The organism is Rhodococcus sp. NPDC127593 (assembly GCF_042671975.1).
Classification (GTDB): Bacteria; Actinomycetota; Actinomycetes; order Mycobacteriales; family Mycobacteriaceae; genus Rhodococcus_F.
The window spans coordinates 1-41,796 of the sequence record NZ_JBHXWI010000042.1; the positions used below are offsets into that span (position 1 = coordinate 1).

34 protein-coding genes and 1 pseudogene are annotated in these 41,796 nt (G+C 66.1%); 24 read left to right on the top strand and 11 right to left on the bottom strand.

Annotated features, from left to right (window positions below; all coding sequences use genetic code 11):
* Window positions 1-312: pseudogene (locus tag ACFVJ3_RS32800) on the bottom strand (steroid 3-ketoacyl-CoA thiolase); the annotation flags it as partial.
* A gap of 338 nt (window positions 313-650) precedes the next feature.
* Complete coding sequence (locus ACFVJ3_RS32805; protein ID WP_378456032.1) at window positions 651-1,103, bottom strand: Lrp/AsnC family transcriptional regulator; 453 nt, start codon at window positions 1,101-1,103, stop codon at window positions 651-653.
* A gap of 135 nt (window positions 1,104-1,238) precedes the next feature.
* Between ACFVJ3_RS32805 and ACFVJ3_RS32810 the strand changes: the two genes are divergently transcribed.
* Window positions 1,239-1,859, top strand: a complete 621-nt coding sequence (locus ACFVJ3_RS32810) for a LysE family translocator (RefSeq protein WP_378456033.1) — start codon at window positions 1,239-1,241, stop codon at window positions 1,857-1,859.
* 21 nt (window positions 1,860-1,880) lie between these two features.
* On the opposite strand, the gene ACFVJ3_RS32815 is transcribed toward ACFVJ3_RS32810, so the two are convergent.
* Genes ACFVJ3_RS32815 through ACFVJ3_RS32825 form a run of 3 tightly spaced genes read right to left on the bottom strand, consistent with a single transcriptional unit; the run spans window position 1,881 to window position 5,335 of the window.
* Entirely contained in the window at window positions 1,881-2,873 is a 993-nt protein-coding gene (locus tag ACFVJ3_RS32815) for an MBL fold metallo-hydrolase (protein WP_378456034.1), read from the bottom strand.
* 5 nt (window positions 2,874-2,878) lie between these two features.
* Complete coding sequence (locus tag ACFVJ3_RS32820; protein WP_378456035.1) at window positions 2,879-3,661, bottom strand: enoyl-CoA hydratase/isomerase family protein; 783 nt, start codon at window positions 3,659-3,661, stop codon at window positions 2,879-2,881.
* A 57-nt stretch (window positions 3,662-3,718) separates the two neighbouring features.
* Window positions 3,719-5,335 (bottom strand): AMP-binding protein, encoded by a 1,617-nt coding sequence (locus ACFVJ3_RS32825; RefSeq protein ID WP_378456036.1) that lies wholly within the window; start codon window positions 5,333-5,335, stop codon window positions 3,719-3,721.
* A gap of 169 nt (window positions 5,336-5,504) precedes the next feature.
* Between ACFVJ3_RS32825 and ACFVJ3_RS32830 the strand changes: the two genes are divergently transcribed.
* From ACFVJ3_RS32830 to ACFVJ3_RS32880, 11 genes are all read left to right on the top strand, one after another.
* Complete coding sequence (locus ACFVJ3_RS32830; RefSeq protein WP_378456112.1) at window positions 5,505-6,359, top strand: response regulator transcription factor; 855 nt, start codon at window positions 5,505-5,507, stop codon at window positions 6,357-6,359.
* Between the two features lie 247 nt (window positions 6,360-6,606).
* Window positions 6,607-7,965, top strand: coding sequence for an MFS transporter (locus tag ACFVJ3_RS32835; RefSeq protein WP_378456113.1), 1,359 nt, complete (start codon window positions 6,607-6,609; stop codon window positions 7,963-7,965).
* A 101-nt stretch (window positions 7,966-8,066) separates the two neighbouring features.
* Window positions 8,067-8,888 (top strand): amidohydrolase family protein, encoded by an 822-nt coding sequence (locus tag ACFVJ3_RS32840; RefSeq protein ID WP_378456037.1) that lies wholly within the window; start codon window positions 8,067-8,069, stop codon window positions 8,886-8,888.
* A gap of 22 nt (window positions 8,889-8,910) precedes the next feature.
* On the top strand, window positions 8,911-9,891 hold the full coding sequence (locus tag ACFVJ3_RS32845) for an NAD(P)H-dependent flavin oxidoreductase (protein WP_378456038.1): 981 nt from the start codon (window positions 8,911-8,913) through the stop codon (window positions 9,889-9,891).
* Between the two features lie 194 nt (window positions 9,892-10,085).
* On the top strand, window positions 10,086-10,940 hold the full coding sequence (locus ACFVJ3_RS32850) for a LuxR C-terminal-related transcriptional regulator (RefSeq protein ID WP_378456039.1): 855 nt from the start codon (window positions 10,086-10,088) through the stop codon (window positions 10,938-10,940).
* Between the two features lie 332 nt (window positions 10,941-11,272).
* Entirely contained in the window at window positions 11,273-12,898 is a 1,626-nt protein-coding gene (locus tag ACFVJ3_RS32855) for an AMP-binding protein (protein WP_378456040.1), read from the top strand.
* A 76-nt stretch (window positions 12,899-12,974) separates the two neighbouring features.
* Window positions 12,975-13,751: an enoyl-CoA hydratase/isomerase family protein gene (locus ACFVJ3_RS32860; protein WP_378456041.1), complete on the top strand. Its 777-nt coding sequence runs from the start codon at window positions 12,975-12,977 to the stop codon at window positions 13,749-13,751.
* A 33-nt stretch (window positions 13,752-13,784) separates the two neighbouring features.
* Entirely contained in the window at window positions 13,785-14,555 is a 771-nt protein-coding gene (locus tag ACFVJ3_RS32865; RefSeq protein WP_378456042.1) for an enoyl-CoA hydratase-related protein, read from the top strand.
* A gap of 97 nt (window positions 14,556-14,652) precedes the next feature.
* Window positions 14,653-16,068, top strand: a complete 1,416-nt coding sequence (locus tag ACFVJ3_RS32870) for an aldehyde dehydrogenase family protein (RefSeq protein WP_378456043.1) — start codon at window positions 14,653-14,655, stop codon at window positions 16,066-16,068.
* A gap of 54 nt (window positions 16,069-16,122) precedes the next feature.
* Entirely contained in the window at window positions 16,123-17,181 is a 1,059-nt protein-coding gene (locus ACFVJ3_RS32875) for an enoyl-CoA hydratase/isomerase family protein (RefSeq protein WP_378456044.1), read from the top strand.
* Window positions 17,182-17,468: 287 nt separating this feature from the next.
* Complete coding sequence (locus tag ACFVJ3_RS32880; RefSeq protein WP_378456114.1) at window positions 17,469-18,827, top strand: MFS transporter; 1,359 nt, start codon at window positions 17,469-17,471, stop codon at window positions 18,825-18,827.
* Window positions 18,828-18,846: 19 nt separating this feature from the next.
* Here ACFVJ3_RS32880 and ACFVJ3_RS32885 read toward each other — a convergent pair whose 3' ends face one another.
* The 4 genes from ACFVJ3_RS32885 to ACFVJ3_RS32900 form a co-directional block, all read right to left on the bottom strand.
* Complete coding sequence (locus ACFVJ3_RS32885) at window positions 18,847-19,551, bottom strand: RraA family protein (RefSeq protein ID WP_378456045.1); 705 nt, start codon at window positions 19,549-19,551, stop codon at window positions 18,847-18,849.
* 301 nt (window positions 19,552-19,852) lie between these two features.
* Window positions 19,853-20,614: an SDR family NAD(P)-dependent oxidoreductase gene (locus ACFVJ3_RS32890; RefSeq protein ID WP_378456046.1), complete on the bottom strand. Its 762-nt coding sequence runs from the start codon at window positions 20,612-20,614 to the stop codon at window positions 19,853-19,855.
* A 48-nt stretch (window positions 20,615-20,662) separates the two neighbouring features.
* Window positions 20,663-21,844, bottom strand: a complete 1,182-nt coding sequence (locus ACFVJ3_RS32895) for an acetyl-CoA C-acetyltransferase (protein WP_378456047.1) — start codon at window positions 21,842-21,844, stop codon at window positions 20,663-20,665.
* 33 nt (window positions 21,845-21,877) lie between these two features.
* The gene (locus ACFVJ3_RS32900) at window positions 21,878-23,020 is read right to left on the bottom strand and encodes an acyl-CoA dehydrogenase family protein (protein WP_378456048.1); all 1,143 of its coding nucleotides are present in this window, start codon (window positions 23,018-23,020) and stop codon (window positions 21,878-21,880) included.
* A 101-nt stretch (window positions 23,021-23,121) separates the two neighbouring features.
* Between ACFVJ3_RS32900 and ACFVJ3_RS32905 the strand changes: the two genes are divergently transcribed.
* A complete protein-coding gene (locus ACFVJ3_RS32905; RefSeq protein ID WP_164064427.1) occupies window positions 23,122-23,706 on the top strand; it encodes a TetR/AcrR family transcriptional regulator in 585 nt (194 codons plus the stop codon).
* Window positions 23,707-23,712: 6 nt separating this feature from the next.
* Here the strand turns inward: ACFVJ3_RS32905 and ACFVJ3_RS32910 are convergent, their stop codons facing one another.
* The gene (locus tag ACFVJ3_RS32910; RefSeq protein ID WP_378456049.1) at window positions 23,713-25,584 is read right to left on the bottom strand and encodes a helix-turn-helix domain-containing protein; all 1,872 of its coding nucleotides are present in this window, start codon (window positions 25,582-25,584) and stop codon (window positions 23,713-23,715) included.
* 105 nt (window positions 25,585-25,689) lie between these two features.
* Here ACFVJ3_RS32910 and ACFVJ3_RS32915 point away from each other — a divergent pair, with 105 nt between their 5' ends.
* Together ACFVJ3_RS32915 and ACFVJ3_RS32920 are read left to right on the top strand one after the other, a co-directional pair.
* Entirely contained in the window at window positions 25,690-27,057 is a 1,368-nt protein-coding gene (locus ACFVJ3_RS32915; RefSeq protein WP_378456050.1) for an FAD-binding oxidoreductase, read from the top strand.
* 221 nt (window positions 27,058-27,278) lie between these two features.
* Complete coding sequence (locus tag ACFVJ3_RS32920; protein ID WP_378456051.1) at window positions 27,279-28,634, top strand: MFS transporter; 1,356 nt, start codon at window positions 27,279-27,281, stop codon at window positions 28,632-28,634.
* Window positions 28,635-28,677: 43 nt separating this feature from the next.
* Here ACFVJ3_RS32920 and ACFVJ3_RS32925 read toward each other — a convergent pair whose 3' ends face one another.
* The gene (locus ACFVJ3_RS32925; RefSeq protein ID WP_037242955.1) at window positions 28,678-29,151 is read right to left on the bottom strand and encodes an Lrp/AsnC family transcriptional regulator; all 474 of its coding nucleotides are present in this window, start codon (window positions 29,149-29,151) and stop codon (window positions 28,678-28,680) included.
* A gap of 169 nt (window positions 29,152-29,320) precedes the next feature.
* Between ACFVJ3_RS32925 and pdhA the strand changes: the two genes are divergently transcribed.
* The 9 genes from pdhA to ACFVJ3_RS32970 all read left to right on the top strand — a co-directional run bounded on the left by pdhA (window position 29,321) and on the right by ACFVJ3_RS32970 (window position 41,630).
* A complete protein-coding gene (gene pdhA / locus ACFVJ3_RS32930) occupies window positions 29,321-30,406 on the top strand; it encodes a pyruvate dehydrogenase (acetyl-transferring) E1 component subunit alpha (RefSeq protein WP_378456052.1) in 1,086 nt (361 codons plus the stop codon).
* Window positions 30,403-31,404: an alpha-ketoacid dehydrogenase subunit beta gene (locus tag ACFVJ3_RS32935; RefSeq protein ID WP_378456053.1), complete on the top strand. Its 1,002-nt coding sequence runs from the start codon at window positions 30,403-30,405 to the stop codon at window positions 31,402-31,404. Before pdhA ends, ACFVJ3_RS32935 begins: the two co-directional genes overlap by 4 nt.
* A gap of 15 nt (window positions 31,405-31,419) precedes the next feature.
* Window positions 31,420-32,697 carry a dihydrolipoamide acetyltransferase family protein gene (locus ACFVJ3_RS32940; RefSeq protein ID WP_378456054.1) on the top strand — a complete coding sequence of 426 codons (1,278 nt, stop codon included), beginning with the start codon at window positions 31,420-31,422 and terminating at the stop codon, window positions 32,695-32,697.
* A gap of 63 nt (window positions 32,698-32,760) precedes the next feature.
* Entirely contained in the window at window positions 32,761-34,137 is a 1,377-nt protein-coding gene (lpdA, locus tag ACFVJ3_RS32945; RefSeq protein ID WP_378456055.1) for a dihydrolipoyl dehydrogenase, read from the top strand.
* 91 nt (window positions 34,138-34,228) lie between these two features.
* Window positions 34,229-35,194, top strand: a complete 966-nt coding sequence (locus tag ACFVJ3_RS32950) for a sugar phosphate isomerase/epimerase family protein (RefSeq protein WP_378456056.1) — start codon at window positions 34,229-34,231, stop codon at window positions 35,192-35,194.
* 580 nt (window positions 35,195-35,774) lie between these two features.
* The gene (locus ACFVJ3_RS32955; protein WP_378456057.1) at window positions 35,775-39,056 is read left to right on the top strand and encodes a protein kinase; all 3,282 of its coding nucleotides are present in this window, start codon (window positions 35,775-35,777) and stop codon (window positions 39,054-39,056) included.
* Between the two features lie 210 nt (window positions 39,057-39,266).
* Window positions 39,267-39,563 (top strand): hypothetical protein, encoded by a 297-nt coding sequence (locus tag ACFVJ3_RS32960; RefSeq protein ID WP_378456058.1) that lies wholly within the window; start codon window positions 39,267-39,269, stop codon window positions 39,561-39,563.
* Window positions 39,564-39,667: 104 nt separating this feature from the next.
* Entirely contained in the window at window positions 39,668-40,309 is a 642-nt protein-coding gene (locus ACFVJ3_RS32965) for a VOC family protein (RefSeq protein WP_378456059.1), read from the top strand.
* A 130-nt stretch (window positions 40,310-40,439) separates the two neighbouring features.
* The gene (locus ACFVJ3_RS32970; protein ID WP_378456060.1) at window positions 40,440-41,630 is read left to right on the top strand and encodes an epoxide hydrolase family protein; all 1,191 of its coding nucleotides are present in this window, start codon (window positions 40,440-40,442) and stop codon (window positions 41,628-41,630) included.
* Window positions 41,631-41,796 lie beyond the last annotated feature (166 nt).

The following is a 41,796-nucleotide window of genomic DNA, read 5'->3' on the forward strand; positions in this document are numbered from 1 at the left end:
GCCCTGCGCCGCGAAGTGCGCCGCCTGCTGGCTCGAGCCGCACTGGCGGTCGACGGTGGTGGCCGGAACCGAATCCGGGAATCCGGCCGACAGCAGCGCCGTGCGGGAGATGTTGAGGGCCTGCTCGCCGGCCTGACCGACACAGCCGCCGATGACGTCGTCGACCTGTGCGGGGTCGATGCCGTTGCGTTCGACGATGCTGCGCAGCACGTGCGCCAGCAGTTCCACCGGGTGCGTGCCCGACAGCGCGCCGCCGGGCTTGCCCTTACCGGAGGCGAGGCGCAAGGTATCGATGATTACTGCATGTGTCATGGCTGAGTTCCCTTCGGTAGGCCTGAACCCTGTCGGCGAGAGGCCGGGGTCAGCGGTATCACTGCGGCATCCCCGCTCGAACAATCGGAGTCGATGCGCCGGCCGAATTTGCCGTGGGTGACGGCCTGCGTGCACTTCCGCCGGCGCATCGCATGTCCAGGAGCCGGCGCGATTCCTCCGGAAGTGTCGAGTGGGGAATGGCTCACAGGTTACGTGATCATCCTATAGTTGGATGTCCATGTATGTCTAGTGAAGGCGGCCTCCGGTCCGGCCCTGCAACCTTCCGCCGTTCCCGGCCAACTGCGTTGGAGCGGGGTGCCACTACCGAGCCGCCGGTTCTAGAGGGGCAATGGACGGTTGTCTACCACGCTTTTCATGACGAGTGTGGAGCTGAGGCGCCCGACGCCGGGGAGGGTGGCGAGACGTTCGTCGTAGAGCGTCTGGAAGTCGGGCAGGTCGCGGGTGATGACCCGCAAGAGGTAGTCGGGGTCGCCGAAGAGTCGTTGCGCTTGCAGGACATGGGGAATGGCAGCTACGGCCTGTTCGAATGCCTCGATGGTGTCGCGGTCGGCGGCGCGCATGGTGACGAAGACGAGCGCCTCGAATGTGAGTCCCAGCGCGCGGGCGTCGAGCTGGGCACGGTAACCAGTGATCGCGCCGGAGCTCTCCAATGCGCGTAGCCTCCGGTGGCAGGGCGAGATGCTGAGTCGGACTCGATCGGCGAGTTCGGTAAGGGTGAGGCGACCATCCTGCTGGAGTTCGGCAAGAATTTTCCGATCTACTGTGTCCATGTGGAAGATTTTCCCCCAAACGTGCGGTGTTCAGGGAATCTTTGGCAACACTTTCTGCCCGATTCTTTCTAATCTTTCTTATCGGAACCGCCGGGCGTTCTGGTGTTCCGAGAGTGTGAAGGATGAGTGAGAGTCATGGCGATCGGTACCGTTGCTGCGTTCTGGGCGGTGTCTTTTCTGTTCGTGCTGACGCCGGGCGCGGATTGGGCGTACGCGATCGCGGCGGGGTTGCGGCATCGCAGCGTGGTGCCGGCGGTGGGTGGTCTGTTGTCGGGGCACCTGGTGATGACCGCGGTGGTGGCTGCCGGCGTCGCCGCGCTGGTTTCCCGCTCGCCGTTGATGCTGACCGCGTTGACGGCGAGCGGGGCGGCGTACCTGGTGTGGCTGGGGATCACGATGCTTGCAAAACCTTCGGCGCCGCCGCAGGCCGGTCCGGAGCAGGCACCGGAATCGTGGGTGCGGCAGGCCGTCAAGGGCCTGGGGATCAGCGGGCTGAACCCGAAGGTGTTTCTGCTGTTCTTGGCGCTACTGCCGCAGTTCACCGACTCGGGTGCGCGGTGGCCGCTCGCGGTGCAGATCGTGCTGCTGGGTGCCGTGCACACGGCCAGCTGCGCCGTGATCTACACGGGTGTGGGGACGGGGGCGCGGGTGGTGCTGCGGGCACGACCCGCCGCGGCACGGATGGTGACCTGGGTGTCGGGTGCGGCGATGATCGTGATCGGTGTGGTGCTGCTGTTCGAGCGGGTGGCCGGATAGGACTCGGCGACAGCGGTATGTTCACAAGCGTTGTGGGCCTGCCGATGCCGGCCATGCCCGGGGGAACGGAGCCCGCAGCGCTTCCGGCAAGACCGGGGTGAATTTGGCGGCCGCTTGTAGTCGGTTGTCCCGAAGCGCGGCGGCGCCGCTGCGGACCATCGTTTCGACCAGTTCGGCGGCGAGCGCCTCGGGGGTGAGGCGCAGCAACCGAGCGGCGTCGGTCAACCACGCGCGCGCGTGCAGATAGGGCTCCACTTCGTCCACGAGGACTCCACCTCGAATCATCAACGCGAAAGCGAAGATTCGCCGGATGCCGTACCACACCGCGCCGTCCGGGTCGTCGACGAGACGCCGGCCGCGACGCAGTGCGCTGGCGAACGCGGCTATGGGATCGGCGGGAATCGGCCCGTGGGCGGGCAGCAGCACCCGCGGCTCGAGGTCGGCCAGTCGTTGCAGCGAGGCGACGTTGGTAGCCGCGGCGCCGGGTCCGTCGAGGGCGAGATTGACCCAGCCGACGTCGTAGTCGGACAGCGCATCTCCCACTATCAGTAGTCGCTCCTCGGGCTGCCACAGCGCCAGGTGGCTGGGAGTGTGGCCGGGCGTGTGGAGTACTTTCCAGTCGGTGTCACCGAGCCGGAGTAGTTGCCCGTCGTCGAGCGGCTCGTCGACGGTGTACGGGGCGACCGGCTGGTCGAGGTACTCCGCGAGACAGCAGCGCGGGTCCCGTCGGGCGATGGCGTCGGCGTCCGGGGCGCTGGCCGCGATGCCGGCGCCCCTCGCCTGCAGGAGTGCGTTGCCGCCGACGTGGTCGGCGTGCCAGTGGGTGTTCACGACCCGGGCGAGGTGATCGCTGTGCGCGCATACCCAGTCGGCTGTCTGCTGCGCATGACCGACGAAGCCGCTGTCGACGAGCGCCGCTTCCCGCCCGTCGATCAGCAACAGGTTGGCATCGGGAAACGGTCTGCGCTGCCAGATCACCCAGTCCGGCAACCGCTCTGCGCCATTGGTGTCCACTCCGGTCACCAGTCGGCGGGGCGGCCCTTGAGTTGTTCCCAGTACCGGCGGTGGGCGCGCCGGGACGGCTCGCTCGTCATGCCGGCGGCCAGTTCCTTCCGGTCCAATGGGTCGGACAGGTCCGCGATGTCGCGCAGGGCGGGGGCCTGCAGAGCCTGCTTGGTGTAGGCGTAGTTGCCAATGCAGTCTTCGGGAGTCAGCTCGGCGAGGGCGACGGCCCGGTCGAGCAGCTCCTCCGCCGGCACCACCTCATGCAGAATCCCCATTTCATGTGCTTCCTGGACGGAGAAGATCTCCCCTTGCAGGCACGTTCGCGACGCCACCGGCTGCCCCCATGCGTAGGCGAGCATCCGCAGATACACCGCGGGCATCGGGATCCCGATGTTGACCTCGTTGATTCCGAACCGGGCGTCGCCGGCGGCGGCGACCGTGCGATCGCACACGGCGGCGGTGATGAGACCTCCGGCGAAGGCGTGCCCGTTCACCGCGGCCACCGTCGGTCGTGGGTAGGTGAACAACCGGATATTTGTTGCCCGGTAGTCCTGGAACCACGATGCGACCTGCGCCTCGTCCCCAGCGAAGAGCCGAAAATGCTCGGCCAGGTCCAGTCCGGCGGAGAATCGGGTTCCGGTGCCGGTCAGCACCACCGGCGACTGCGGATGGTCGCGCTCGAGTCGATCGAACGCATCGTGCAGGTCGGCGAAGAAAGCGCGGTTCTGCGCGTTGACCGGGTTGGTGTTCATCGTCACGACCGCAACGCGACCGCGCAATTCAATTGTCCAGCTCATGCAATTTCCTCCGTACAGGTTGACGTGAATGTGGTTCGAGTTTGGGCGTGTTCGGGCCTACAGCCCGAGGATCTGGAGAGCCTGTTCGCGCATGTCGACCTTGCGGACCTTCCCGCTGACGGTCATCGGGAACTCGTCGATGCAGTGCACGTAGCGCGGGATCTTGTAGTGCGTGAGTCGGCCCGTGCAGAACTCTCGGAGGTTGTCGGCGTCGATCTGCTCGGCGCCCTCGCGTAGTCGCAGCCACACCATCAGCTCTTCGCCGTACTTGTCGTCGGGTACGCCGATCACCTGGGCGTCCAGGATGTCGGGATGGGTGTAGAGGAACTCCTCGATCTCCCGCGGGTAGATGTTCTCCCCGCCGCGGATCACCATGTCCTTGATCCGCCCGGTGATCGCGACGAACCCGTCCTCGTCCATGACCGCGAGGTCGCCGCTGTGGATCCAGCCATCCGCGTCGACGGTCTTGGCGGTCTTCTCGGGTTCGTTCCAGTAGCCGAGCATCACCGAGTAACCGCGGACACACAGCTCACCGGACTGTCCGGCGGGCATGGTCTCGCCGGTCGTCGGGTCGACGACCTTGACCTCCACGTGCGGGTGGGCCCGCCCGACAGTGGACACCCGCCGGTCCAGGGAGTCGTCCACCCAGGTCTGGGTGGAGGCCGGGGACGTCTCGGTCATCCCATACGCGATTGCCACTTCCGGTGCCCACGCCGTGACCTGCTTCATGATCTCCACCGGGCACGGTGAGCCTGCCATGGCTCCGGTGCGGACCGACGACAGGTCGTATGTGCTGAAGTCGGGGACGTTGAGCATGCTGATGAACATCGTCGGAACCCCGTATACCGAGGTGCACTGCTCCTGCGCGCACGCAGTCAGCACGGCGACCGGGTCGAAGGCCGGCGACGGAATGACGACACAGGCGCCGTGCGTGCTGGCCCCGAGGTTGCCCATCACCATGCCGAAGCAGTGGTAGAACGGCACCGGCACGCAGATCCGGTCGAGTTCGGTGTACCCGAGCAACTCGCCGACGAAGAACCCGTTGTTGAGGATGTTGCGATGCGAGAGGGTGACGCCCTTCGGCGACCCGGTGGTTCCGGAGGTGTACTGGATGTTGATCGGATCGTCCGGGGAGAGGCGGCGCTGCACCGCGGCCAGCCGATCCGGCGCCAACCGGCTACCCCGGTCCAGCAGACCCGCCCACTCGTCACTGCCGAAGAACACCACTCGCTCCAAACCCGAAGCTCGGGGCGACACTTCGGCGACCATCGCCGCATAGTCGGAGCCCTTGAACGACGGCAGCGTGAAGACCACCCGGATCCCGGATTGGCCTAGCACGTATTCGAGTTCATGGGTGCGGTATGCGGGGTTGAGGTTGACCAGGATGGCGCCCACCTTCGCCGCGGCGTGCTGCACGATCACCCATTCCGCGCAGTTCGGTGCCCAGATCCCGATCCGATCACCGGGAGCGATTCCGTCGTCGAGCAGGGCCGAGGCCAGCGCATCCACGTCCGCGCGCAGTGTGGTGTACGTCCATCGGCGTCCGCTGGGAACGTCGACCACTGCCTCGCGCTCGGGAAACCTCGAGACGGTCTGGTCGAAGTTGTCGCCGATCGTCATCTCGAGCAACGGCCGCTCGGTCGGACCGACGGTATGACTCAGCCTGGTGTTCATGTGTGCTCCTCCATTCTCTGAGAGAAATGTGACCCGGGAAACGAACGAGCGGGACCCCCGAAGGTAGGTCCGGGGGCCTTGTACCCCCCTTGTGGGGTACGACGTTGCCACGGTGTGACGGCACTCACTAGCCTCGTCATCAGATGCTTATTTGGAGGCGGACGTGACCATGTCTTTCGACACCGATACGCCGATCGAACGGCGCATCCTCGCGCGCTCGCTGGAGACTCTCCGCAAGCACGCCGGTATGGACATGGTGTTCGGTGGGCCGGTGCATCACGGGGCAGCGGCGATGGAGATCACCGACCTGACCGGGGTCCGCACTCGCTCGGCGGTGAACCTGGTGGTCCGCAACGGTGAAGGGCTCGGCGGCAAAGCATTGATGCTCGCCCGCCCGGTCTCGGTGGCCGACTATTTCTCGGCGCAAGGCATCACGCACGTCTATGACCATGCCGTGCGACCGGAGGCCATCGAGACCCTGGCTGCGCTTCCGATCATCGTCGACCGCGTACCCCGGATCCTGATCTACCTGGCGGCCCGCACCCATGTTCGCCTGGGTGACCGCTGGTTCGACAGTTTCACCCCGTTGGTCCGTCGGCTCGAACGCGACATCGCGGTCGAGGACGAAGTGCGGCGGCGGCTGAGCCTGATGCGTACCGCTACCGAGGCCGACCGGGCAGTGCTCAGCCGTGCCGACCTGTACGACATCGCTCAGGAACTGACGGACCTGGCCGGCCAGATCGAGGACGAGACCCTGCGCGCCCGGCTCGAGGCGGTTGGGAACCGGTTTGCGCCCGTGCTGGGGTCGGCCGGATCGCAGGAACCGCCCACCCTGCTCCGGCCCCGCGAGATCGACGTGCTCGAACACGTCGCACGAGGTCTGAGCAACCGTGAGGTCGCGGAGGCCCTCGGTCTGCTACCCAATACGGTCAAGTCCTACCTCAAGAGCGCCATGCGCAAACTGCACGCGACCAACCGCGTGCAGGCGATCCTCGCCGCCCGCGAGCGCGGACTCATCCGCTGATTCCTCCCGCCTGCAACGTCGCACGCACCGAGGACCCTCCCCCAGGCCTGTCTGCGCACACCGCCGCCGGTCGAATCGTTGACCGCGGCAGACCCTGGTATGCCCGACGCCTACCCACGAAAGGGGCTACCCGGCAACACAACCCACTTTGGGGGGTGTGGCACCCGATGTAACGGCGCTCACACTGCTCGTCGTACCTCAGCTCCTCCGCCAGCGGGCGGACGGGCCCACCGAGCAGGAGATCACGATGTCCCGAACCGTCGACCCGGTGAAAAACCCACCGACCACCCCGATGCGTCGCGTCGCCATAGCCAGCTGCACCGGCACCACCATCGAGTTCTACGACTTCTTCATCTACGGCACCGCGGCAGCATTGGTCTTCCCGAAGGTCTTCTTCCCCGCCCTCGGTACGGCAGCCGGCACCGTCGCATCCTTCGCCACCTTCGCCGTCGCGTTCGTCGCCCGGCCCCTCGGCGCCGCGATCTTCGGCCATTTCGGTGATCGGATCGGCCGCAAGAAGACACTGGTCAGCACACTGCTGCTCATGGGGATCAGTACCGTGCTCATCGGACTGCTCCCCGGTGCCGCCACCATCGGCGTGGCCGCACCGCTCGCGCTGATCGCACTGCGGATTGCGCAAGGCCTCGCCGTCGGCGGTGAATGGGCAGGGGCAACCCTGCTGGCCACCGAATACGCCCCCACCGGCAAACGAGGCCTGTACGCGGTGTTCCCACAACTGGGGCCCTCGCTGGCCTTCGCTCTGTCCAACGGCACCTTCCTGGCGGTCAACCTCTTCGTCGGCGAAACCTCGCAAGCGTTCCTCGACTACGGCTGGCGGATCCCGTTCATCGCCAGCGCCCTGCTCGTGCTCATCGGCCTCTATGTCCGGCTGAAGGTGGAGGAGACCCCGATGTTCGCCCGGCAGGCCACCCAGACCCGCCGTGCAAGCGCAGGCCCGCTCCTCGGAGTCTTCAAGAACCAGCCCCGTGAGCTGCTCCTCGCCGCCGGATCCCTGGCGATGATGTTCGCATTCTTCTACATCGGCACTGCCTACCTCACCTCGTACGGCACCGCCACCCTCGGCCTGAGCCGCACCACCGTGCTCTCCCTCGGCCTGATCGCCGCCGTCGTCTTCTGTGCGGCGATCATCCTGTCCGCCATCTACTCCGACCGAATCGGCCGCCGCAAGATGGTGCTCGCCTCCTGCATCGTGGCCATCCCCGGAGGGCTGGTGCTCTTCCCCCTCCTCGACACCGGCTCCCCAGCGGCGTTCCTCGCCGGCCTGGCCCTCGCCCTGGTCATCATGGGCGTCTCCTACGGGCCCGCGGGGGCACTGCTTCCGGAGATGTTCCACACCGAATACCGCTACACCGGCGCCGGCATGGCCTACGCCATCGCCGGAGTCATCGGCGGCGGCACGGCACCCATGCTTGCCGCGGAACTGACCTCTCGATACGGCAGCACCGCGGTCGGGTGGATGCTCGCCGGCTTCGGCCTTCTCAGCTTCGCGTGTGCCCTCGCACTGCCCGAAACCCGGCACCGCGTCATGGAAGAGACCGGGACCGACGACAGCCGGGCGTCCCACCCCGTTTCCGAGACCGCCTGACCCGACGGGCCCTGCGCCCGTCGTCGGGACCGCGGCACAGCCGCGCACAGCCGGCGGCGGGCGCGTTGGACCGTTGCCTTCGCAATCTGAGAGACGTAGTAATGACGAACACGATCGACGCCTGGATGCAGCACCCGACCCAGCGGTGGCTCGACATGCCCTTCCTGGACTCCCTGCGACGCTGGTCGAAGGGAATCATTCCCGAGGCCGAACCGCCGGTGTCGTGGACGCTCGAGCGCATGGACGAAGCCGGCGTCGAATTGGGCATGCTCAGCGCCTGGCACGCCCCAATGGGACCGCTGATCAGCAACGACGAGGTCGGGGACATCGTCAAACGCCACCCGGACCGCTTCGTCATGGTCGCCTCCGTCAGCCTCCGACAGCCGATGGATGCCGTCCGAGAACTTCGTCGAACTGTCGAGGAATACGGCGCCTGCGCACTGCGGATCCTGCCGTGGCTGTGGAATCTGCCGCCGGACGACCGCCGCTACTATCCGCTGTACGCGGCGTGCTGCGACCTCGACATCGCCTTCTGCACCCAGATCGGTCACACCGGCCCGCTGTGTCCCTCCGAACCCGGTCGCCCGATCCCGTACCTCGATCATGTGGCACTCGAGTTCCCGGAACTGCGAATCATCGCAGGTCATATCGGTGTGCCCTGGACCAATGAAGCCATTTCACTGGCCACGAAGTACCCGAACGTCTACATCGACACCTCCGCGTACAAGACCTCCCGCTATCCGGCGGAGATCGTCGACTACCTCCGCGGGCACGGCCGGCACAAGGTGCTGTTCGGTTCCAACCACCCCGCGTGGCCGGCACCCGACTGTCTGTCCGGGCTCGACGAACTCGGGATCGATGACAACACCCGCACGGCGTTCTTGCGCGACAACGCAATCCGCGCATTCAATCTCCCGTACTGACCAACAACTGCCGAGGATGCACATGTTCACCAACGACTTCACCCAGACCTTCGGAATCGATCACCCCATCGTGTGCGGCGGCATGACCGCCGTCGGCACCGCAGACTTGATCAGCGCCGTGGCCAACGCCGGGGCACTCGGATTCCTCACCGCCCTCACCCAACCCACCCCAGAAGCGCTGGTCAAGGAGATCGCCCGCTGCCGCGACCTCACTGACAAACCGTTCGGCGTCAACCTCACCATCCTGCCGACCATCCAGCCGGTCCCCTACGACGAATACCGCGACGCCATCATCGACAGCGGCATCACCATCGTCGAAACCGCCGGCGGCAACCCACAACCGCACCTGCCCGCATTCAAAGCGGCCGGCGTGAAGGTCATCCACAAGGCGGTCTCGGTCCGGCACGCCGTCAAGGCCGAGCAACTCGGAGTCGACGCGGTCAGCATCGACGGCTTCGAGTGCGCCGGGCACCCCGGTGAGGACGACGTCCCCGGGCTCGTGCTCATCCCCGCGGCGGCCCGGGCACTGACCATCCCGATCATCGCCAGCGGCGGAATCGCCACCGGCGCCGGACTTGTCGCCGCCCTCGCGCTCGGCGCATCCGCCGTCAACATGGGCACCCGATTCATGGCAACCACCGAGGCACCCATCCACGACAACGTCAAACAACAGATCGTCGACAACACCGAACGCGACACCGTCATCGTCTTCCGCGAGTTCCACAACTCCGCCCGCGTCGCCCGAAACTCGATCTCCGAAGAAATCGCCACCCTCTCCCGCCGACCGGATGCCACTTTCGACGACATCGCCCATCTCGCCAGCGGCGCCCGCGGCCGCGAGCAGGTGTACGGCAACGGCGACGTCGAAGGCGGGCTCTGGTGGGCCAGCCAAGCTCAAGGCCTGATCCACGAAATCGGCAGCTGCGAGGAAGTACTCGACTCGATACTCACCGAAGCCCAGCACATCATCACCCGTAAACTTCGCGACCAATTCACCGGCTGAACGAGCCTTCTCACGCGAGACTCAACCAGACAACGCGGCGGTGGTGCGGCCCGGTCGACATTTGTGCCGACCGCGTTGTCTGGTTTTCGCGGATGAAACCGCAGCGCGCCGGCCACATATGTGGCGCGTGTAACATGCTTGCTACGTAAAGCTCGCGAAAGGCAGGTGCCGCACCGGCGGCGCAGTGGGTTGACATGGGTAAAGCCGAATCATTGGATCGCCGAGTCGAGCGTCATTTGCAGGCTCGACTCGAACAACTCCGCCGTGCCAGCGGCCTGCCGGTTGTGCTCGCCGGTACCGCGACACCAAAGGCCGAGGGCAGGCGTCTGCGGATAACCACGCTCTCCGGCACCATCGGCCGGGCACTCCTCGGCCTGGAAGTCGCTGCGGGTCAGGGGATCGGCGGTATCGTCGTCTCCCGTGCAGCCCCCTGCCGGGTGGACAACTACGCCACCGCCAGGTCGATCACCCACGACTTCGACCACATCATCCTCGGCGAAGAGCACATCCACTCGATGTTCGCGATGCCGGTAGTCGTCGACGGTGCAGTGCGCTGCGTCTTCTATGGGGCAACCCGTGAGAGCCGACCGATCGGTGACATCGCCTTGAGCGCTGCCGGGCGCATCGCCGCATCGACGGCCCAAGACCTCGCGCGACTCACGGCGCTCGAAGAACTCCCCGGCGCCGAGCGACCCCGAAACCCGATACTGACGTCCGCCCGAATCGACCGCGCCGTCGACGAGCTCCTGGCAATCACCAGCACCGTGGCCGATCATGCCCTTCGTGAACGGCTCACCCGGATCATCGACGATCTCGGCGGAAACACCCGGGGCCCTGTCCAGCCCCGCCCCGATCAGGTGGCGATCACCCCTCGCGAACTCGACACCCTCCGGCTGGTCGAGCTCGGTGCGAGCAACGCCGTCATCGCCGAGGACCTGGGCCTGAGCCTGCAGACAGTCAAGGCCTACCTCAGCTCCGCGATGCGCAAGCTCAATGCATCCAATCGCACCTCCGCCGTCCACACGGCACGCGCATACGGCCTGCTCTGACCACCTTTCTGCGCCTGATCTGCCCTCATCCGGCCCGATCCGCATCACGGACACATGCCGTCCGTGAAGTACGTCACGAATACCTACTTTTGCGCGTAGTGGGCGCCCCTGACCTCTCCGTAGCGTTCCGGTAGCCCGTTCAGATCGGGGTACGACGCAACGAGGAGGGGGCCATGAGCAACACCGACGGCTGCCTCGCGACGCGTCGCCGCGGAACGGCTCCCGTGCCACACCGGGCGTCGCTACCGGCGCGCTGGTGACGGGACCGATCTCGTTTCGTGTTCAGAGCGCGGCGGTGTTGCGCCCCGTCGGAAGGAATCACCTTGCCCCACATGAGTTATGCTAGTGGCTTCGCGGAAACGCCGCTGATCGGCTGGACCATCGGAGACCAGCTCGAACGCACCACCGAACGCTTCCCCGACCACGATGCGCTCGTCGATATGCCGACCGGGCGGCGGTGGACCTACCACGAGTTCGACGACGCGGTCACCGCTCTGGCGACAGGGCTTCTCGCACTAGGCATCGATAAGGGGGACCGGGTCGGAATCCTCGCCGTCAATGTCCCGGAGTGGGTGCTGGCCCAGTACGCGACCGCGAAGATCGGCGCGATTCTGGTGAACATCAACCCCGCGTATCGCACCCACGAACTCGCCTACGTGCTGCGCCACGCCGGCATCTCCATGCTGATCTCCGCGTCCGGATTCAAGAGTTCCGACTATGTCGCGATGATCGAACAGATCCGACCCGAGATTCCTGCCCTTCGCGAGGTGGTCATCCTCGGCTCGTCGGATTGGGACACGCTCGCCGAGACGATCCCCGACCGCGCAGCGGTTTCCGCGCGATCAGCCGAACTCGATCGCGACGACCCGATCAACATCCAGTACACCTCGGGAACCACCGGTTCACCGAAGGGCGCCACCCTCACCCATCACAACATCCTCAACAATGGCTTCTTTGTGACGGAGGTCCAGCAGTTCACCGAAGCCGATCGCATTTGTGTGCAGGTGCCCTTCTATCACTGCTTCGGCATGGTTCTGGCGAACATCGGTGCCATGACTCACGGTAGCTGCGTCGTCATTCCGTCTCCGTCGTTCGACCCCGCGGCATCGCTGGCCGCAATCGAGGCCGAACGCTGCACGGCCCTGTACGGCGTACCGACGATGTTCATCGGAATTCTCGAACACCCCGACTTCGCCAAGGCCGACCTGTCGAGTCTGCGCACCGGAGTCGTGTCAGGCTCCCCGTGTCCGCTCGAGTACATGAAGCGTCTGGTCGACGACATGCACCTGAAGGACATCACCATCGCGTACGGGATGACCGAGACCTCACCGATCTCCACCCACACTCGGATCGACGCCTCGATGGAACGACGAACCTCCACGGTGGGCACTCCGCTGCCGCACGTCGAGGTCAAGATCATCGATCCGGGGACCGGTCGGACGGTACCGCGCGGTACGACCGGCGAGCTCTGCACCCGCGGCTACCTGGTTATGAACGGCTATTGGAATGAACCGGAGAAGACCGCAGACGCGATGGATGCCCACGGCTGGATGCACAGCGGCGATCTCGCGACGATGGACGACGAGGACTACGTCAACATCGTCGGACGGTGCAAGGACATGGTCATCCGGGGCGGCGAGAACATCTATCCCCGAGAGATCGAGGAGTTCCTGTACATCCACCCCGACGTCGCCGACGTTCAGGTCATCGGCGTGCCGGACCCGAAATACGGTGAGGAACTCTGTGCCTGGATCCGGATGCGGCCGGGCACCACCGCGCTGACCGCGCAGACTCTTCGTGAGTTCTGCGCCGGCAAGATCGCCCACTACAAGATCCCTCGTTACGTCCGGGTCGCGGACGAGTTCCCGATGACGGCCAGCGGCAAGATCCGGAAGGTCGCCCTGCGCGAGCAGAGCGTGCGTGAACTCGACCTCGACGATACCGCTGCTACCGCGTGACCCGCCCGCCGGATCCCCCATCGCCGACCGTATTCATTTGGAGCTCAACAGATCCTCTGCACTGAAGGGAGTTCTCATGACCATCGATATCGACCGCAAGGGCCATGTCGCCGTCATCACCATCAACCGACCCGAGGCGCGTAACGCGCTCGACCCCGAGCACAACGACGCGCTCGGCGCCGCGGTGGCTGATTTCGAAGCCGACGACGACCTGTACGTCGCGGTGCTCACCGGAGCCGGAGACGTGTCCTTCTCGGCGGGCGCCGATCTGAAAACCCTGTTGCCCGCGTATCGATCCCGGGTACTCGCGGGCGAGAAGGCACCGTGGAACTTCGGCGGCTTCACGACCGTCGACCGGAGCAAACCCATCATCGCGGCGCTCAACGGACATGCCCTGGCAGGCGGCTGCGAGATGGCTCTGGCCTGCGACATCCGACTTGCCGCTCCCAACGCGTCGATCGGGCTCGCGGAAACACGGTGGGCAATCATCCCCGGATCCGGCGGAACCGTACGCCTTCCGCGCACGATCCCCGTCGGTGCAGCGATGGAGATGATCCTCACCGGGGACCCCGTCGACGCTGCCGAAGCCCACCGACTGGGCCTGGTGAACCGGGTCGTTCCTCTCGAGCGGTTGGTGCCCGAAGCGGTGCAACTGGCGCAGCGCATCGCCGCCCGCGGGCCCCTCGCGGTCCGTGCCGCCCGCGCATCCGTCCTGGAAAGTTTCGGGGTACCCGAGCAGGAAGCGTTACGGAACGAGTTCGAGCACTTCCTTCGCGTCATGGATACCGACGACGCCGGAGAGGGGTATGCCGCCTTCACCGCGAAGCGGGAACCGACGTACCACGGCCGGTAACGGCACCTCGACAACCAACCAAGGAGTAATGCAATGACAGTCAAGGAAGATAACGACGGCGCCGTCACCGTCCTGACCATCAACAGGCCGGAGGCGCACAACGCGGTGAACATGGCGACGGCCGCCGCGTTGGCGGCCGCCATCGAGCGATTCAAGCACAACGACCAGTCCAGCGTGCTGGTCCTCACCGGCGGTGGGTCGAAATCTTTCTGCGCCGGAGCAGATTTGAAGGACATCCCCGGACTGCTCACCAACGAGGAGTTCTGCGACGCGGTGGGGCCGATGGGCTTCGCGAAGCTCGACCCGGGCAAGGTCACCATCGCCGCGATCAACGGATACTGCTTCGCCGGTGGCCTCGAACTCGCGGCCTGGTGCGATTTCAGGATCGCGGACGAGCATTCGGAGTTCGGGGCCCTGAACCGCCGGTGGGGTGTTCCCTTCTTCGACGGCGGAACCCTGCGTCTGCCGCGGATCGTGGGTCTGAGCAACGCTTTGTGGATGATGGAATCCGGTGTTCGGTTCGACGCGCAGCGGGCACGTGAGATCGGATTCGTTCAGGACGTCGTACCGGCCGGTGAGGCCTTGCCTCGGACGATCGCGCTCGCACAGCACATCGCCGGCTATCCGCAGGAAAGCCTGCGGGCGGATCGCCAGTCCATCCTCGCTTCCGGCGGATATCGGACCGAGGAAGGGCTCGCCCTCGAAGACGACTACCGGCGGGCATCGCTCGACAACCCGGAAGTGCTGCAGCGACTCGAAGCCTTTGCCAGAGGCGAACGCCCGGAGTCACCGCGGCCGGCGTGAGCCCCAACTCGATTCGCAACCGAACGCTGCGGGTTGCCCCGGCAACCGCAGACCAGAGAACACCGCACTCGGTGAGTGCCGGTCAGGAGAATTTCTGATGATTGATCGCAATGCAATGTACATCGACGGAGCGTGGACGTCGGGTACGACGGAGACGATCTCGGTGGAAAACCCCGCCACCGAAGAGGTGATCGGTGTCGTCCCGAACGGCACCGCCGCCGACGTCGATCGAGCGGTCCAGGCCGCTCGTGCTGCCTTTCCCGGGTGGGCCGCGACCTCCCGGGCCGAACGGGCGGCGTTTCTGGGTCGGCTGCACGCCGGACTCGACAAGCGCGCCGCGGAGATGGCCGAGACCATCGCAACCGACGTCGGCACACCGATTCGGATCGCCAGCCGTATCCAGGCGGCGCTTCCCCTCACCGACATCGCCGGCTACATCGACCTGCTCGAGCAGGACGAAACCGAGGAGCGGATCGGGAACTCGCTCATCGTCCGGGAGCCGGCCGGTGTGGTCGCGGCGATCACCCCGTGGAACTATCCGCTGCATCAGATCACCTGCAAGATCGCACCCGCACTCGCGGCCGGCTGCACGGTGGTCGTCAAGCCGAGCGAGGTGGCCCCGCTCGCGGTGTACCAGCTCTTCGATGCCATCGACGAGGCCGGCTTTCCCCCCGGTGTGGTGAACCTGATCAGCGGCTACGGCGCGGGCGTCGGTGAAGCGTTGGTGACCCATCCCGAGGTGGACGTCGTCTCGTTCACCGGCTCCGTCCGCGGCGGTGCGCGAGTGGCCGAACTCGCGTCCCGGTCCATCAAACGCGTCACCCTCGAACTGGGCGGAAAGTCCGCCAACGTGATCCTCGACGACGCCGACCTATCCACCGCGGTGAAGGTGGGCGTGGCGAACGCCTTCCTCAACGGAGGCCAGACCTGCACCGCATGGACCCGCATGCTGGTCCCCGCCGATCGTCACGACGACGCGGTCGAGCTGGCGAAGATCGCCGCGGAAGGATTCTCCCCCGGCGATCCCCTGGACCCGAAGACGAAGCTCGGACCGATGGTGTCCCGCGCCCAGCGCGACCGTGTCCGCGAATTCATCAAGACGGGGATCGACGAGGGCGCCCGCCTCGTTGCCGGCGGCCTCGAAGCACCCGATGGCGTCGAACGCGGATACTTCGTGCGACCGACCGTCTTCGCCGGTGTCGACCCGGATTCGGTGATCGCGCAGGAGGAAATCTTCGGTCCGGTGCTCTCGATCATCCCGTTCGAGAACGACGACGACGCCCTCGCTATCGCGAACAATTCGTCCTTCGGCCTGCACGGTGCAGTCTGGTCCTCCGACCCGGATCGGGCACTGGCCTTCGCCCGGCAGGTGCGCACCGGGCAGATCGACATCAACGGTGGCGCATTCAACCCGCTGGCGCCGTTCGGCGGCTACAAGCAGTCCGGCGTGGGCCGCGAAATGGGAAGGCTGGGCCTCGACGAGTTCCTCGAGACCAAATCCATCCAATTCTGAAAGGAATATCTATGACGAAGCGAGACTCGAAGACGACCGAAACGGGGTCACCCGATGACCGCCGCTGAGCCCTCGGCCCTGACCCGCGTCGAGGACCGGGTGGGCCGGATCACCCTCAACCGACCCCGCGCCATCAACGCTCTCGACCACGGCATGGTCCGCGCAATCAGCGAGGCACTCACCGCCTGGGCAACCGACGACCGTGTCGACACCGTGGTGCTCGACGGCAGTGGCGAACGTGGCCTGTGCGCCGGGGGCGACATCCGCTCGATCTACGATGACGCCCGCACCGGCGGCAGTGCATCACTGGCCTTCTGGCGCGACGAGTATCGGCTCAACGCCTACATCGCTCGCTACCCGAAACCCTATGTGGCGGTGATGGATGGGCTGGTGATGGGCGGCGGTATCGGCGTCTCCGCACACGGTTCCCATCGACTCGTCACCGAACGCACTCGGATCGGGATGCCGGAGGTCGGCATCGGATTCACCCCCGACGTCGGCGGCACCTACCTGCTCTCACGCGCACCGGGTGAACTCGGCACCTACGCTGCACTGACAGCGGGGCAACTGTCCGGCGCGGACGCCATTCACGTCGGGTTGGCCGACCACTACGTGCCGAGCAACAAGCTTCCCGCACTGGTTGCCGCACTCGCGACGATGCCTCCCGATGCGGCGGTGACATCGGTCGCCGAAGCGCCACCGACCAGCCCCCTCGCCGACCGGCGGGAGTGGATCGACGCCTGCTTCAGCGCCGACACGGTCGAAGAGATCGTGGCCCGGCTCCGGGCGGCCGGGCCGGGCACAGAAGCGAACGAGGCGGCGGACAATGTGCTGGCAAACTCGCCGACAGCGCTCAAAGTCACACTGCGCGCCCTGCGATCCGCCGCCACTCTCCCGACGCTCGAGGCCGCCATCGACCAGGAGTACCGCATGGCGGTCGCCGGTCTACGGTCCCCGGACTTCGCCGAGGGCATCCGCGCGCAGATCGTCGACAAGGACCGCAGCCCGCGGTGGTCTCCCCGCACGCTCGAGCAGGTCGACGATGCGTTGGTCGATCGGTTCTTCGCCGCCCCGGACAGCGGTGACCTCGGGCTCGTACCCGCACAGGTATAGCGCAGCCTCGGATGCAGCGCACACGGAAGTGCCTTGACCGACGATGCCGCACGGTGGTGCCCGCGAACTTCACGTCCTTCATGCCGGATACGCCTCCGGCGGCACTGGAACCGCGCTACAGCTACCGACTTTCGGGTGTACCGCGAATGTGACTCACATCATACGGTTTTCGTAATCGACCATCCGGCACCATTCTTTCAGGAGCAACCGTGAGCGCACCACCACCCATCACCGTCGACGACGGAGGCATCCCCATCACCCGGCAGCCTCGGCTACGGAAGGTTGCGATGGCCAGCTCGATCGGCACGACCATCGAGTTCTACGACTTCTTCATCTACGGCACCGCCGCTGCGCTGGTGTTTCCCACCGTCTTCTTCTCGAGCATGCCGCCCGCGGTCGCCACGTTGGCGTCGTTCGCGACATTCGCGGTGGCGTTCTTCGCCCGGCCCGTGGGCGCAATCCTCTTCGGCCACTTCGGAGACCGGCTCGGGCGCAAGCGAACCCTCGTCTGGACACTGCTGATCATGGGCGCCGCCACCGTGGTGATCGGTCTGCTACCGGGCAGTCAGTCAGGTGCATTCGGCCTGTTCCCCCACGGAATCGGGGCAGCAGCGCCCGTGTTGTTGGTACTCATGCGATTCCTGCAAGGGTTCGCCGTCGGCGGCGAATGGGCCGGCGCCGTGCTGCTCACCGCCGAGTACGCGCCGAAGAACAAACGCGGCCTGTACGCGATGTTCCCGCAACTGGGACCCGCGTTCGCGTTCTTCCTCTCCAGCGGAACATTTCTCGTCTTCACCCTCGCAGCGGGCACCGACGCCGGCGCCGACAGCGCCTTCATGTCGTACGGCTGGCGCATTCCGTTCCTGCTGTCAGCTCTGCTCGTGGCGGTCGGGCTCTGGATTAGGCTCTCCGTGGACGAAACTCCGGTCTTCAAGGCGGTGCAGCGCCGCGCAATTACCACTGGCAGCAACAAGCTGCCATTTCTCGACGCGATCCGATTCCAATGGAGGGAGATCCTGATCGCCGGTGGCGCCCTGGCCAGCCTGTTCTCGCTCTTCTACATGGGCACTGCGTTCCTGACCAATTACGCCACCAAGAATCTCGGCTTCTCCCGCACGACCGTCCTCGCGATGGGCATGTTCGCCGCCGTATTCTTCGGGCTGGCCATTGCCGTGTCAGCGATGTGGTCCGACCGGATCGGGCGACGCAAGGTCATCATGGTCTCGTGCGGTCTCGCAGTTCCCTGGGCACTGGTGATGTTTTCCATTCTCGACACCGGCAATCTGGTTCTCTACGGTGTCGGCCTGATCGGCACGCTGATCATTTTCGGCATCGCCTACGGCCCCGCAGGCGCCGCGCTTCCCGAGTTGTTCCACGAGCGGTACCGGTATACCGGCGCCGGGCTGGGCTACAACCTGGCCGGCATCCTCGGCGGCGGCATCCCGCCGCTGCTCGCTGCGGTGTTCGTGGCCAACGGAGACGTCCTGTACGTGGGGATCATGCTCGCTGGTCTGTCGGCTGTCAGTGTGTTGTGCACCTACCTGATGGTCGAGACCAAGGACCACCGGATCGTTGAGCTGGACGCCGACACCGACAATTCCGATCGCGCCACAGAGGACACCGGCCGCCGGAGCGTCACCACCTGACGAACGCACCGGCCGCCGGTCATTCCTCGATGGCTCCGCCTATCGAGCGGAGGTACTGACGGAACGTCGTGCCATCCCGGTCTCGGGCCGCGAGGTACTCGGTGAATCGGGCTTGATCTCTGAAGCTTGTGCCGACGTTCATCTTCGCTGCCTGGTGTCGTTCGGTGTCGCGGATCGTGCTCGCCGACTCGGCGATGTCGGCGGCGCGATCGAGCGGTAGGAACAGGACACCGTCGTCGTCGGCGAGGACGAAGTCGTCGACGGTGACGGTGTACCGGCCGCACCAGGCGGTGCGCAACGCATCCCGTTCCTGGGTGTCGAGGCGCTGCGGTCCTGCGGGCAGCGCTCCCTGACTGAACACCGGCAGTCGAATGCTCCGCAGCTCACGACTGTCACGGTGCAGACCCCAGATCACGACACCGGATAGGCCGGCGTGGCGAGCTTCGAGAGTAATGAGGTCGCCGACGCAGGCTTCGTCGTCGCGGCCGGCGTTGTCGACTACCAGGACGTCGCCCGGGTCCGCGTGTTCGATGGCTTCGAGAAAGACGTCGACGCTGCCGTAATGGCGTGCGGGCCGGGCACGTCCGACGATGTGGGTGTCGTCCCACAGAGGCCGAACATTCGCGGGCGCCTGTCGAACCGGGATGTCGAGGTGCATGATCGCATCGGCAACGTGCGGGGTTGTCAGGTCCAGGTAGGTTCGTTGCAGGTCAAGCGGATTCATCGGGGTTGTCCTCTACGGCGAGCTCGGAGACCTTCAGTTCGCGCAGCAAATACGAACTCGAATTCGGCAGGTCGATCATGCTGTGATTCTATTCGCGAGGGCCGGTCAGATCTTTCCATCTTTCCGCGGGACGTCGGCGGTTTGCGCAAGGTTTCTGCGTAGTTGCGGCCGTCAGTGCGAGAATCTTCCAGCGGCGGGTGTCAGCAACGACAATCGCGGTTATCGCAGGGGTCGGCAAGGCCGCCGAATACGCCGCCGGGCACCCGCTGACTGGGTGCCGCCGGCAGCAACTGTCGGTTATCTACCTGGGACCCATGCGGATGGCGCCGTCGAGGCGGATGGTTTCGCCGTTGAGCATGGCGTTGTCGATGATGTGCGCGGCGAGGGCGGCGTATTCGGTGGCCTTGCCGAGCCGGGAGGGGTGCGGCACCTGCTGTCCGAGGGACTTCTGCGCCTCCTCGGGAAGACCGGCCAACATGGGCGTTTCGAAGATTCCGGGTGCGATGGTGACGACGCGGATGAGGTGGCGGGCCAGTTCGCGGGCGATCGGCAGTGTCATCGCGGCGACGCCGCCCTTGGATGCCGCGTAGGCGGGCTGGCCGATCTGGCCGTCGAACGCGGCGACGGAGGCGGTGTCGATGATGACGCCGCGTTCGCCGTCGACGGGTTCGGTCTGGGCGATCTTCTCCGCGGCGAGGCGGAGGACGTTGAAGGTGCCGACGAGGTTGATGCGGACGACGCGCTCGAAGTCTGCGAGGGGAAGGGCACCCGCCTTGCCGAGAACCTTTCCGGGCGTCGCAATTCCGGCGCAGTTGACCACCACGCGGAGGTCGCCGAGCGACGCGGCGAAGTCGATCGCGGACGTGACGTCACCGGCGGAGGTGACGTCGGCGGCCGTGAAGTAGGCCCCCTTCCCGATCTCCTTGGCGGCCACTTCCCCGTCGGATGACGGGAGGTCGAGCAGCACGACCTGGGCGCCGCGCTCGTGCAGGGCCCGGGCGGTGGCGTTGCCGAGTCCGGATGCTCCGCCGGTGACGACAGCGACGGCTCCATCGATCTTCACAAAGTTCTCCTCGAATAGGGTTGCGGCAGTGGTGGGAAAGGGGGGTCGTCAGGGGACGCGCAGGATCAGGGCGTCGCCCTGTCCGCCGCCGCCGCACAGGGCGACGGCACCGGTGCCGCCGCCGCGGCGCTGCAACTCGAGCGCGAGGTGCAGGGTGATGCGGGCGCCGGACATGCCGATCGGGTGGCCGAGGGCGATGGCACCGCCGTTGACGTTGACCCGGTCGGGGTCGACGCCGAGTTCGCGGGTCGAGGCGATCCCGACCGCCGCGAACGCCTCGTTGATCTCGATCAGATCCAGCTCGGCGGGCGCGATGCCCGCTGCATCACAGGCTTTCGCGATGGCGCCGGACGGCTGGAACTGCAGACCCGAATCCGGTCCGGCGACCATGCCGTGCTCGCCGATCTCGGCCAGCCAGGTCAGCCCCTCGGCCTCGGCGCGCTCCTTGCTCATCACCACCACGGCGGCGGCGCCGTCGTTGATCGTCGACGCGTTTCCCGCGGTGACCGTGCCGCCGTCCCGGAACGCGCCACGCAACCGCGCCAGGGTTTGGGCGGTGGTGTCGGGGCGGATGCCCTCGTCGCGGCGCAGCCAGGTGCTCTCGCCCCTGCGGGCGGGGATCTCCACGGCGACGACCTCGTCGTCGAAGATCCCGTTGTCCCAGGCCTTGGCCGCCAACTGGTGCGAGCGGGCCGCGAACGCGTCCTGGTCCTCGCGGGCGATGACGTCCTTGTCGTTGCCGGCCTCGGTGAGCAGACCCATCGGCTGATCGGTGAACGCGTCGTGCAACCCGTCGAGGGCCATGTGGTCGACGAGGGTGACGTCGCCGTACTTGAAACCGCCGCGCGAACCGGGCAGCAGATGCGGTGCCTGGCTCATCGACTCCATGCCACCGGCGACAATCACGTCGAACGCGCCGGACCGGATGAATTGGTCGGCGAGGATGATCGATTCGACCCCGGACAGGCACACCTTGTTGATGTTCAGCGACGGCGTGCTCATCGGGATGCCGGCCTTCGCGGCGGCCTGGCGGGCGGGCATCTGGCCGGCGCCGGCGGTGAGGACCTGTCCCATGATGACGTATTGCACCTGGTCCGGGGCGACACCGGCCTTGCCGAGCGCCGCGTCGATGGCGATTGCGCCGAGGTCGGCGCCGGAGAACCCGGCGAGGGAACCCTGCAGGCGGCCGATCGGGGTGCGGGCGCCGGCGACGATCACAGAGGTGGGCATGTGAGGAGGAGCCTTTCTCGGGGGGGGGGTGCGTCAGTTCGCGGCGAGGGTGCGGCTGATGACCAGGCGCTGAATCTGGTTGGTGCCCTCGAAGATCTGCGTGATCTTCGCTTCCCGCATGTACCGCTCGACGCGGAAGTCGCGGGTGTAGCCGTAGCCGCCGAGAACCTGGACGGCGTCGGTGGTGACCTTCATCGCGGCGTCGGTGGCGACGAGCTTGGCGACGGACGCGTTGCGGGAGTACGGCAGGCCGGCGTCGCGGCGGCGGGCCGCGTCGATGTAGGTGGCGCGCGCGGAGTCGACGGCGGCGGCCATGTCGGCGAGCAGGAAGCCGAGCCCCTGATGGTCGATGATCTTCTTCCCGAACGCGGACCGTTCCTGGGCGTAGGCGACGGCCTCGTCGAGGGCGGCCTGCGCGAGTCCGACAGCGACCGCGGCGATGCCCAGGCGTCCGGAATCAAGTGCGCTGAATGCGATCTGCAGACCCTGACCCTCCGCGCCGATGCGTCGTTCCACGGGCACGAAGGCGTCGTCGTAGTGCGCGGACGTCGTCGGCACGGCGTGCAGGCCCATCTTCTCCTCGGGCTTGCCGAACGTCAGGCCCTCGGTGTCCTTCGGGACCAGGAAGCAGGAGATTCCCTTCGATCCCTCACCGGTGCGGGCGAAGAGGTTGTAGAAATCGGCGATGCCGCCGTGGGTGATCCACGCCTTCGCGCCGTTGACGACGTACCCGCCATCGGTCGCGGAGGCCTTGCAGGTCAGTGCGGCGGCGTCGGATCCGGCCTGCGGCTCGGACAGGCTGTAGGCGCCGATGGTGTTGCCGCCGAGCATCTCCGGAAGCCACCGCTGCTTCTGCTCGTCGGTGCCGAACGCCATCAGCGGGTGGCAGGCGAGGCTGTGGACGCTGACCGCCACCGCGACCGCGGCCCAGCGGGCGGCGATCTCCTCGAGCACCTGCAGGTACACCTCGTAGGGCTGTGCGCCGCCGCCCCACTCCTCCGGGTACGGCAGGCTCAGCAGTCCGGCCTCGCCGAGGGTGGCGAACACCCCTTCGGGGTAGGTTTCCGCCTTCTCGTGCTCGTCGACGATCGGCGTCAGGACCTTGTCGGCGACGTCACGCGTGAGCTGGATCAGGTCACGGGCTTCGTCAGTAGGCAGCAAGCGATCGACGGCCACGGTTTCTCCTCGAGAAGGCTACGGAAAACAGTACTGGATTACGCCCCAGGGTACTGATTGCGAAATAGTACTGCAAGGCATCGCCCAGTACTATTTCTGTCATGGAGCAGCCCACCCGACCCGGTTTCGCCACCCGACGGCGCACCCAGCTCTTCGACGCCCTCGTCGACCTCATCCTGGTCGAGGGGTTCGCCCACCTGACGCTCGACGAGATCGCGAACCGGCTGCGCTGTTCGAAGTCGACGCTGTACACCCTCGCCGGCAGCAAAGAGCAGCTGGTCCGGGCCGCCACGGTGCACTTCTTCCGCCGCGCGACCGAGGACGTTGAGTCGCACATCGAGCCGATCACCGGGGCCCGCGAGCGGATCACCGCCTACCTGTCGGCTGTGGGCACCGCCCTCTCGGCCGCATCCGACCAGTTCATGGCCGACCTCGACGCCTTCCCGCCGGCGCGGGAGGTGTACGAACGGAACACGCAGTTCGCGGCCGGTCGAGTCCAGGAGCTGATCACCGAAGGCGTCGCCGGCGGGGACTTCCGCGACGTGCATGCCGCCTTCGCCGCCGACCTTGCCGCCACCATGATGGTTCGCATCCAGCAGCGCGGGGTCCGCGACAGCACCGGACTCGACGACGCGCACGCCTACGCCGAACTCGCCGCCATCCTCACGGGCGGCATCAGCGCCTGACCCGTGTCACCTTGCTTGGGTGCCGAGTAGTTCCGCGGTTCTGCGCAACCGCATCAGCACCTGCAGATCGAGAGCCTTGTCGGGGTCTCGCCAGTCCGGGCCGAGGAGGCGATCGAGCGCGTCGAGACGCTGATAGAGGGTGTTGACGTGCACGCCGAGACTCGACGCGGTCGCCGAATGGTGGCGGCCGTGAGCCAGATACTCCGACAGCGTCTCCAGTAGTGGCACTCCCCGTTTGGCCTGCTCCGCCATCAGCGGCCCCAGTTGCGCCTCGGTCAGTTCGTCGAGGTGCTCGCGCGCCAGGTGGCTCAGCAGGATCCGGTAGATGCCCAGCCCGCGCGCGGACGAGACCTCCCCCGCGCGTCCCAGTGTGTCGAGCACGTCGACGGTCTGCTGGGCTTCGACGTAGGCGTGCGCGAGTGCTTTCGCACCACGCGCGGGTTCCGCGATACCGATCGTCGCGTCGAGCCGTCCGGCGGTGAACACCGCCTGGACGGAGGCGGAATCCTTGGCGGGCACGACCGCCAGCGCTCGGGAACCATGTTCCGCTGCAACGGTTCCCGATGGGAAGGGCAATGTCCCGAGAGCGGTACGGGCCGACGTGTCCTGGCCCGTGGCGATCGCTACGGCGACGCAGTACGTGGTGTCGGGGTTCAGCCCGGCCAACCGCAGTTGGCGGCGCTCGTCCTGTGCGGTGGCGGCGGGATGGGTCAGCAGGTCGACGAGAAAAGCATCCCGTGCGCGACGTGTCGCCTCCCCCGCGGCACGTTCCTCGGCGAGCGACAGCGCGATCGCGGGCGCCGCGCGTTCGAGCAGGAGACGAGTGGTCGGCTGCCCGGCTCCCACGGACAGCAGCGCGCCGAGCATTTCGCCGGCCGCCGCGACGCGCTGTGCGATCACCTCGCCGCGTTCGGTGTGGTCCTTCTTCCCGGTTCGCAGCTCGCGGACCGCCGCCGACACTTCGTCGGCGTGCGGCATCAGTTCTACGGGTAACGCGGATTCGTCCTGCACGAAATAGGCCGGTTGCCGGGACAACTGAGCGACCTCCTGCACCAGACGCTGCACTCCCGCCCCGAGCAGCACCACCTGAGTCAGGGTTCGATCCCATTGCAGTATCTGTTCGAGCTCGATTGTGCGCTGAGACAATTCGGCGTTCACCGATTCGAGCCGTGCAACGGTGTCTCGCTCACGGTCCAACGAGCGAACGTTCTCGATCGCGATCGCCGCATGGGCTGCCAGCGCCGACAGCAGCGCGATCTCGGATTCGGTGAAGGCCCGCTCCTGACGCTTGCACGCGAACAGTGCGCCGATGACGCGATCGGCGACGCGCAGGGGCACCCCGAGCAGGCCGCGCATGTTCTCCGACCGCGCTGCGCTGTCGGCTCCGGTGATGTGCCGGAACGCCGGTTCGCTCTGGTAGTCGGGCGTCCACTCCGGCGCGGACCTGCGGACGATCAGGCCCACGAGCCCTTCGTCCAGGGACAACCGGATGCCGACGAGATTCGGGGTCAAGGCCCCGCTGGTGACCTCGATGACGAATTCCTCGTCGTAGACCGATCCCATGTAGGCGAGATCCACACCGAGTAGTTGCCGGGCCTGATCGACCACTTCCTGCAGCAACGCCCGGCCGTAGCGGACCGTCGTCAACCGGACGGCGATGTCGTTGAGCGCCGCCAACTCCCTACTGCGCTGTTGGCGTTGGTCGAGCTGCGCCCGGAGCCGGAGCGCGGCGTTGGCTTCGCGTTCGACCGCGGCCCTGTCGGACGCGTCGGATTCCTCGATCAACGTGCGACGGAGGGCATCGAGTTCGTCGATGGGTGCGTCGTCGAGCAGCAGTTCCATCCAGCCGCGATCGGCAGTACTCACTGGTGCCTCCATCCATGGATCCCTGGATTTGATAGATGAAATCTACATTGGCCGAGATCCAGATCACAGCTATGTTCGAGGCATCACCTTCTCGCCCGCAAAGGACTGGTTTTCGCCATGTTGAACGATGCACTGTTGGCATCCCTTCCCGCGGATCGCGTCGTGCGCGACCTCGACGTCGTCGCGAAGTACCAGCACGATGAGGCAGAGTGGGCGCCGTACGCCGCCCCGATCGCTGTCGTCAGGCCCCGAACGGCCCTCGAAGTCCAGGCTGTCGTGCGCGCCTGCCTCGACCACGACACCGCCGTCGTCACGCGGGGCGCCGGGACCGGCCTGTCCGGCGGAGCGAACGCGACCGACGGCTGCGTCGTCCTCGCGCTCGAGGGCATGAACGCGATCAAGGAAATCGATCCGCTCGAGCGGTACGCCGTCGTCGAGCCCGGTGTGGTGAACGATCATCTCCGCGCCGCGTGCGCCGAACACGGACTCTGGTATCCGCCGGATCCGGCCAGTTCGCCGTGGTCGACGATCGGAGGGAACGTTGCCACCAACGCCGGCGGCCTGTGCTGCGTCAAGTACGGCGTCACCCGCGACTACGTGCTCGGCATGCAGATCGTCACCGGCACCGGTGACCTCGTGCGCCTCGGACGCAAGACCGCCAAGGGTGTGGCCGGTTACGATCTGGCGGGCCTCATGGTCGGCTCCGAGGGAACGCTCGGCGTCATCACCGAAATCACCGTCAAGTTGCGACCACTCCAGGACCCGCAGCGCACGGTGGCCGGCTACTTCGACTCCATAGTCGACGCGGGACGCGCCGTCAGCGCGGTGGCCGCGGCCGGGCTCACCCCGTCGGCGCTCGAACTGGTGGACAAGCAGTGCCTCATCGCCGTCGACGCGTGGAAGAAGATGGGACTGTCGGTGGAGGCGAACGTCGTGCTCCTGGGCCGCATCGACACCGCGGGAGTCGTCGGCGACCAGGAAGCGGAAAAGATGCTGTCGTGCTTCGACGAAGCCGGAGCCACGTGGTCTGCCGTCTCCACCGACCAGGAGGAGGCGGACGCGTTGTTCGCTGCGCGTCGTCTGGCCTACCCCGCGATGGAGCGACTCGGACCCGTCCTCACCGAAGACGTGTGCGTCCCGAAACGGGCTGTCCCCGAGATGCTTGCGCGCATCGAACAGATCGGCATCGCCCACGAGACCACCATCGCCAATATCGCACACGCCGGCGACGGAAACCTGCACCCGCTGCTCATCACACCCCGCGACGACCAGGCGGCCCGCGCCCGCGCGCAGGCCGCCTTCGCGGACATCATCGACGCGGCATTGGAACTCGGCGGCACCGTCACCGGCGAACACGGCGTCGGTCTACTGAAGATGGACGGCCTTGCCCAGGAACTCGATCCGGTCGTGCTGTGCATGCATCGATCGGTGAAGAACGCCCTCGACCCACACGGCATCATGAACCCCGGGAAGATCTTCTCGTAACCCGCTTTTCGCGCGAAACCCGGACGCGCACGGCCTGCACTCGAGCCGTGACACGCGGCGGTCCGGCCTGCTCACGGCGGCCGCGGCCGAGGCCGATTCTCTCCATTCATCCACTCGCCACATGGGTGATTTCTCCATAGTTTCGAAGCGATCCGGCTCATACAGTGGTCCACATCACGTCGCCCCGTCGGGCGACCAATCCTCAGGAAGTCGAGACATTCATGCCGTCTGTACTGCAGAAACCCGAGATCGAGGCGAGGGTGGTCCGGAAGGTCGCTCGGCGGCTCATTCCGTTCCTCGGCCTGGCCTACTTCGTCAACTATCTCGACCGCACCAATATCGGGTTGGCGAAACTGACCATGAGCGAGGAACTCGGACTCACCGAGACCATGTTCGGTCTGGCCTCCGGCCTCTTCTTCATCGGATACCTCCTGTTCGAGGTGCCGAGCAATCTCGCGCTGCACAAGTTCGGGGCACGCCGGTGGATCGCCCGGATCATGCTCACGTGGGGAATCATCGCGGCGGCCATGGCCTTCGTACCCAACGTCGGCTCGCTGTACACGCTGCGCATGCTGCTGGGTATCGCCGAGGCAGGATTCTTCCCGGGCGTTCTGCTCTACCTGACCCTGTGGTTTCCGCGCGCCTATCGGGTCCGGCTGATGGGCCTGTTCCTCCTCGCGCTCCCGGTGTCGTCGGCGCTCGGAGCCCCGTTGTCGAGCGCCATCATTCAATACTGGGACGGGCTGTTCGGACTGTCCGGGTGGCGTGTCATGTTCCTGCTCGAGGGGATTCCCGCCGTCGTGCTCGCGGTGGTCACCTGGTTCTACCTGACGGACCGGCCCTCGCAAGCCAAGTGGCTGGACGAGGACGAAAAGGTGTGGCTCACTGGTGAACTCGAGTCCGAGGCGTCCGAATCCGGTTCTCATATCAGCGGATCGGTACGCCGGGCACTGACAGATTCCCGCGTCTGGATGCTGGGGCTCGTCTACTTCGGGATCACCTACGGCTTGTACTCGCTCAGCTTCTTCCTGCCCAGCATCGTCGCCGGTTTCAAGAAGACGTTCGACACCGACTTCTCGCTGTTCACCACCGGGTTGATCGTCGCGGTCCCGTTCGCGGTCGGTGCTGTCGCAATGGTGTTGTGGAGCAGGCACTCCGACCGGACCGGTGAACGGATCTGGCACGTCGCCATCCCCACCCTGATCGGCGCCGTCTCCATTCCGGTCGCCCTGTACATGCAGTCGCCGCTCACGACGATGATCGCGGTAACCGTAAACGCGGTCGGTGTGTTCTGCGCGCTGCCGGTGTTCTGGTACCTGCCCAGCACATTCCTGACCGGCGCGGGCGCCGCCGCAGGCATCGCCGTCGTCAACTCGGTGGGCAATATGAGCGGTTTCGGGGCCCCGTACGTCACGGGTTGGCTGTTCGACGCCACCGGGAACTCACGCGCGGGCCTGTGGGTCGTCGGGGCGGTCATGCTGGTTGCCGTACTGCTGGTTCTCGTGCTCCGATCGCGGGTAAGTCCCACTCGCAGTTCCGAAGACGTCGGCGCGGAAGTCGTCACCGCATCTCACTGATCCGGGAACGGGCGCTGCCGGGCGGTCGACGGCAGCGCCTCGGTCATTGCTCCTCGGCGATCCGCTCCAGTAGCGGGCGGGTTCGGTAGGGGATGGCGTCGCGCATCGCCACGGACACCGTGGTGCGCTCGATCCCGGGCACGGCGAGGATGAGACCGGCGACGCGGTACAGATCGTCGGCATCGACGGCGACCACGCCGATATGCAGGTCCGCCGCCCCGGATATGCCGACGACCTCCACGACCTCGGCGATGTCCCGCAGGTGCTCGATGACGTTCTCGAGGCGATGCTGGTCGACCACCGCGGTGACGAACGCCTGCAAGGGGTACCCCAGATCGCGGGGTGACACGCAGCGGTCGACGGGTGCGAGCACTCGTTGCTCCTCCCAGCGAGACATCCTTGCTTGCACCGTATTACGTGCCATGCCCAGCAAGGAGGCCAATTGCACCCCAGTGGCACGAGGGGCGTCGCACAGGGCGAGTAGCAGCCGGGCGTCGGTCCGATCGAGTTTCGTCATGTAGCGCAGTATGCCAGAGTTCAATGCTTAACATTTGAGCATTCTGCTTATCTTGAGCGACAACACTTGCGCATGATGGATCCTGATGATTGTGTGAATGCAACATTCTGACCGAAACGGTTTCTCGCGGGCGGCGAGCTCTCCCGTTACATCACTTTCGGAGGTTTTCGTGTTCGACAATGACGATGTGGTGCAACTGGTCACCGAAACCGGTGCGCGAGTGGATCATCCGGACTATTCCCGGTACGTCGACGATGTCGACATCACGTCGGTGCGCGCGCTCTACGAAGACCTGGTCGTGGTGCGGCGCATCGACGCGGAGGCGACTGCGCTGCAGCGTCAGGGCGAACTGGGCCTGTGGGCTCCGCTGCTGGGGCAGGAAGCGGCGCAGGTGGGGTCGGCGCGCGCGCTCGGTCCGGACGACTTCGTCTTCGCCAGCTACCGCGAACACGGCGTGGCGTACTGCCGCGACGTCGATCCCACCCACATGCTCAGGTTCTGGCGAGGGTCGACGCACTCGGGCTGGAACCCGTTCGAATACAACATGACGACCCCCGCGATCATCGTCGGCGCGCAGGCGTTGCACGCCACCGGGTATGCGATGGGCATGCAGTTCGACGGCTCCGACGGCGCCGCGATCACCTATTTCGGTGACGGGGCCACCAGCCAGGGCGATATCTCCGAGGCCTTCGGATTCGCCGCGAGCTTCAACGCACCGGTGGTGTTCTTCTGCCAGAACAACCAGTGGGCGATCTCCGAACCGGTCAGCTTGCAATCGCGGGTGAGTATCGCCGCGCGGGGCCGGGGCTTCGGTGTTCCCGGCGTGCGCGTCGACGGCAACGACGTCCTTGCCGTGATCGCCGTGACCCGGGCCGCGCTCGAACGGGCTCGGGAGGGCAGCGGACCGACCCTGATCGAGGCGGTCACCTACCGGATGGGTCCGCACACCACGTCCGACGACCCGTCCCGGTACCGGCCGGCCGCGCTCGACGAGGAATGGAAGCGCAAGGACCCCCTCGACCGCATCCGCGCCCTCCTCGAGTCGGCCGGCGCGATCGACGACGACTACCTCGCCGCCGTGCAGCAGCGCGCCGACGACACCGCCGCGGCGTTGCGTCGCGGATGCCTCGAGACCGTCGAACCCGAGCCGATGTCCCTGTTCGACAACGTGTACGCCGAACCCCATCCCCTCGTCGACGAAGAGCGGCGCCAGTTCGCCGCTTACCTCGACAGTTTCGAAGGAACCGACGCATGAGCACAGCCATCTCCGCGACCGCCCCGACCACGCTTCCACTCGGCAAGGCGCTCAACGCCGGCCTGCGCCGCGCGCTCGAGAACGACCCGAAGGTCGTGCTCATGGGAGAGGACATCGGCAAACTCGGCGGCGTCTTCCGCATCACCGACGGACTGCAGAAGGACTTCGGTCCCAACCGCGTCATCGACACCCCGCTCGCCGAATCCGGGATCATCGGCACCGCAGTCGGTCTCGCGATGCGCGGATACCGGCCGGTGTGCGAGATCCAGTTCGACGGGTTCATCTACCCCGGCTTCGACCAGATCGTCTCGCAGGTCGCCAAACTGCACTACCGCACCAGCGGCAACGTGAAGATGCCGATCACCATCCGCGTCCCGTACGGCGGCGGTATCGGCGCGATCGAGCATCACTCCGAATCGCCGGAGGGCTACTTCGCCGCGACCGCGGGCCTTCGGGTGGTGACCTGCAGCACGGCCGCCGACGCGCACACGATGATTCAGCAGGCCATCGCGTCGGACGATCCGGTGCTGTTCTTCGAACCCAAGCGCCGCTACTGGGAAAAGGGGCAGATCGACCGGGCGGCCGAGACGAGCCCGCTGCACAAGGCCCGGGTGGTCGCACCGGGCACCGACGCCACCGTCGTCGCCTACGGGCCGCTCGTGACGACTGCACTCCAAGCCGCGAAAGTCGCGGCGGGCGAGGGCAGGTCGATCGAAGTGATCGACCTGCGGTCCATCTCCCCGCTCGACGTCGACACTGTCGCCGCGTCCGTGCAGCGCACCGGACGCCTGGTGGTCACCCACGAGGCGCCCGTGTTCCTCGGGATCGGTGCCGAAATCGCTGCCCGCATCAGCGAGCGCTGCTTCTATCACCTCGAAGCACCGGTGGCCCGCGTCGGCGGCTTCACCGTCCCGTATCCGCCGGCGAAACTCGAAGAGCACTTCCTGCCGGACGTCGACCGCATCCTCGACGCAGTCGACCGCACCTTCACCGCGTAGGACCAGGAGTTCTCCATGCCCACTGTCAAGACATTCGTGCTGCCCGACCTCGGCGAGGGCCTCACCGACGCCGAACTGCTGACCTGGCTGGTCGAGGTCGGTGACACCGTGACGCTCAACCAGATCATCGCCGAGGTCGAGACGGCGAAGGCCTCCGTGGAGTTGCCCTCGCCCTACGCCGGAACGGTAGTCGGATTGCACGCCGAGGAGGGGACGACCGTCGACGTCGGAAGCCCGTTCATCGACGTGGCGGTCGCCGGCGAGGACCCGGCGGACGCGCCCGAGTCGACCGCTCCCGCAGCCCCGGCCGAGCGGACCCCGGTCCTGGTCGGCTACGGCGTGGCCGAGGACTCGTCCAGCCGGCGCCGGCAGCGGCGCCCGTCGGCGGGAACCCGGGTCGACGTCACCGCGGCGCCGGGCCCGTCGCGGCCGCTGGCGTCTCCCCCGGTGCGGTTCGCCGCGAAGCAACACGGAGTCGACCTCACCGAGGTGGACGCGACCGGGGCGCACGGTGAAGTCACCAGGGACGACCTCGAGCGCCACCGCACCGCCACCCCGGTGGCGACGTCGGCGGCGACGGTCCCGCCGGATGCCGACGAGGAACGGATCCCGATCAAGGGCGTCCGCAAGCACACTGCCGCAGCGATGGTCCGCAGCGCCTTCACCGCCCCGCACGTCACCGAGTTCGTCACGGTGGACGTCACCCCTACGATCGACCTCCTGGCTCAGCTGCGCGACACGAAGCACTTCACCGACGTGCGCCTGACACCACTGACGTTGGTGGCCAAGGCATTGCTCGTGGCGCTGCGCACCAACCCGACCCTGAATTCGTCCTGGGACGAGGACGCTCAGGAGATTGTTCTCAAACGCTCCGTGAACCTCGGCATCGCGGCCGCCACTCCGCGCGGGCTGATGGTGCCGAACATCAAGAACGCGCACACCCTCGGTCTGCGCGACCTCGCGATCGCCCTGTCGGATCTGACGACCACGGCGAAGGAGGGCAAGACCGGACCCGCCGATCTGGCCGACGGCACGATCACGATCACCAATGTCGGTGTCTTCGGTGTCGACGCGGGCACGCCCATCCTCAACCCCGGCGAGGCGGCGATCCTGTGCTTCGGGGCGATCCGCAGGCAGCCGTGGGAATACCAGGGAGAGATCGCGTTGCGGTCGGTCACCACACTGAGCCTGTCGTTCGACCATCGACTGGTCGACGGCGAGCAGGGATCGAAATTCCTTGCGGCCATCGGTCAGATCCTGGCCGACCCGATGACGTTGATCGCACTGAGCTGAAACCCTGTTCACTTCGACCTTTCCTGCGCGTCCCATGGCGTGCCCGACCGAGGGAGATTCCCCATGTCTGACCAACCGGACGTCCTGATTCTCGGCGGTGGATCCGGCGGGTACGCCTGCGCCTTCCGCGCCGCGCAACTGGGCAAGACCGTCACCCTGATCGAAGAGGACAAGGTCGGCGGCACCTGCCTGCACCGAGGGTGCATCCCCACCAAGGCGCTCGTGCACGCCGCGGAGGTCGCCGACACCGTCACGCACGCGTCGGCCCTCGGGATCGGTGCGACGCTGGACGGAATCGACCTCGGCGGTGTCCACGCGTACAAGAACGCGACAGTCGAACGCCTGTACAAGGGTCTGCAGGGGCTGGTTCGCAGCCACAAGATCGAGGTGGTGCACGGCACCGGCCGCTACGGTGGAGGCCGCACCGTCTACGTCGGCGACCGCACGATCACCGGTACGTCCCTGGTCCTGGCGACCGGCTCGCAGATCCGGAGCCTGCCCGGACTCGAGATCGGCGGCCGAATCCTCACGAGCGACGAAGCCCTGACGTTTCCGGAGCTTCCGAAGCGTGTCGTCGTGCTCGGCGGCGGTGTCATCGGCGTCGAGTTCGCCAGTATCTGGGCATCGTTCGGCGCGGCCGTCACGATCGTCGAAGCGCTGCCCCGGCTCGTCGCGGCCGAGGACGAGTGGTCCTCGAAGCAACTCACCCGGGCCCTCCGCAAACGCGGCATCACGATCATGATCGGCACCCGATTCGCGAAAGCGGTCCAGGACGAGAGCACGGTCAGCGTCATCGTGGAGTCGGGCGACACGATCGAGGCGGACCTGCTGCTCGTCGCGGTCGGCCGCGGACCCCGGACCGCCGACATCGGACTCGCCGAGAACGGCGTCGCACTCGACCCCCGCGGTTTCGTCACCGTCGACGACTCCCTGCGCACCTCGCAGCCGGACGTGTACGCGGTCGGTGACATCGTCGCCGGACCGCAGCTCGCGCATCGCGGATTCCAGCAGGGCATCTTCGTCGCGGAAACGATCGCCGGCCTGAGCCCCACACCGATCGAGGACAGCAGCATCCCCCGGGTGACGTACTCCAACCCCGAGGTCGCGTCGGTCGGGCTCACCGAAGACCAGGCCCGCGAGCGGCACGGAGACGTCGCCACCGTCGTCTACGACCTCGCCGGCAACGGAAAGAGTCAGATCCTCGGAACCAGCGGCGGCGTCAAACTCGTGCGCGCCGGAGCCACCGAGGGGCCGGTCGTCGGTATCCACATGGTCGGAGAACGCGTGGGCGAACTCATCGGCGAAGCGCAACTGATCGTCAACTGGGGCGCCTACCCCGACGAAGTCGCCACACTCGTGCACGCGCACCCCACCCAGGCCGAAGCGCTCGGCGAGGCGCACCTCGCTCTCGCGGGAACACCACTGCACAGTCACAGCTGATCGAACCGCGCGCAGACATAAGAATGTCTTGACAAAGGAGAGGGCTAGAACGTACTAGTTGTAGGGAGCGCCGATATGAGGGAGAGCTGGCATGCAAATAGGACTGATCACCGACTCGGTCAGCCATCTGCCCTTCGAGACCGCTCTCGACCTCGCGCAGGAACACGGCTTGACCTCGGTCGAGGTCGCAACGGGGAACTGGTCGGAAGCGCCGCACGCCGACCTCGACACACTGGTCTCGTCCGCGGACGCGCGCGCCGAGTTCGCCGAGAAGATCTCCACCCGGGGTCTGACACTGAGCGCTCTGAATGCCAACGGCAACCAACTGCATCCCGTCACGGGAAAGGCGCATGACGCCGTCATCCGGAAGACCGTCGAACTCGCGAGCGCACTCGACGTCCCGACCGTCGTCCTCATGTCCGGACTGCCGGACGCGAAAGGTGACACCAACCCGAACTGGATCACCACGGCGTGGCCGCCGGAGAACCTCGATGTTCTCGCCTATCAGTGGAACGAGGTCGCAATTCCTTACTGGAAGGAACTCGCGGCATTCGCCCGCGACCACGACGTCAAGCTCGCTGTCGAACCGTGCGGAGGCCAGCTCGTGCACAGCGCTTCGGCGATGCTCCGGCTGATCGACAGCGTGGGCGACGACGTGGTGGGGGCAAACCTGGACCCGTCCCACCTGATGTGGATGGACGCCGACATCCCCACCGTCATTCGCGCTCTCGGAACGTCAATCTTCCACGTCCACGCGAAGGACATTCGCATCAACTCCTGGACAGCGCAGCGCGACGGACTCCTCGACACCGGGCCCCTGACCGATCCGCTGGGGCGGGCCTGGAACTACGTCACCCTCGGTCTCGGCCACCCGGACGGCGCCATGTTCTGGGCGGATTTCGTCTACAACCTTCGCGCGGTCGGATACGACGGCACTCTCAACATCGAGCACGAGGACGCACTCGTCAATTCCCTCGAAGGCGTCGGCCGGGCGGCGACCCTCCTGAAGCAGGTTGCCCTCGTCGAGGCACCCGACTGGACTCCGGCGAAAATCTGACAGCTCGGACCATATACGCCGGTAGTGCCGGAATGTTCCACTTCCGTTGTCGACGAAGTCGTTACACGTGCTACGGAAGGCGCTCGCCCCATTCGCAAGCACATCGTGGCCCCGTCCTGACCGCACCGCGCGCAATGCACGGGGAGCCGCCCGCGGCCGAGGAAGAGGGGGGCGTCCCCGGCCACGAGCGACGGACGGCCTCCCAGCCGAGGGGGACCGGTCAGGGGGCCTGGCTGCCACTCGGGGCCGTCGAGCCCGGGGCAGCGTGGATGCCGGGTACCCGCCGATGTGCGGGGCTACTCGGTTCGGGGAGGAAAAGTTTCGCCCGAGTGTCGACGCTGCCCGCGACAGTCTGACCTGCGAAGATCATCCGTCATCCGAGCGATGCAGTCGGTGCTCCCCGGTGTCGGAGGCTTCGTCGCCCCCTGACCGGGAATCCCGAGAAAAACTCCGCCCCCGATTGGGTCGTAAGCCGGCCATCTGATGGGGCGGTCGGCGATATCCTTGGGTATCTCCGCGAGAGGCCGGCAGTGGTGCATTTCTTCGACAGTGGCTCGGATCGGCAGAATCGATCCAGTCGATGACCGACAACGATCCCTTCGCGACGCAACGCGACGCGTCGGGTTCCGTCACGGCGGATCTGGCAGCCGCCGGATTCGAGGACGCACAAGAGATCGGCCGCGGCGGTTTCGGCGTCGTCTACCGCTGCACCCAGGCGGCGCTCGACCGCACCGTTGCGGTCAAGGTCCTCACCACAGACCTCGACGAGCAGAACCGGGAACGGTTCGTGCGTGAGCAGCGCGCGGCGGGCAGGCTGACCGGACACCCCAACGTCGTCAATGTCCTCCACGTCGGCGTCACCGACAACGGTCGGCCGTATATCGTCATGCCTTACCACGCCCAGGACTCCCTCGACGCGCGGATCCGGCGCCACGGGCCACTTCCGCTGGACGAAGCGCTGCGACTCGGGGTGAAGATGGCCGGTGCCCTCGAGACTGCCCACCGCCTCGGAATCCTTCACCGCGACGTCAAGCCCGGGAACATCCTGCTCACCGATTACGGCGAGCCGGCACTGACGGATTTCGGCATCGCCCGTATCGCCGGCGGATTCGAAACCACCGCCGGCGTCGTCACGGGGTCGCCGGCGTTCACCGCCCCTGAGGTGGTGACCGGCGAACCCCCGAGTGCTGCTGCCGATGTGTACGGGCTCGGGGCCACGTTGTTCGCTGTGATGACCGGTCACGCTGCGTTCGAACGCCGTAGTGGGGAGCAGGTGGTGGCCCAGTTCCTGAGGATCGCCGCCGAGCCTGGTCCGGACCCACGGGAGCACGGTGTTCCCGAGGACGTCAGCACGATCATCGAACGTGCCATGGCCGGCGCCCCGGAGGGCCGCCCATCCGCCACGGAACTTGGTCAGCAACTCCGAGCATCTCAACGTCTCCATGGCTTCCCCCTCGACGCGATGGCACTGAACACCGAACCGGAAGACGTGCAACGAAAGGAGGACGTGATGGCGCCGGCTAACCAACTCGTCTCCCATGCACACGAATTCTTTCGCGAAGTGACAAGTTTCGTCGGACGCCGAAATGAAGTAGCCGCTGTCAAGGCGCGTCTGTCGGATTCTCGGATAGTGACGCTTACCGGATTCGGTGGGGTGGGTAAAACACGGCTGGCATGCCGCGTCGCCGCGGAAGTGCGCAGAACCTACACCGACGGCGTCTGGTTTGTGGATCTCGCCGCGATCTCCAGTCCAGACCTTGTCGTCAGCGCAATTACCGAGGCGCTCGACATCCGAGACGGAATGACTGCGGATGGCACTCACTACTTGTTTGAATTCCTCGGTGAAAGACATGCACTCATCGTCTTGGACAACTGCGAGCACTTGATCGAGGCGTGCGGAACAATCACCGCCGAGATTGCTCGGCGGGCGGACCGCGTGCGGATCCTGGCAACCAGTCGGGAGCCTCTCGGCGTGCTGGGGGAGACCGTGTTCGAGGTACCTCCCATGTCGGTTCTGAATGAAGCTCAGCTCGCCGAGGGACAAGAAGGCACGAGCTTTCATTCCGAGGCGGTCGACCTTTTCGAGCAACGCGCTGCATCTGTCGTCCCCGGATACACCCTCGACGACGAGAGCCGCCTGGGGGTTGCCCGTCTGTGCCAGCGGCTGGACGGCATCCCTCTGGCTATCGAACTCGCCGCGGTCCGGATCAGATCACTTCCCCTCGACCGCGTCCTGTCCCGGGAGGGCGCACTTTTCGATCTGTTGACTCGGGGAAACCGTGGCGGACCGGTGCGGCATCAAACGCTGCGTGGCGCCATCGATTGGAGCTTCAATCTGTGCGCGCCGGAGGAACAAGTCCTGTGGGCGCGGCTGTCGGTATTCGCGGGCGGCTTCGATTTCGATGCGGTCGAGAGGGTGTGCACTGATCCGGACATTGTTCCGGACGCCTTTGACGTAATCTCCAGTCTCGTTGAAAAATCGGTCATTTCCACCGTTCAGTCCGGATCCACGGTTCGATACAAACTATTGGAAAGCATCAAGGACTACGCGGCCGAGAAACTTGCCGAGCAAGGCGACGAGGAAACGTGGCACCGGAGTCATCGAGACTATTTCCTGCGTTTGTCGGAACGCAGCGAGGGTCAGTCCCAGGGATCAGGTCAGCTGGAATGGAACCGTCGTCTCCGGCACGAGCGGGCGAATCTGCGGGCGGCGCTCGAGTACTGCCTGTCCACCCCTGGGGAGGCGCGAGCCGGTCTCCGGATGGCGGGTGCGCTGTGGTTCTTCTGGAACGCCAGTGGCCTGCTGCGCGACGGGCGGTACTGGCTGAACCGAGCCTTGGAGGCCGACCGGCAGCCGAGCAGCGAGAGGGCGAAAGCGCTCTGGGTGATCGGTTGGTACGCGATGGTTCAGGGCGATATCACGACCTCCAAGCGCTATTTGCTGGAATGCAGCGCTGTCGCCGATTCGATCGGTGATCGAACCGCGCAGGCGTTTGCGCTTCAGTTCCGGGGCGCGGCGGAGGAGATTGACGGAAATCTCGAAGTAGCGTTAGAGCTTCTCACTGCGGGCATGTCACATCACGCCGAGTCAGGGGAAGTCAATTCCCTGACACTCCTCGGCGGCGCGCAACTGGCCTTCGTGCACTGCCTGTCCGGAAACTTGGAACAATCACTTGCCTCGGCGGACGAAACCATCGCCCTGGGCAAGTCGCTGCGGGAGCGCTTCTCGACTTCATGGGCGCTGTGGGCGCGCGGACTTACCCTGTGGACCAAGCGCGAGTACGCACAAGCATCGGACTCGTTGAAAGAAGCGATCGAACTGAAGCAGTCACTGAGCGACTGGTTGGGCGTGAGTGCATGCACCGAGATTCTGGCGTGGATCGCGATCGAGGAAGGAAACCCCGTTCGATCCGCACGCCTGCTCGGTGTCGGGCGCACACTGTGCGGCGAGATGGGGAGCTCTCCACTCTTCGGAAACGAAACGTTGGTCCGCACACGGACTCGTTACGAGAAACGCGCCCAGCAGCTGCTTGGTGACTCTGCGTTCGAGAGGGAATCTCGGGCTGGTGAAGGCCTCGAACACCTCGCGTCGATCGAATTCGCGCTGCAAAAGCGCACGTCCAAGCCGGCGGTGCCCGCCACTCCCTCAGCGAACGTGAAACTCACCCCTCGCGAGAAGGAAGTGGGAAAGCTGGTGGCCGAGGGACTCACGAACAAGGAGATCGCGGAAAGATTGGTCATCTCGCCCCGTACCGCAGAAGGACATGTAGACCGCATCCTCACGAAGACCGGGCATCGATCCCGCGCGCAGCTTGCCGCCTGGATCGCCCGCGAAGAGAGCATCGATTCCCGAAAGCCGTAGTTCGGGCAGTGCCCCCCACTGCCTAGTGGCACCCTGCCCTGATTCCCATGGGGCGGTCCGATCTCTGATCGGTTGATGCCGCCTGCCGCAGTGCCCTTCCGAACAGACCGGTCGGCTCTCTTCCTCGGAGTACCTGCGTAGGAAATGCGGGTAGTGAAGCACGTAGATCACCGCCGTCCCACGCGCCGCGCAATTGCGAGTCTTATCGGCATGAACAGCACACACCTCCACCGAAACAACTCACACACCAGCATCTCCTCCTGGAAGCGGTTCGCCACGGCCGCAGTCGCCACCGCCGCACTCGGCATCATCCCCGCCGGCGCCGCAGCCGCCACCCCCGCCGCCGCCCATGACATTCCCCGCGACCACGACAACACCATGCAGCAGCAGCGTCAGCACGACCGGCAACGCGATCAAAGGCAGGACCGCCGCGCCGAAACCACCTTCGGCGACCGAATCCTCACCGGCTGGCACAGCGGCGGCGACAGCAGCAGCACCCCAATGTAGGCAGTCGCACCGTCGATCGCCCCAGGGGAGCCGCCGAACGTCAGTACTCCCCCATCCCTCACCCCACTGTCACCACCCACCAGAGAAATCCCCCAGAAGGAGTCATGAGCATGACCGAAACCCGCACCACCGAGGCGACCACCACCGCGACGGTCACGACCGTCGACATGAAACTCGAGGTGCTCGTCCTCCCCGTCTCCGACATGGATCGTGCCACCGAGTTCTACACGAAACTCGGCTGGCGACACGACTTCACACCGCCCGGTTCCGGCGTCGTCCAGTTCACCCCGACCGGCGCCGACACCTCGATCCACTTCGGCACCGGCCTGACCACCGCCGCACCCGGCTCCGCCGCAGCCTTCCTGATCGTCTCCGACATCGGCGCCGCCCACCGACAGCTGATCGCCGCCGGAATCGATGTCAGCGACATCTTCCACTACACCGCGAACGGCCCGGTCCCCGGACCGGACCCCGACCATTCCAGCTACAACTCGTACGCCACCTTCCAGGATCCCGACGGCAACACCTGGAAGCTGCAGGAAGTCACCACCCGGCTGCCCGGTCGCATCGACTCCGCCGCAACAGTATTCAGTTCCCACCGCGACCTGATGAATGCGCTTTTCCGCGCGGCCATCGCCCACGGTGAACACGAGAAGCGCAACGGCGGACAGTACGACGAGAACTGGCCCGACTGGTACGCCGCCTACATGGTCGCCGAACAGGCCGGGACAGAGCTGCCCACCTAACGCTCCCTCAACCCCAGAGGTTGGTCTGATCTGTTCACCGCGTAGGTGAACAGATCGGATGAGCCAGAGGCACCAATCCACTCAAGAGCGATTCTCGACCACCCATCAACACAGCAAGGACCTACCCCACATGTCTGTCACATCCGAAGTTGCGATCCGGCCGTTCACATTCGAGTTCCCTGAGACCGAACTCGAGGAGCTGCGCCAGCGCATCGCGGCCACACGCTGGCCCGACAAGGAGACCGTCGCAGATCAGTCGCAGGGCGTGCCGCTCGCGACGAGCCAGGCACTCGCGCAGTACTGGGCGTCAGATTATGACTGGCGCAAGGTCGAGGCGAAGCTGAACGCTTTGCCGCAGTTCATCACAGAGATCGATGGGCTCGACATTCACTTCATTCACATTCGCTCGAAGCACGAGGACGCGTTGCCGCTCATCGTCACGCACGGGTGGCCCGGGTCGATCATCGAGCAGCTGAAGATCATCGAACCGCTGACCGATCCCACCGCTCACGGTGGTGACGCATCGGACGCTTTCCATCTGGTGATTCCGTCGGGGCCCGGCTACGGGTTCTCGGGCAAACCGACCAGCACCGGCTGGGGCCTCGATCGCATCGCACGCGCCTGGATCGAGCTGATGAAGCGCCTCGGATACACGCAGTACGCGGCCCACGGCGGAGACTGGGGTGCGATCGTCACGGAACTGATGGCTCTACAGGCGCCGCCGGAACTGCTCGGCATTCACACCAACATGGCTAGCGTGGTTCCACCCGAGATCGACCAGGCGCTCCGCACCGGCAACCCACTGCCGTCCGATCTCTCCGACGACGAAAAGGCCGCCTCCGACCAGCTGGCCTTCTTCTACCAGCACATCGGCTACGCCGTGGAGATGGGGACGCGCCCACAGACACTGACAGGATTGGCGGACTCGCCCGTCGGACTGGCAACGTTCATGCTCGACCACGACGCGAAGAGTTTGGAGCTGATCTCCCGGGCCTTCGCCGGACAGCCCGAAGGCCTGACGCGAGACGACGTCCTCGACAACATCACGCTGTTCTGGCTGACGAACACCGCGGTGTCTGCAGCTCGCCTCTATTGGGAACTCACATCCCCGGCGTTCCTCGCCACCCGGGGCGTCTCCATCCCGGTTGCCGTGAGCGTCTTTCCCGACGAGCTCTATCAGGCACCGCGCAGTTGGACAGAGAAGGCGTATCCCAACCTCGTCCACTACAACAAGCTCGACAAGGGCGGGCACTTCGCGGCCTGGGAACAGCCACAGCTCCTGGCAGAAGAGATTCGCGTGGGCTTGCGGTCGCTTCGATAGCCGACCGTAGTCGGACGTGTGCACCTGCCCACGTCCTGCCGCGGGGGGCCCGGGGGGGGGACGCCCGCCCCCCCCGCGCCCCCCCCGCGCCGGCCCCCCCCGGGCGGGCGCCCCCCCCCCCCCCCCAAGGGGGGGCGGGGACAAACCCAAACGAATAAAAACAATT

What these genes read in the sequence shown, in the direction of transcription:
- ACFVJ3_RS32805 (WP_378456032.1), bottom strand. Translation starts at nt 1,103, where the DNA reads ATGGACACAGTAGATCGGAAAATTCTTGCCGAACTCCAGCAGGATGGT.
- ACFVJ3_RS32810 (WP_378456033.1), top strand. Translation starts at nt 1,239, where the DNA reads ATGGCGATCGGTACCGTTGCTGCGTTCTGGGCGGTGTCTTTTCTGTTC.
- ACFVJ3_RS32820 (WP_378456035.1), bottom strand. Translation starts at nt 3,661, where the DNA reads ATGAGCTGGACAATTGAATTGCGCGGTCGCGTTGCGGTCGTGACGATG.
- ACFVJ3_RS32825 (WP_378456036.1), bottom strand. Translation starts at nt 5,335, where the DNA reads ATGAACACCAGGCTGAGTCATACCGTCGGTCCGACCGAGCGGCCGTTG.
- ACFVJ3_RS32830 (WP_378456112.1), top strand. Translation starts at nt 5,505, where the DNA reads ATGTCTTTCGACACCGATACGCCGATCGAACGGCGCATCCTCGCGCGC.
- ACFVJ3_RS32835 (WP_378456113.1), top strand. Translation starts at nt 6,607, where the DNA reads ATGTCCCGAACCGTCGACCCGGTGAAAAACCCACCGACCACCCCGATG.
- ACFVJ3_RS32840 (WP_378456037.1), top strand. Translation starts at nt 8,067, where the DNA reads ATGACGAACACGATCGACGCCTGGATGCAGCACCCGACCCAGCGGTGG.
- ACFVJ3_RS32845 (WP_378456038.1), top strand. Translation starts at nt 8,911, where the DNA reads ATGTTCACCAACGACTTCACCCAGACCTTCGGAATCGATCACCCCATC.
- ACFVJ3_RS32850 (WP_378456039.1), top strand. Translation starts at nt 10,086, where the DNA reads ATGGGTAAAGCCGAATCATTGGATCGCCGAGTCGAGCGTCATTTGCAG.
- ACFVJ3_RS32855 (WP_378456040.1), top strand. Translation starts at nt 11,273, where the DNA reads ATGAGTTATGCTAGTGGCTTCGCGGAAACGCCGCTGATCGGCTGGACC.
- ACFVJ3_RS32860 (WP_378456041.1), top strand. Translation starts at nt 12,975, where the DNA reads ATGACCATCGATATCGACCGCAAGGGCCATGTCGCCGTCATCACCATC.
- ACFVJ3_RS32865 (WP_378456042.1), top strand. Translation starts at nt 13,785, where the DNA reads ATGACAGTCAAGGAAGATAACGACGGCGCCGTCACCGTCCTGACCATC.
- ACFVJ3_RS32870 (WP_378456043.1), top strand. Translation starts at nt 14,653, where the DNA reads ATGATTGATCGCAATGCAATGTACATCGACGGAGCGTGGACGTCGGGT.
- ACFVJ3_RS32875 (WP_378456044.1), top strand. Translation starts at nt 16,123, where the DNA reads ATGACCGCCGCTGAGCCCTCGGCCCTGACCCGCGTCGAGGACCGGGTG.
- ACFVJ3_RS32880 (WP_378456114.1), top strand. Translation starts at nt 17,469, where the DNA reads ATGGCCAGCTCGATCGGCACGACCATCGAGTTCTACGACTTCTTCATC.
- ACFVJ3_RS32885 (WP_378456045.1), bottom strand. Translation starts at nt 19,551, where the DNA reads ATGAATCCGCTTGACCTGCAACGAACCTACCTGGACCTGACAACCCCG.
- ACFVJ3_RS32895 (WP_378456047.1), bottom strand. Translation starts at nt 21,844, where the DNA reads ATGCCCACCTCTGTGATCGTCGCCGGCGCCCGCACCCCGATCGGCCGC.
- ACFVJ3_RS32905 (WP_164064427.1), top strand. Translation starts at nt 23,122, where the DNA reads ATGGAGCAGCCCACCCGACCCGGTTTCGCCACCCGACGGCGCACCCAG.
- ACFVJ3_RS32910 (WP_378456049.1), bottom strand. Translation starts at nt 25,584, where the DNA reads ATGGAGGCACCAGTGAGTACTGCCGATCGCGGCTGGATGGAACTGCTG.
- ACFVJ3_RS32915 (WP_378456050.1), top strand. Translation starts at nt 25,690, where the DNA reads ATGTTGAACGATGCACTGTTGGCATCCCTTCCCGCGGATCGCGTCGTG.
- ACFVJ3_RS32920 (WP_378456051.1), top strand. Translation starts at nt 27,279, where the DNA reads ATGCCGTCTGTACTGCAGAAACCCGAGATCGAGGCGAGGGTGGTCCGG.
- ACFVJ3_RS32925 (WP_037242955.1), bottom strand. Translation starts at nt 29,151, where the DNA reads ATGACGAAACTCGATCGGACCGACGCCCGGCTGCTACTCGCCCTGTGC.
- ACFVJ3_RS32935 (WP_378456053.1), top strand. Translation starts at nt 30,403, where the DNA reads ATGAGCACAGCCATCTCCGCGACCGCCCCGACCACGCTTCCACTCGGC.
- ACFVJ3_RS32940 (WP_378456054.1), top strand. Translation starts at nt 31,420, where the DNA reads ATGCCCACTGTCAAGACATTCGTGCTGCCCGACCTCGGCGAGGGCCTC.
- lpdA (WP_378456055.1), top strand. Translation starts at nt 32,761, where the DNA reads ATGTCTGACCAACCGGACGTCCTGATTCTCGGCGGTGGATCCGGCGGG.
- ACFVJ3_RS32950 (WP_378456056.1), top strand. Translation starts at nt 34,229, where the DNA reads ATGCAAATAGGACTGATCACCGACTCGGTCAGCCATCTGCCCTTCGAG.
- ACFVJ3_RS32955 (WP_378456057.1), top strand. Translation starts at nt 35,775, where the DNA reads ATGACCGACAACGATCCCTTCGCGACGCAACGCGACGCGTCGGGTTCC.
- ACFVJ3_RS32960 (WP_378456058.1), top strand. Translation starts at nt 39,267, where the DNA reads ATGAACAGCACACACCTCCACCGAAACAACTCACACACCAGCATCTCC.
- ACFVJ3_RS32965 (WP_378456059.1), top strand. Translation starts at nt 39,668, where the DNA reads ATGAGCATGACCGAAACCCGCACCACCGAGGCGACCACCACCGCGACG.
- ACFVJ3_RS32970 (WP_378456060.1), top strand. Translation starts at nt 40,440, where the DNA reads ATGTCTGTCACATCCGAAGTTGCGATCCGGCCGTTCACATTCGAGTTC.